Genomic DNA, 57671 nt, shown 5'->3' with positions numbered 1-57671 from the left:
TTGCTGGAAGTGGTCGAGAGCAAAGGCTATGAAGCCGCGCAGAGCGTGATTTCCAGGCTGTTCCACGGCCAAATCGCACCGATCGAGGGCCATGTGATCCGGCTATAGCACACCGATCTGTCGTAGCAGCTGCCGAGCCCGGTGCGTTGAGGGGGAGGCAGCAAGTTTGGGCTTTACTCCGCTCGTGTGTTGCGGCTGAATCGCGGTTTGCTTTTCCGACAAGGCTGCACTGCATGCTGACCGCATCGTTGATTTTCCTGCTGACCATCACCTTGGTGATCTGGCAGCCAAAAGGCCTTGGCGTCGGCTGGAGTGCGGTATTCGGCGCGGTACTTGCGCTGATTTTCGGGGTCGTACACCTGAGCGATATCCCGATGGTGTGGCAGATTATCTGGAACGCCACCGGGACCTTTGTCGCGCTAATTGTCATCAGTCTGTTGCTGGACGAGGCGGGGTTCTTCGCCTGGGCGGCGCTGCACGTTGCCCGTTGGGGGCGGGGCAGCGGACGCAAGCTGTTTGCTTATATGGTGCTGCTCGGTGCGTTGGTCTCGGCGTTGTTCGCCAACGACGGGGCAGCGCTGATTCTCACACCCATCGTGATTTCCATGCTGCTGGCGTTGCGCTTTTCCCCGGCGGCGACTCTGGCGTTCGTCATGGGCGCCGGTTTCATCGCTGACACGGCGAGTCTGCCGTTGGTGGTGTCGAACCTGGTGAACATCGTTTCCGCGGACTTCTTCCATATCAGTTTCAACCGTTACGCGGCGGTGATGATCCCGGTCAACCTGGTGAGTGTCGCGGCAACCCTGGCGATGTTGATGTGGTTTTTCCGTCGTGACATTCCCAAGGATTACGACCCCGAGCAACTGGCGCATCCGGCTTCTGCGATCCACGACAGCGCCACGTTTTATGCCGGTTGGGCCGTGTTGGTGATTCTGCTGCTCGGCTGCTTCGCGCTGGAACCGCTGGGGATTCCGATCAGTGCCATTTCTGCGGTGTGCGCGGCGTTGCTACTGGCCATTGCCGCCCGAGGTCACAAGATTTCCACGCGCAAAGTCATCAAAGAAGCGCCGTGGCATATCGTGATTTTCTCGCTGGGCATGTACCTGGTGGTCTATGGCCTGCGCAACGCCGGGCTCACGGGGTATCTGGCCGGGTGGCTGGATGGTTTTGCCGGTTACGGCGTGTGGGGCGCGGCCATGGGCACGGGCGTGCTGACGGCGCTGCTGTCGTCGATGATGAACAATCTGCCGACGGTGCTGATCGGTTTGCTGTCGATCGATGCCAGCCAGGCGACCGGGGTGGTGAAGGACGCGATGATCTACGCCAACGTCATCGGCAGTGACCTGGGGCCGAAGATTACGCCGATCGGCAGCCTGGCGACGTTGCTGTGGTTGCATGTGCTGGAGCGCAAGAGCATTCGGATCGGCTGGGGGTATTACTTCAAGGTCGGGATTGTGCTGACGGTGCCGGTGTTGTTGGTGACGTTGGCGGCTTTGGCATTGCGGTTATCGGTTTAGACCGCGTCGGCTCCTTCGCGAGCAAGCTCGCTCCCACAGGGATCTTCGCCAAAAGGAGATCAAATGTGGGAGCGAGCTTGGTCCGGGCGGCGTTCCGACGATAGGGCCAGCCCAGACGCTAAAAGACTCAACCACTGCCAGGAACGTTAGGCCAAAGATCCGCCACCAGAAACAGCCGTTCGGCTTCTTCCCAGTCGCCCTGGGTGTTTTCTGTGAGTCGCACCAGCAACTGCGCCGGGGCCAGTGGTTCCAGATCGCTGAGCCAGGCATTCAGCTGTTCAGTGCTCCAGGTCTGCTCCACCGGATAGTGCGCCGGCGCCAGCCAGGCGTGGCGGGGCAGGGGTTGCCAGCGACCGAACGGGCGTTGCACGACAAAGTCTGCCCAGTCCTTCTGGTGCAGCCAGCTACCGCGTAAATGCTGGGGATGTGCACCATTCGGTGGCTCGGCCGGTCCCGGCCACGGATACAGCAAATAGCCGCCCAGCCACAAATGTGCACTGAACTGCTGGATATCCAGCGCCGCCAATACTTCGCGGCTCTCCGGGCGCGCCGAAATCGGCAATTGATGCTGCGTCAGATGGGCCAGTTTGCGGTCCAGCCGATCGTGGCAACCGGGGCCGAGCCACTGCGCCGTGTCGTGTCCGTCGCCATTTTGCGGGCCAAGGTAAAGTTTGATCGCCAGTTCCAGATGATGCACGCCGTCACGATCGCGCAGCAGCATGTCCAGCTCGCCCAGCGTGTGGCCTTCGCGGCGGATCGGCATGTTGGCGGCAATCAGGTCGATACCCGGCGCGTGCCGCACGGCGTATTGCCAGAGGCGTTCGTAGTACAAGCCCAATCGCCGGGTCCGGGCCTGGGCCAGCCAGTGCAGCAAGTCATAACTGTCGTGATCGAGTTGCCGAAGCCACCGTTCCAGCCGCTCCGGTGCTTGTACCCAGTCACTGCCGGTCAGCGGATGACGCTGCGGCCACGTCGTGACGCCAAGCATCGGCGGCGCGAGGATGACCCAAGCCAGGTCGCGCACTTCGGGGTGGCGCAACTGGTGGGGTAACTGCAGCAAATCGGGAAATAGGATCATCTTGCGAGCATAGCCTCAATCGTGAGTACACCGTTGTGGCTGAAAGGATTTTGTCTATCCTGCGCTTTCGCCCATAATCGTGTTTTTCGCCGTCGCGCAGGAACCCCATGGAGCAATTTCGTAATATCGGCATCATCGGTCGCCTGGGCAGTTCTCAGGTGCTGGATACCGTTCGCCGACTGAAACGGTTTCTGCTCGATCGTCACCTGCACGTGATCCTCGAAGACACCATCGCCGAAGTGCTGCCGGGTCATGGCTTGCAAACCTCGTCGCGCAAGATGCTCGGCGAAGTGTGTGACATGGTGATTGTGGTCGGTGGTGACGGTAGCCTGTTGGGCGCAGCGCGGGCATTGGCCCGACACAATATTCCGGTGCTCGGCATCAACCGTGGCAGCCTGGGCTTCCTGACCGATATTCGCCCTGATGAGCTGGAAGTCAAAGTCGCCGAAGTGCTCGACGGCCACTATCTGGTGGAAAACCGCTTCCTGCTGCAAGCCGAAGTCCGCCGCCACGCCGAGGCCATTGGGCAGGGCGACGCGCTGAACGACGTGGTACTGCACCCCGGCAAGTCGACGCGGATGATCGAGTTCGAACTGTACATCGACGGCCAGTTCGTCTGCAGCCAGAAGGCCGACGGCCTGATCGTCGCTACGCCCACCGGTTCGACCGCCTACGCGCTGTCGGCGGGCGGGCCGATCATGCATCCCAAGCTTGACGCTATTGTGATTGTGCCGATGTACCCCCATACCTTGTCGGGCAGGCCGATCGTGGTCGATGGCAACAGTGAGCTGAAAATCGTCGTGTCCAAAGATATGCAGATCTACCCGCAAGTCTCCTGTGACGGGCAGAACCACTTCACCTGCGCGCCGGGTGACACCATCACCATCAGCAAGAAGGCCCAGAAGCTGCGGCTGATACACCCGCTCGACCACAACTACTATGAAGTCTGCCGGACCAAACTCGGCTGGGGCAGCAAGTTGGGTGGTGGAGGCGACTGATGCTCGATCCCGCGCGAAGCTACGACCTGATCGGTGACGTGCACGGTTGCGCTCTGACCCTTGAGCACTTGCTCGACCGGCTCGGTTACCAAAAACACGCTGGCGTCTGGCGGCATCCGTCGCGCATGGCGGTGTTCGTCGGCGACATAATCGACCGCGGCCCGCGGATTCGCGAAGCGCTGCACATCGTTCACGACATGGTCGAAGCGGGTCAGGCGCTGTGCATCATGGGCAACCATGAATTCAACGCCCTCGGCTGGAGCACGCCGGCGCCTCCGGGCAGCGGCAAGCAGTTCGTGCGCGAACACACCCCGCGCCATGCCCGTTTGCTGAACGAAACCCTGACCCAATTCGAAGACCATCCGGCTGACTGGCATGATTTCCTGCAATGGTTCTATGAAATGCCATTGTTCGTCGATGCCGGGCGTTTCCGGGTGGTGCATGCCTGCTGGGACGCGGGGCTGATCGAACCATTGCGCGCGCTATTCCCCAACGGTTGCGTCGATGAACATTTCCTCCAGGCCTCGGCCGTACCGGGCAGTTTCGCCTGCACCGTGTTCGACCGCCTGCTGCGCGGCACTGACATGCGCTTGCCTCATGGTCTGACAATGACCAGTGGCGATGGCCTGACGCGTTCGTTCTTCCGCACCAAGTTCTGGGAAGACGACCCGCAAACCTACGGAGACATTGTGTTCCAGCCCGACGCCTTGCCCGAACCCGTGGCCCGGACGCCGCTGTCGTCCACTGAAAAAAACACCTTGCTGCGCTATGGCGTCGATGAGCCATTGTTGTTCGTGGGCCATTACTGGCGCAGCGGCAAACCGGTGCCGATCCGGCCGAACCTGGCCTGTCTGGATTACAGCGCCGTGCTCTACGGCAAACTGGTCGCCTACCGTCTGGACCAGGAAACCCGTCTCGACCCGCACAAGTTTGTCTGGGTCGATGTCGAGCGGCCGGAGGTGCTGCGATGAGTGCCGTTGCTGTTTTACGGCTGCCGCTGGCGGTGGACTTGAGCGGGTTCGTCAAACTGTTGCAGCGCATGCAGGTGCCGCATCGGGTCAGCGAAGAGGCGGGTGAGCAAGTGCTATGGGTGCCGGCCAACATCAGCGAAGACGTGCGCTCGTTGTACGAACGCTACCCGGCCGGTGATCCCGATCAACAGCTGGACATTCCTGTGGCGCAAACCATAAAGCGCCCAAGTTTCGTCGAGCAACTGCGCCACGCCAAGGCGACAGCGTTCGTGTTGCTGCTGAGCCTGCTTGTCGGCGCGGTGACGCTGCTGGGCGAAAACCTCGACACGATGCGCTGGCTGACCTTCCTCGATTACCGCATTGTCGGCGAGTACATCCACTTTGTGCCCTTGGCTGACAGCCTGGCGGCGGGGCAATGGTGGCGTCTGGTGACACCGATGCTGATCCACTTCGGCATCCTGCACCTGGCCATGAACGGCATGTGGTACTGGGAACTGGGGCGACGCATCGAGTCGCGCCAGGGCAGCATCAACCTGATTGGCCTGACGTTGCTCTTCAGTCTGGTGTCCAACTACGCCCAATATTATTTCAGTGGCCCGACCCTGTTTGGCGGGTTGTCCGGCGTGCTCTATGGCCTGCTCGGGCATTGCTGGATTTTCCAGATGATTTCGCCGAACCGTGCTTATAGCCTGCCGCGTGGCGTGCTGGTGATGATGCTGGTGTGGCTATTGCTGTGCCTGTCCGGGCTGGTCTCGATGATCGGCTTCGGTGAAATTGCCAATGCGGCCCACGTCGGCGGGTTGCTCGTCGGATGCTTGACCGGCTTGTTGGGTGGTTTGTACAACCGCCGTAAACTGGCCGCCTAAAACAGTTATGTATTAAAGAGCGCGGAGCCCTTGATGTCCTCTTTTAACGAAATGATCAACAACATCACCCCTGATATCTACCAGAGCCTGAAACTGGCGGTGGAAATCGGTAAATGGTCCGACGGTGGCAAACTCACCGCCGAACAACGCGAACTGTCGCTGCAAGCGATGATCGCCTGGGAAATCCAGAACCTGCCCGAAGACCATCGCACCGGTTACATGGGCGTGCAGGAGTGCGGCTCCAAGTCGATCGAAGTGCCGAATATCCTGTTCAAATCGGATGCCGTCCATTGATCGAGATTGGCCGCGGTGCAATCAGCAAAATGTCGGCGCGCCTTGACGGGCCGAACGTGCAGTACGCGTTTCGTCTGGACGACGTCGAGGTGCCGGTCAATCCCTTGATCGGGACCACGGTGCGCCTGGAATACCTGGGGGCGATTCACTGCACCCATTGTGGACGCAAGACCAAAACCAGTTTCAGCCAGGGTTACTGCTACCCGTGCATGACCAAACTGGCCCAATGCGATATTTGCATCATGAGCCCGGAGCGTTGCCACTACGACGCTGGCACCTGCCGTGAGCCAGAGTGGGGCGAGAAGTTCTGCATGACGGATCACATTGTGTATCTGTCCAACTCTTCGGGGGTGAAGGTCGGGATTACCCGCGCCACCCAGCTGCCGACCCGTTGGATCGATCAGGGCGCCCGTCAGGCCTTGCCGATCATGCGCGTCTCGACCCGTCAACAGTCGGGCTTCGTCGAGGACCTGTTCCGCAGTCAGGTGGCGGACAAGACCAACTGGCGTGCTTTACTCAAGGGCGATGCGGTGTCGGTCGACCTGGCGCAGGTTCGTGATCAGCTGTTCGACAGCTGCGCCGAAGGATTGCAAGGTTTACAGGAACGATTCGGCCTACAGGCGATCCAGACTATTGCCGATGTAGAAACACTCGAAATCCGCTATCCGGTCGAGCAATACCCGGCCAAGATCGTCAGCTTCAACCTGGACAAGAATCCGATCGCCGAAGGCACGCTGTTGGGAATCAAGGGCCAGTACCTGATTTTCGACACCGGCGTAATCAATATTCGTAAATACACGGCCTACCAGCTCGCCGTGCATCAGTAAGGACTCCAGCATGCGCACCGAACAACCGAAGATGATCTACCTGAAGGACTATCAGGCGCCCGAGTACCTGATCGACGAGACGCACCTGACCTTCGAGTTGTTCGAGGACCACAGCCTGGTCCATGCGCAACTGGTGATGCGCCGCAATCCTGAACGTGGCCCGGGCCTGCCGCCGTTGGTGCTGGATGGTCAGCAGCTTGAGTTGCTGTCGGTCACCCTGGCTGATCGCGAGTTGACCGAAACGGACTACCAACTGACCGAGAATCACCTGACCCTGCACCCGACCAGCACCACGTTCACGGTCGACACCAGCGTCAAGATCCACCCGGAAACCAATACCGCGCTGGAAGGCCTGTACAAATCCGGCACGATGTTCTGCACCCAGTGCGAGGCCGAAGGCTTCCGCAAGATCACCTATTACCTCGACCGTCCGGACGTGATGAGTACGTTCACCACCACGGTCGTCGCCGAGCAGCACAGCTATCCAGTGCTGCTGTCCAACGGCAACCCGATTGCCAGCGGTCCGGGCGAAGACGGCCGGCACTGGGCGACCTGGGAAGATCCGTTCAAGAAACCGGCCTACCTGTTCGCGCTGGTGGCCGGTGATTTGTGGTGCGTCGAAGACACCTTCACCACCATGACCGAGCGCGCTGTGGCGCTGCGCATTTATGTCGAGCCGGAAAACATCGACAAGTGCCAGCACGCCATGAACAGCCTGAAAAAGTCCATGCGCTGGGACGAAGAGGTCTACGGTCGCGAGTACGACCTGGACATCTTCATGATCGTCGCGGTCAACGACTTCAACATGGGCGCCATGGAGAACAAGGGCCTCAACATCTTCAACTCCAGCGCCGTGCTGGCCCGCGCTGAAACCGCGACCGACGCCGCGCACCAGCGGGTCGAGGCGATCGTTGCCCACGAGTACTTCCACAACTGGTCGGGCAACCGCGTGACCTGCCGCGACTGGTTCCAGTTGTCGCTGAAGGAAGGCTTCACCGTGTTCCGCGATTCGGGCTTCTCCGCCGACATGAACTCGGCCACGGTCAAGCGCATCCAGGATGTGGCATACCTACGCACCCACCAGTTCGCCGAAGATGCTGGTCCCATGGCTCACGCCGTGCGCCCGGACAGCTTCATCGAGATTTCCAATTTCTACACCCTGACCGTGTACGAAAAGGGTTCGGAAGTGGTCGGCATGATCCATACCTTGCTCGGAGCCGAAGGCTTCCGTAAAGGCAGCGACCTGTACTTCGAACGCCATGACGGCCAGGCCGTGACTTGCGACGACTTCATCAAGGCCATGGAAGACGCAAACGGTGTCGACCTGGCCCAATTCAAGCGCTGGTACAGCCAGGCTGGCACACCGCGCCTGGCAGTCAGCGAGTCCTACGACGCGGCTGCGAAAACCTACAGCCTGACCTTCCGTCAAAGCTGCCCGGCAACCCCGGACAAGGTTGAGAAGTTGCCGTTCGTGATTCCGGTCGAGTTGGGCCTGCTGGACTCCAAAGGTGCGGCCATTGCGTTGCGTCTTTCCGGTGAAGCCAGCGCTCAGGGCACCTCGCGGGTCATTTCGGTGACCGAAGCCGAGCAGACATTCACCTTCATCGACATCGCGGAACAGCCATTGCCTTCGTTGCTGCGTGGCTTCTCGGCGCCGGTGAAACTGAGCTTCCCGTACAACCGCGATCAGCTGATGTTCCTGATGCAGCACGACAGCGACGGTTTCAACCGCTGGGATGCGGGTCAGCAATTGTCGGTTCAGGTGCTGCAAGAGCTGATTGCTCAGCAGCAAAAGGGCGAGAAACTGGTGCTGGATCAGCGTCTGATTTCTGCCTTGCGCACCGTGTTGTCTGACGAGACGCTGGATCAGGCGATGGTCGCGGAAATGCTTTCGCTGCCGGGCGAGGCGTATCTGACAGAAATCAGCGAAGTGGCTGACGTTGACGCCATTCACATCGCTCGCGAGTTTGCTCGTAAACAATTGGCAGAGGGTTTGTTCGAGGCGTTGTGGCTGCGTTATCAGGCCAATCGCGATCTCTCGAAGAAAACCCCATATGTAGCCGAGGCCGAGCACTTCGCTCGTCGCGCGTTGCAGAACATTGCGCTGTCGTACCTGATGCGCAGCGGTAAACCGGAAGTATTGGCGGCGACGCTGGAGCAATTCGAGACGAGCGATAACATGACCGAGCGCCTGACGGCGTTGGCGGTGCTGGTGAATTCGTCGTTCGAAGAAGAGAAGGCCACGGCACTGGCAAGTTTTGCCGAGCACTTCAAGGACAATCCGCTGGTCATGGATCAGTGGTTCAGCGTCCAGGCCGGCAGTGTATTGCCCGGTGGTCTGGAGCGGGTCAAGGCGTTGATGCAGCATCCGGCGTTCAATATCAAGAACCCGAACAAGGTGCGTGCGCTGGTGGGGGCGTTTGCCGGGCAGAACCTGATCAATTTCCATGCGGCCGATGGCTCGGGTTATCGGTTCCTGGCGGATCTGGTGATTGAGTTGAACGGGTTCAACCCGCAGATCGCTTCTCGGCAGTTGGCGCCGCTGACTCGCTGGCGCAAGTATGACGACGCGCGTCAGGCGTTGATGAAAGGTGAGCTGGAGCGGATTCGCGCTTCGGGTCAGCTGTCGAGCGATGTGTTTGAAGTGGTCAGCAAAAGCCTGGCTTGATATTGACACTGCGGTCTGCCTGGCAGACCGCAGCGCTCCTTTCGCGAGCAAGCCCGCTCCCACATTCGACCGCATTCTTCTGGTAGAACACGGTTAAATGTGGGAGCGGGCTTGCTCGCGAAGACGTCAGAGCAGACACCACGGCTTTCTCCACTTGATTCATCCATCATCCGTCCGAATACCCCCACATTCACCCACGCCCGTTATCCCCCCAGTTAACAAAACATAACGTGGCGTCGATTGTCAGACCTTTCCAAACCCCGATAGGATAAGCCAGCTTCCGAAGGGGCTCTAGATTGCGTATTTCAGGACTATGCTCCAGAAAAGGCATTCGCAAAGAACACCCTTATGGCGCCCAGAAAGGTTGAACGACCTAACAATAATAATGGGGGAAGGTCTATGAGTGAGCCTGTCATGGGTGTGGGTATCTGCCGCCCGCCGGCACTACGCAAATTCGCGTTGCTGGCTACAGCGCTCTCGCTGTTGGGCTGTGCCGTGCTGTCGGCACCTGCGCTGGCCGCTGCTGCGCCAGCATCCGACATTGTTTATTCCGTTGAATCTGCCAAAGCCAGCAAGAGCCTGATGCTCGACGTCGTGCACGCCGGCAAGCGCCTGGTGGCGGCCGGGGATCGCGGGCACATTTTGTATTCCGATGACCAGGGCGCGACCTGGACCCAAGCCAAGGTGCCGACGCGGCAACTGCTGACGTCGGTGTATTTCGTCGACGACAAACACGGCTGGGCTGTCGGCCATGACGCGCAGATCCTCGCGAGCGAGGACGGCGGCGTCACCTGGACCAAGCAATTCGAAGATCTGAAACGTGAATCGCCGCTGCTCGACGTCTGGTTCCAGGACGTCAACAGCGGCTTTGCCGTGGGTGCTTATGGCGCGTTGCTGGCCACCACCGACGGCGGCAAGAACTGGGAAGATGTCAGCGATCGCCTCGACAACGAAGACCAGTACCACCTCAACGCCATCGCGGCGGTCAAGGATTCCGGTCTGTTCATCGTCGGCGAGCAGGGCAGCATGTTCCGCTCCGCCGACTGGGGCCAAACCTGGGAGAAGCTTGAAGGTCCCTATGAGGGCTCGCTGTTTGGTGTGATCGGCACCGCTCAAGCCAATACGCTGCTGGCCTACGGGTTGCGGGGCAATCTGTTTCGCTCCACCGATTTCGGTACGACCTGGGAGCCGGTTGAGCTCAAGGCCGCTCGCGGTGCGCTGGAATTCGGTCTGTCCGGCGCGACGCTGCTGGACGACGGTTCCATCGTGATCGTCGGCAACGGTGGCTCGGTGATCCGCAGCAACGACAACGGCGAAACCTTCAGCGTGTTCAACCGTCCGGATCGCATTTCCGTTTCGGCAGTCACCGCAGCAGGCAACGGCAATCTGATTCTGGCAGGACAGGGTGGCGTTCGCGTCACTTCGCCAACCGGCGCAGAGAATGGAAAAAATGGGTCGTCCAAATGAGCCGGGCAAATAATAAGAAGGCGGGTCTATGACATCCTTGAGCACTCATCATCATGACAAGGCGACGTTTCTCGAACGCCTGATTTTCAACAACCGCCCGGCAGTGATCGTCATCTGCCTGCTGGTCAGTATTTTCCTGTTCTGGCAAGCGACGCTGATCCGGCCGTCCACCAGTTTCGAAAAAATGATCCCGCTCGAGCATCCGTTCATTCAAAAGATGATGGAGCATCGCAACGATCTGGCGAACCTGGGCAACACGGTGCGCATCTCGGTGGAAGCCACTGATGGCGACATCTTCTCCAAGGAGTACATGGAGACTCTGCGTCAGATCAATGACGAGGTGTTCTACATTTCCGGTGTTGACCGTTCCGGTCTCAAGTCGCTGTGGAGCCCGAGCGTACGCTGGACCGAAGTGACAGAGGAGGGCTTCGCCGGTGGTGAAGTGATTCCGCAGAGCTACAACGGCTCCCAGCAAAGCCTCGACCTGTTGCGCAACAACGTGCTCAAGTCCGGTCAGGTCGGGCGTCTGGTGGCCAACGACTTCAAGTCGAGCATTGTCGATATCCCGCTGCTGGAGTCCTACCCGGACCCGCAGGACCAAGGCAAGTTGCTGGCGCTGGACTATCGCAAGTTCTCTCACGAACTCGAAGACAAGATCCGCAACAAATTCGAAGCCCAGAACCCTAACGTGCAGATCCACATCGTCGGTTTCGCCAAGAAAGTCGGCGACCTGATCGATGGGCTGGTCATGGTGGTAATGTTCTTCGGCGTCGCCTTCATCATCACGTTGATCCTGCTCTACTGGTTCACCAACTGCATGCGCAGCACCGTGGCGGTGTTGAGCACCACGTTGGTGGCGGTGGTCTGGCAGCTCGGTTTGATGCACTTCTTTGGTTTCGGGCTCGATCCCTACTCGATGCTGGTGCCGTTCCTGATCTTCGCCATTGGTATTTCCCACGGTGTGCAGAAAATCAACGGTATTGCCTTGCAGTCTAGCGAGGCAGACAACGCCTTGACTGCGGCGCGGCGCACGTTCCGTCAGCTGTTCCTGCCGGGGATGATTGCGATCCTCGCGGATGCGGTGGGTTTCATCACGCTGCTGATCATCGACATCGGCGTGATTCGTGAACTGGCCATCGGCGCGTCTATCGGCGTGGCGGTGATCGTGTTCACCAACCTGATCCTGCTGCCGGTGGCGATTTCCTACGTTGGCATCAGCAAACGCGCCGTGGAACGCAGCAAGAAAGACGCGCACCGCGAACATCCGTTCTGGCGTCTGCTGTCGAACTTTGCCAGCCCGAAAGTTGCCCCGGTGTCGATTGTTTTGGCCCTGGTGGCCTTCAGCGGCGGCCTCTGGTACAGCCAGAACCTGAAAATCGGTGACCTCGATCAGGGCGCTCCGGAACTGCGTCCGGACTCGCGCTACAACAAGGACAACAACTTCATCATCAGCAATTACTCCACCAGTTCCGACGTGTTGGTGGTGATGGTCAAGACCAAGTCCGAAGGCTGCTCGCGCTACGAAGCCATGGCGCCGATCGACGAGCTGATGTGGAAGATGCAGAACACCGAGGGCGTGCAGTCGGCGATCTCGCTGGTGACCGTGTCCAAGCAGATGATCAAGGGCATGAACGAAGGCAACTTGAAATGGGAAACCCTGTCGCGTAACCCGGACGTGCTGAACAACTCGATTGCTCGGGCTGATGGTCTGTACAACAACAGTTGCTCCCTGGCGCCGGTGCTGGTGTTCCTCAACGATCACAAGGCCGCCACTCTGGATCGCGCTGTGCATGCGGTGCAAGACTTCGCCAAGGAGAACAACAAGGAAGGCCTGGAATTCATCCTTGCCGCCGGTAACGCCGGGATCGAGGCCGCCACCAACGAGGTGATCAAGGAATCCGAGCTGACCATCCTGATCCTGGTGTACATCTGCGTGGCGACCATGTGCATGATCACCTTCCGCTCCTGGGCAGCGACGTTGTGCATCGTGCTGCCGCTGGTCCTGACCTCGGTACTCGGAAACGCCCTGATGGCCTTCATGGGCATCGGCGTGAAAGTCGCAACCCTACCGGTTGTGGCGCTCGGGGTGGGGATTGGCGTGGATTACGGCATCTACATCTACAGCCGTCTTGAAAGCTTCCTCCGTGCTGGTCTGCCGTTGCAAGAGGCGTACTACCAGACGCTGAAGTCCACCGGTAAAGCCGTGCTGTTCACCGGCCTGTGCCTGGCGATCGGCGTGTGCACCTGGATTTTCTCGGCCATCAAGTTCCAGGCCGACATGGGCCTGATGCTGACCTTCATGCTGCTCTGGAACATGTTTGGTGCACTGTGGCTGTTGCCGGCATTGGCGCGGTTCCTGATCAAACCGGAGAAACTGGCGGGGCAGAAGGGCAATTCGTTGTTCGCTCACTGATCCCACGCTGAAATAGAAAAGCCGCAATCATGGTTGCGGCTTTTTTACATCTCAAAATTGACGCTGAACCCAATGTGGGAGCGGGCTTGCTCGCGAAGGCGGTCTACCATTCAACACCTGTGCTGACTGACACGCCGCCTTCGCGAGCAAGCCCGCTCCCACATTGGATTTGTGGTAGTTATGAGGGATCGGTACCCAGCACCGCATTCAACGCGCTACGCGCATCATCCAGCTGCACCAACGTGGCATGCCGCGCACCCAGCGCATCCCGGTTCTCGATCGCCGTCAGAATCGCCTTGTGCCGTGGCAATGCCAGTTCATGCAGATTCGGTCGCTGGTTGGAATGCTTCAAGGCTTCGGCAATCGCCACCGACAGCATGTTGCACAGGTTGGCCAGCAAGTCGTTATGGGTCGCATCGGCGATCCGGCTATGGAAATCCAGGTCCGGTTGCAAGAGCGCTTCGGGGGTCGGTGCGGCTTCCATACGTTGGTAGGCTTCACCGATGGAGGCGATGTCATCGTCCGTGGCGAACTGCGCGGCGAGGGCGGCCGCGGCGGGTTCGATGATGCTGCGCACGCTGGTCAGCAAATCGAAGAATTCATTTTGCGGGCTGCTTTGCATCAGCCAATGCAGCACATCGGGATCGAGCATGTGCCATTCCTTGCGCTGCTTGACCACGGTGCCCACTCGCGGACGGGAATACACCAGACCCTTGGCGACCAATACCCGGGTGGCTTCGCGCAGGACTGGACGGCTGACCGCGTACTCCTCGCACAACAGGGCTTCGGCGGGCAGTTTGTCACACGGCTTGAAGCGTCCGGAAACGATCTGCATGCCCAGTTCCTGGACGATGCGCGAATGCATGCTTTTGCGGTCGGAGGGTTTGCGGTAATCCATGGGGAACGGCGCGATCCTGGGCGATGGGATGCTGCGCATGATAACAGGCGCGGCGCAATCTTGAGGCGGGCATAGATCAAATGTGGGAGCGGCGGTGCGGCGATCCGACTTGCTCGCGAAGAGGGCCGCACATTCAACATTAATGCTGGATGATCGACCGCCTTCGCGAGCAAGCTCGCTCCCACAGGGGATTTGTGATGTCAGTGGGAGTGGCGCGGTACTTCAGAGCCGCGGCAACCGACCAGGAAGTCGAAATCGCAACCCTGATCCGCCTGCAGCACATGATCAATGTACAGCTGACGATAACCACCCACGATCAATTGCTGCGGTGGCTGCAGATCAGCCATGCGCGCCGCCAGTTCGGCGTCGGGAATGTCCAGGTGCAGACGACCATTGGCGCAGTCAAGTTCGATCCAGTCACCTTCCTTTACCGTCGCCAAAGGTCCGCCAGCGGCCGCTTCCGGGGCCACGTGCAAAACGACAGTCCCGTACGCCGTGCCGCTCATGCGCGCATCGGAAATACGCACCATGTCTGTCACACCTTGAGCCAGCAACTTGGCCGGCAAGCCCATGTTGCCGACTTCGGCCATACCCGGGTAACCCTTCGGACCGCAGTTTTTCATCACCAGAATCGAGTTGGCATCCACGTCCAGCTCCGGATCGTTGATCCGTGCCTTGTACATGTCGAAGTTCTCGAACACCACCGCACGCCCGCGGTGTTGCATCAGTTCGGCGCTGGCGGCGGAAGGCTTGAGCACTGCACCGAGTGGCGCCAGATTGCCGCGCAATACGCAAATGCCGCCGTCGGCGCGGATCGGGTTGTCGAGGGTGCGGATCACTTCGTCCTGGCCGTAGATCGGTGCGTCTTTGGTGTTCTCGCCGAGAGTCTTGCCGTTGACGGTCAGGGCATTCGGATGCGGAATCAGGTTGGCTTCACCCAGACGACGCAGCACCGCTGGCAGGCCACCGGCGTAGTAGAACTCTTCCATCAGGAAACGCCCGGACGGTTGCAGGTCGACGATGGTCGGCATGCCGCGACCGATGCGGGTCCAGTCGTCGAGGTCCAGCTCGACACCGATGCGCCCGGCAATGGCTTTCAAGTGGATCACGGCGTTGGTCGAACCACCAATGGCGGCGTTCACTCGAATAGCATTTTCGAAGGCTTCTTTGGTGAGAATTTTCGACAGCTTCAGATCTTCGCGAACCATCTCCACCGCGCGCATGCCGGACATGTGCGCCAGCACATAACGACGTGCATCCACCGCCGGAATCGCCGCGTTGTGGGGTAGGGAGGTGCCAAGTGCTTCAGCCATGCAGGCCATGGTCGAAGCGGTGCCCATGGTGTTGCACGTGCCGGCCGAGCGGGACATGCCACCCTCGGCCGCAAGAAAATCGTCGATGGTGATGGTGCCAGCCTTGACCTGTTCGCTGAGCTGCCAGACCACGGTGCCCGAACCAATGTCCTGACCTTTGTGCTTGCCATTGAGCATCGGCCCGCCGGTGACGACGATTGCCGGTACGTCGCAACTGGCCGCGCCCATCAACAACGCCGGGGTGGTTTTGTCGCAACCGGTCAGCAGCACAACACCGTCAATCGGGTTGCCGCGAATCGCTTCTTCGACGTCCATGCTCGCCAGGTTGCGAGTGAGCATGGCGGTCGGACGCAGGTTCGACTCGCCGTTGGAGAACACCGGGAATTCCACGGGAAAGCCCCCAGCCTCGATCACCCCACGTTTGACGTGTTCCGCAATCTGGCGGAAATGCGCGTTGCACGGGGTCAGTTCCGACCAGGTGTTGCAGATGCCGATGATCGGCTTGCCGTGGAACTGGTGGTCGGCGATGCCCTGATTCTTCATCCAGCTGCGGTACATGAAGCCGTTCTTGTCGGCAGTGCCAAACCATTGGGCGGAGCGCAGGGTGGGTTTCTTATCAGACATAATCGGTTCTCTTATTGTATGACTATATTGTTCGAACTGAGGCGTAACATAGGCGCAAATCCGACTGTTTGGAAGTGTTGTTGATTAAATAGTATTACTATATAGTCCGTTTCAACGGAGGGATTGCCCTGGCGGTTTTCCGCGAGAGGCGTCCCCCGAGGTTCTATAACAACAACAATCGGAGACCGATCTCATGAGCCAGGAACTGCGGCTTATTCGTCGCATCACGCTGAAACTGATTCCCTTCCTGATCCTGCTGTACCTGATCGCCTATGTGGATCGCTCCGCCGTAGGCTTCGCCAAATTGCACATGGGCGCCGACCTCGGCATCGGTGACGCGGCTTACGGCTTGGGTGCCGGGCTGTTTTTCATTGGCTATTTCTTGCTGGAAATCCCCAGCAACCTGATGCTCGAACGCTTTGGCGCGCGGCGCTGGTTCGCGCGAATCATGGTCACCTGGGGCGCCATCACCATTGGCATGGCCTTCGTCCAGGGGCCGCACAGTTTCTATGTGATGCGCTTTCTGCTCGGCGCGGCGGAAGCCGGGTTCTTCCCGGGCGTTCTCTACTACATCACCCAGTGGTTCCCGGTGCGCCATCGCGGCAAGATCCTCGGGTTGTTCATCCTTTCCCAACCCATCGCCATGTTGATCACCGGTCCGGTGTCCGGCGGTCTGCTCGGCATGGACGGCATTCTTGGCCTGCATGGCTGGCAGTGGCTGTTCATCGTCATCGGCACCCCGGCGATCCTGTTGACCTGGCCAGTGCTGCGTTGGCTGCCGGACGGTCCGAAACAGGTGAAATGGATGGACCAGGCCGAAAAAGACTGGCTGACCGGCGAACTGAAAAAGGATCTTGAGGAGTACGGCCAGACCCGCCACGGCAACCCGTTGCACGCCCTCAAGGACAAACGTGTCTTGCTGCTGGCGTTGTTCTATCTCCCGGTGACCCTGAGCATTTACGGCCTGGGTTTGTGGTTGCCGACCCTGATCAAACAGTTCGGTGGCACGGATCTGGTGACCGGTTTCGTGTCATCGGTGCCGTACATCTTCGGGATCATCGGTTTGCTGATCATCCCGCGCAGTTCCGACCGCTTGAATGATCGCTACGGCCACCTGGCAGTCCTTTACGTGTTGGGTGCCATCGGCCTGTTCCTCAGCGCCTGGCTGACAGTGCCGGTGCTGCAACTGGCGGCGTTGTGCCTGGTGGCCTTCGCGCTGTTTTCCTGCACCGCAGTGTTCTGGACCTTGCCGGGCCGCTTCTTTGCCGGGGCCAGTGCGGCGGCCGGAATAGCGTTGATCAACTCGGTGGGCAACCTTGGCGGCTACATCGGTCCGTTCGTGATCGGCGCGCTCAAGGAATACACCGGCAACCTGGCTTCGGGTCTGTACTTCTTGTCCGGCGTGATGGTGTTCGGGCTGATTTTGACCGGTGTGGTCTATCGCCTGCTGGAACGCAAGCACGTACTGCCGGCCGACCAGTTCGCTGCCAGCGCCCGTGGCGCGACCCGCGCATAAATCTGAAGGTTAACCCCAATCAAATGTGGGAGCGGCGGTGCGGCGATCCGACTTGCTCGCGAAGAGGTCGTTACATTCAACATCAATGGTGACTGACACACCGCCTTCGCGAGCAAGCCCGCTCCCACATTGGTTTTGCGGTGTTTTCGAATTTCGTTTACAGGAGAAAAAATCATGCGTTTAGTTCAGTTCGAATTGAGTAATGGCGAGCGTCGGGTGGGCGTGGTCGAGGACGGTCTGGTGCGCGAGGTGCAGGACGCGCGCACCGTTCGCGACCTGGCGTTGGCGGCAATCGAGGCGGGCGTCAATCTTGTGCAGCAGGTGAAAACCCTGGGCCTGGGCATCAGCCATGACTATGCAGAACTGTTGGCCAAGCTGCGTATCCTGCCACCGCTGGATCACCCGGACCCGGCGCACATGCTGGTCAGCGGTACAGGCCTGACCCATTTGGGCAGCGCGTCGGCACGGGACAAGATGCATCAGCAAGTCGGCGACGAAGCGGCGATGACCGACACCATGCGCATCTTCAAATGGGGCGTGGAAGGCGGCAAGCCGGTAGCGGGGAAGGCCGGCGTACAACCGGAATGGTTCTACAAGGGCGACGGCAGCATCGTCGTGCGTCCGGGCCAACCGTTCCCGCTGCCACCGTTTGCCGAAGACGCGGGGGAGGAGCCGGAGCTCAGCGGCCTCTACGTCATCGGCCATGACAGCAAACCGTATCGACTCGGTTTTGCCGTGGGTAACGAGTTCTCCGATCACGTAATGGAACGCAAGAATTACCTCTACCTGGCCCATTCCAAACTGCGCAGTTGCAGTTATGGCCCGGAACTTCGGGTCGCTGAACTGCCGGAGCATCTGGCAGGCACCAGCCGCATCCTGCGTGACGGTGAAGTGCTGTGGCAGAACGAATTTCTCAGCGGCGAGGCCAACATGTGCCACAGCCTGGAAAACCTCGAGTACCACCATTTCAAATACAGCCAGTTCCTGCGTCCGGGCGATGTGCACATTCACTTCTTCGGCACCGCGACCCTGTCCTTTGCCGATGGCGTTCGCACCCAGCCGGGTGACGTGTTCGAGATCAGTCAGGCCGAGTTCGGTGCACCGTTGATCAACGGGATTGTACCGGTTGAAGCGGCGTTCGAGCCCGGCACCGTTGGCACCCTTTAAGGAGACAGGCATGACCCAGATTCTTGGTCACAACTACATCGGCGGTCAGCGCAGCGCTGCCGGCGAAATCATCGTCAAAAGCGTTGATGCCTACACGGGCGAAAACCTGCCTTACAGTTTTCACCAGGCCACCCTTGAAGAAGTCGACGCCGCCGCCAAGGCTGCCGCCGCGGCTCACCCGACGTATCGCAGTTTGAGCGCCGAACGCCGAGCGCAATTTTTCGACGCGATTGCCGACGAACTGGACGCGCTGGGCGACGACTTTGTTGCGCTGGTCTGCCGCGAAACCGCGCTACCCGCCGCACGCATTCAAGGCGAGCGAGGTCGCACCAGCGGCCAGATGCGTCTGTTTGCCAAAGTGCTGCGTCGCGGTGATTTCTACGGTGCGCGGATCGATCGGGCGTTGCCTGAGCGCCAACCGTTGCGGCGTCCGGACTTGCGTCAGTACCGCATCGGCCTCGGGCCGGTCGCGGTGTTTGGCGCCAGTAACTTTCCGTTGGCGTTTTCCACGGCGGGAGGCGACACCGCGTCGGCGTTGGCCGCCGGTTGCCCGGTGGTGTTCAAGGCCCACAGCGGTCATATGGCCACCGCTGAACGGGTGGCCGACGCGATCATCCGCGCCGCAGAAAAAACCGGGATGCCGGCCGGCGTGTTCAACATGATCTACGGCGGTGGGGTCGGCGAAGCGCTGGTCAAGCATCCGGCGATTCAGGCGGTTGGCTTTACCGGTTCGCTCAAGGGCGGCCGTGCGTTGTGCGACATGGCTGCCGCGCGTGCGCAGCCCATTCCGGTGTTCGCCGAGATGTCGAGCATCAACCCGGTGATCGTATTGCCGCAGGCGCTGCAAGTTCGCGCCGAATCGGTCGCCCGTGACCTGACCGCTTCGGTGGTGCAGGGTTGCGGTCAGTTCTGCACCAATCCCGGTTTGGTGATCGGCATTCGTTCGTCGCAGTTCACCACCTTCATGCAACAGGTGGCGGGCCTGATCGGCGATCAACCGGCGCAAACGATGCTCAATGCCGGGACCTTGGGCAGCTATGGCAAAGGTGTGCAAAAACTCCTCGCTCATCCCGGTATCGAGCATCTGGCCGGCAGTCCGCAACAAGGCAATCAGGCGCAACCGCAACTGTTCAAGGCCGATGTCAGCCTGTTGATCAATGGCAATGAAGTGCTGCAGGAAGAAGTGTTCGGCCCGACCACGGTGTTTGTCGAAGTGGCCGATCAGACGCAGCTCAGCGCAGCCCTGAACGGTCTGCACGGACAGCTGACGGCGACGATCATTGGCGAACCGGCGGACTTCGAGCAGTTCGCTGAGCTGACGCCGTTGCTGGAACAGAAGGTCGGACGGATCCTGCTCAACGGCTATCCGACCGGGGTGGAAGTCTGCGATTCGATGGTCCATGGCGGGCCGTATCCGGCGACATCCGATGCGCGCGGCACGTCGGTGGGCACCTTGGCCATCGACCGTTTCCTGCGCCCGGTGTGCTTCCAGAACTACCCTGACAGCTTGCTGCCGGATGCGTTGAAGAATGGCAATCCGCTGCGTATTCAGCGGTTGGTGGATGGGCAAATGTCCCGAGAAGCCCTCTAACGGCGAGCACAATCCCCTGTGGGAGCGAGCTTGCTCCGGGCGGCGTTCCGACGATGAGTCCCTGTCAATCACATCAATGTTGAATGACACACCACCATCGCGAGCAAGCTTGCACACATTGGACTGAGGCGCAATGAGCTATCATTGCGTCTTTCCCATTCAAAGATTGACTGCCATGACCGCCCCAGCCGACACCTTGCTCGCCACCCTCGAACACTGCGATATGGTGGAAATCGACGGGCTGCACGCCTTCGAATTCTCCCTCGATGAAGACGATAACCTGCACATCGAATGCTTGGACGGTCGTGTGTCCAAGCATTGGGAGTTCACCCCGGCCGAGGTCGAGGCCGCGACCTTCGATCCAGACCTGCAAAGCTGGCTGATCACCGGCACTTCCGGTGAGCACCGGTTGGTGTGCATGACCGCGTTTCGCGGTGATGACGACGAGGAAGAAGCGAATGAGGATGCGTAAGCTCTTGCCATTGTTGATCGCCGGCAGCGTCGGCGCGATGGGTTTTCAGGTTGCGTCGGCCGACGACTATCAGTTGCTGGTCGGTTCCTACACAGCCGGTCAGAGCCAGGGGATTTATCGCCTGAACTTCGACAGTGCTACCGGGCAGATCGATGCCAAGCCGCTGCAAGTGGTCAAGAGCGAAAACCCATCCTGGCTGACCCTGTCCAAGGATCAGCGTCAGCTGTTCGTGGTCAACGAAAACGGCCCGGGACAGACCGATCCGGTAGGGCGCGTCAGCAGCTATGCGATCGATCCCAACACCCATGAATTGAGCCTGATCAATCAGGTGCAGAGCCTGGGCAACGAGCCGACGCATTCGGGCCTCAGCGTTGAAGCCAGTCACCTGTTTGTCAGCAACTATTCAGTGGCTGAAGATCCGGGTGGCACGCTGGCGGTATTGCCGGTGGGCGCCGACGGCAAGCTCAAACCCGTGGTGCAGATGAGCAGCCATCCGTCGAGCCGGGTCAATCCCGAGCGGCAGATGTCGGCACACGTGCATTCCACGGTTTCGTCGCCGGACGGCCAATATGTGTTCTCCAATGACTTGGGCGCTGACAAGATCTTTGTCTACCGCTTCGACCCAAAGGCCAACCCGGAACTGCCCTTGACCGCCGCTACACCGGCGTCCGTCCAGTTGCCACCCGGTAGCGGGCCGCGTCATCTGCTGTTCAGCGCCGATGGCAAGCACGCGTGGCTGACCATGGAAATGAGCGCGCAGGTTGCGGTGTTCGATTACAAGGACGGCCAACTCAAGCAAACGCAAATGGTCGAGTTGGCGACGGGGCAACCCGTTTCGGACAAGGCAGCCGCTGCGCTTCACGCGTCGCGCGATGGCAAGTTCCTCTACGTCAGCAACCGTGGCACCGCCAATCAGCTGCTGGTGTTCGCCATCGATCCTGCGACCGGGCACCTCAAGGAACTGCAGCGCCGTTCAGTAGAAGGTGATCACCCGCGCGAGTTCAGCCTCGACCCGAGTGGCAAGTTCTTGTTGATCGCCAATCAGAAAAGCAACCAGATTGTCGTCGTCGAGCGCGATTCAAAGACAGGCCTGCTGGGTAAAACCGTGCAAAAACTGCCGATGGATGCCCCGAGCGACCTCAAGTTCATGGTGCGTCAATAGGCCGCAGGCCCCGGTTGATGGGGCCTGCATCCTTCTATTAATGACGCTGATATCTGCTAATGCTACAAAAGATTTCAAGGCGCCAACCTCGAAGGTTAAGTTTGCTTCACGGCCCCACCGGGCAAGCAAGCCAACTGAATCCGAGGAACATCGCCATGAACTTCAATCTCTTCTCCGTAATCGCCGCTTCCGCTATCTCAGCCACCGTTGCTTTGCCAGCCAGCGCCAACGTTGAAATCAGCGACAAAAAATCCCACGCCCAAAGCTACACCCAGAAATACCTGCAACAGAGCGCCAACTTTTACGCGGCTCTGGATCACAAGACCCAAGCCTGAAATTTGAACCCTGCACCTTTTATGCAGGAGCGAAGTCACTTGCGCCGATCGAGCTGAAAAGCTTTGAGAAACCTGAGTGATGTCGCTCCTGCATAACGCGTTTACGACAGCATCATATTGCTATCAATGTATTGCTTGATATCACATGGCCATAAGTTTAAATTTGACGCTGATTTTTTGACTCCTTCCCATGATAAGGATCGACAGCATGGCAATGCGTCTGGCCGTGGTTCTTCTGTTTCTCTATTCCACCCCCATTCTTTCGGCTGCCCAGCCCGTTCCAGACGAGCCGGATGCGGCCCGCGAGCGCTTGATGAGTTTTATTGAAGACTGAAATAGACTGGCTTAATGATCAACGAAGCTGATGGTCACTATGGATAACCCTGAGTGGTTATCACCGCTTTTCTGATCGATTCTGTGGGCATCGAAACACGCCTGCGGAGAACATCATGGCCAGCGCAATCATCACTTCTGCCAAACACGGCGCCTACCTGGCTATCGGTCTTTACGTAGTCCTGGTGCTGGTTGTCAGCCTCTCGCCTCAATCGCAACAGACCCTCGATGCGCCGATTCAAGTCGCTCATCCCGGCATCCAGTTTGAACACCGTTCGCAAACCGCGATGGTCGATCACGCTGAACTCGCAGGAGTCGCCGGGGAATGAAAGGGCACAGACTTTGGGTCATCGCCTTCCTGGCGTTCATGACCAATGGATCCTCCTTGTTGGGGATCGGACAGGGCTCGGCGGGGTCGGTGGCACGGACTATCGAAGCCAATCACAACCTTGCTCGTAACATTGAAACCGCGAAGGCCCTGGGGCTGCTGGCCGGCAATCCGCCAATCAAACGCCAAGGCAGTTTTTTCGGGCCGTTCCACGTGGATTGCTCGGCGTTAGAGATGTGTAAAGCGTTGGCCTGAGTCGTTGAGACGACTCACCTTGTAGCAGCTGGCGAAGCCTGCGTTCGGCTGCGCAGCAGTCGTAAATCCGTTATTTCAGATCTATTTGGAAGACCGCGTGCTCTGGTTTCACGTCTGCTGCGCAGCCGAACGCAGGCTTCGCCAGCTGCTACAGGGGGCGGTGCGGCACCTTCTGCATTACGCCGACAAACAAATCCGACTCAAGGATTCGCTGCAACCAGCCCTGCAAGCGGTGATAGGGCGTCTGCCCGAACCACTCGCGATCCACATGGGCAAATTGCCGCACGAACGGCATCAGCGCCACGTCCGCCAGGCACGGATGCTCGGCCAGCAAGTAGTCGCGTCCCTCCAGCAACTCATCGAGCCTGCGCAAAAAAACCTCGCCCTCGGCGCGATAAAACGCCATTGGCTGCTCGGGGTATCGCTCGGCGTACTTGTAGCGATTCAGATGCACCTTGAACATCTGATCGTTTTCTTCGATCAACCCGGCGATGAGTTGCTGCCCGACAGGGTCATCCTTGAGCAACCAATCCTGCGGATCGCTCTGCGCCAACGCCCAGTGCATGATCGCCAGGCTTTCATCGATCACCTGACCGTCGACGCTCAGCACCGGCACCGTGCCTTTGCTCGACAACGCGAGCATTTCGGCAGGTTTGGCCTTCAGGCTGACCTCGACAATGTTCACCGCAACGCCGCAGTAGCGCAGGGCCATGCGCGCCCGCATCGCGTAGGGGCAGCGGCGGAAGGAATACAGCGTATTCATTTCACCTCCAGCGTACTCAGGCCGTTGCCTTGACGGCGGACCTGAATTTGCACCGGAATCCGTTCATGCATTTCCTGCACGTGTGAAATCACCGCGACTTTACGTCCCTGCGCTTGCAAGCCGTCGAGAGCATCCATGGCCAGTTGCAGGGATTCCGGATCAAGGCTGCCGAAGCCTTCATCGATGAACAATGATTCGATTTTCAGCGTGCTCGATGCCATCGACGCCAAACCGAGCGCCAGGGCCAGCGACACCAGGAACGTCTCGCCGCCGGACAACGAATGCACCGAACGCAGTTCATCACCCATCTCGGTGTCCATCACCAACAGCCCGAGCATGCTGCCGCCACGTTTGAGGCGATAGCGCCGCACCAGTTGCCGCAACTGAACGTTGGCGTGATGCACCAGCAGGTCGAGGTTGTAGGCCTGGGCGATCTTGCGGAAGGTGTCGCCCGTGGCCGAACCGATCAGTGCATTCAAACGTGCCCAGCGCTGGTATTCGGTGTAGGCGTCGGCGATCTGCTGCGCGAGGGCCTGATTGGCGTTTTGCCGGCGCTGATCCTCGGCCTGTTCGGCGCGCAGCTCGGCGCAACGGTGTTCGCTGGCGGTGAACAGGTTTTGTAGCTCGGCAAGCGCCGTCGCCAGCTGTTCGGCGTCGAGATTGCCGTTGTGCTGTGCTTGATGATTGAGCAGACGCTGATCGCGTTCCTGCAACAGAACCTTGGTCTGTTCGATGGCTTTTTCGCTTTGCTGCAATTGCTGACGCAGTTCGCTGACCTGCTGGTCGTCAACACTCAGCAGATCTTCCAGACCACCGTCATCCAGTTCCGGATGCAATGCGCGCCAGTCGGCAATCTTGCCGCTCAGCTCGCGATCTTCGGTTTCCAGTGCCTGCGAGCGTTCCTGCTGGGCCTTGAGTTCGGCGCCCAGTTGCACCAGCCGCGTACGCACGGTTTGCAGTTCCTGATTGGCGGTCGCCTCAGCATTGCGCGCCTGTTCGACGGCTTGATCCAGTTGCTGCTGCCACTGTTCGGCGCTGGTGTGTTCGCCGAGCAATTGCGTGAGTTTTTGCTGGCAGGCCTGTTGCTGGTCGGCGAGGGCGGTGAACTGCTGGCGGGTCGTTTCCAACTGCTGGAGGCGAGTGAGTTGGCGGTCCTGTTCTTTCTCCAGCGTCTGCTGCCGTTGTTGCTGTTCGCCGAGTTCATCGCGTTGCTGATCGAGTTGTTCCAGGCGCTGGCTGATCTGCCGGTCCAATTTCATGAAGGTCGCGGCCGGTTCGTTGCGCAGCGCTTGCAGCGTGTCGGCCGGGAGCAGGTTGCTGAACGCCGTCAACTCCTCGTCCAGACGCTGGCGATCACTGCTCAACTCACGTTGCTGGTTGGCCAGGTATTGGGCAGCTTGCTGGCTCGCCGCTTCAGCGCTACGCAGTTGCTGTTGAAGGCGCGCGGCGTCCTGTTGCAGGGTGAGCAGGGCGGTTTGCCGTTGTTCGTCCTGAGTGATGCTCTGGTTTAGCTGGCTGCTTTGCTGCGTCAGCCAGGCATCGCGTTTGAGCGCATCTTGCGTGAGCAACTGCGCAGACAACGGATGTGCTTCAAGGCTCGGTGCCAGGCTCTGTTGCTGGGTCGCGAGGTGTTCTTGCTGTTGCAGCAACTCCTTTTGCTGAGCAATCACGCCGCCCACTTCAGCGCGCAGGTCAGTGAGCTTTTCTTTCAGCAGGTCGACGGCTTTTTGGGCGTTGGCCTGTTCGCTTTCATCATGCCGGCCAAGGCTCTGCAGCAGGGCTTCGGGCTGATGATAAGGATGGTCGGGGCTGCCACAGACCGGGCACGGCTGATCGTCCTGCAACTGCTCGCGCAGTTCTTCAACGCTGGCGCTGCGGGCCAGGCGCTGGCGTTCCAGCAGTTCGCGGGTGACGGTCAGGGTCTGTTCGGCAACGACCAATTCGTTCTTGGCTTTCACACCGTCCTGGGTCAGACGTTCTCGTTCTTGCTGAGCGGTGAGCTGGCGCTGCTGGAGTTCGGACGCGCGCTTGTCCAGTTCCTGATGACTGGCCCACAGGCGCGTCAGCTCTTCAAAGGCCCGCTGTTGCTTGCGGTTATCCTGCAACAGACTCCCGAGAATCTGGATCTGTTCGGCCACCGCCTCCGGTTCGGCGCCGGCCTCCTTGTACAGCACTTCAAGGCTCTGGCGCCGAGTGGAAAGGTCCTCGGCAGCGCGAGCGGCGCTTTGTTCCAGAGCGGCCAGTTCGGCCTGGCCCTTGTTCAGGCGATTGCCGATCAGCATCAGCTGTTGCAGGCGATCACGGTAGGCGCTCCAGGCATCGCTCAAAGCCGCCAGAGGGGTGCTTTGCTCAAGCTCCCCGGCAATCCGCTGCAAACATTCGGCCACCTGTTTCTGTTGGTTCAGCAAGCCTTGGATCGTGTTTTGGCCCTGAGTGCAGGCCAGTTCCGCCTGCTGCTTGAGGTCGGCACTGAGGCCGGCATCCTTGACCAGACGGGCGAGGGTGCTTTGCTCTTCGAAGGCCTGGCGCAGAAGTGGAGCGCTTGAGGTGTGTTGGCTTTGGGCCTCGACGAGTGCGGTCTGTGCGGCACTCAGGCTGTGTTCGAGTTGCGTCTGGCGCTCGTTCAGCTCGGTTTGCTGTTGGGTGTGTTGCTGAATCTGCGCGGCCAGCGGTGTGAGCTGGGCGGTGAGTTCGGTCTTGCGGGCGAACTGGTGCCGTTGCGGGGCCAGTTGCTCCAGGCGAGTCAGCTTCAAACGTTCGCCGGCCAGACTTTCCCAGTGTTGCTGGGCCGATTGCAGTTGCTCGGTGGCGCTCTGCTGCTCGTCCTGCAACTGGCGCAATTCCTTGAGCCAGGTATGTTGCAGTTCTAGTTGCTTGAGTTGCGCTTGCTGGCTCTTGAGTTGTTGCTGAGCCTCGTTGAAGCGTTCATCGAGTTCTGCCCGAGCTTCTGGCGACAACGGCGTCACGCCGGTGGCCTGGTCCTGCAGCAGCTTGTGGGTTTCGCGAGCCTCTTTGGTTTTGTCGAACGCCCGGCGACCCAGGCGCGTATAGAGCGCGGTGTCGGTGAGTTTTTCCAGCAGTTCGCTACGTTCGTTGTCGTTAGCCTTGAGGAACGCACTGAATTCACTCTGGGCCAACAGCACCGCGCGGGTGAATTGCTCAAAGTTCAGGCCCAGTACGGATTCGAGATGGATTTTGAATTCAACTTTCTGACTGGCCAGCAGTTGATCCAGATCGATGTCGCGCAAGCTCTGGCGGCTGGCTTGCAGCTTGCCGCCGGCTTTCTCGCGGGCGCGGTTAGCTTCCCAGCGAGCGCGGTAGCGACGGCCATCGATGCCAACGAAATCTACTTCGGCATAACCTTCACCCGTGCCGCGACGCAGCAGCGTGCGCGGGTCGCCAGTGCTGATCTCGCCGTCGGCGTCTGGCGCTTTGGCAGACACCTGAGCATTGCTAAGCCGAGGCACCGCACCGAACAGCGCGAGGCACAAGGCATCGAGCAAGGTGCTTTTACCGGCGCCCGTCGGCCCTGTGATCGCGAACAGACCGGCGCTGGCCAACGGCTCAGCGGTAAAGTCGATTTCAAAAGGCCCGGCCAGTGAGGCGAGGTTTTTCAGGCGGATCGCGAGGATCTTCATGGTTGTTCGCTCTCCATCTGCACGTCTTGCAACAGCTCAGCGAAGTCCTTGAGGGTTTGCTCGTCGACCTCGCTGCCGTAGTTGTCCTGCCAGGCGCGGCTGAACAGTTCCTGAGGTGAGAGCTGGTCGAGCTCGATCAAGGTCGTGCCGTCATCGACGCCATCGCGGCTGCCGTTGCCGGCGTATTCAGCGGCGATCCGCACCAGGCGCACGGCTTTGCCTTGCAGGGCGGTTTCCACTTGAAAACGCAAGTCGGGTTGCGGCTCATCGAGGCGCACCCGAACTTCCAGCCACGGCTGGCGCTGGATATCGGCCAGCAGGTCGATGTTCGGCAAGTCGGCCAGTTGCAGCAGGATTTCCGCCAATGGCGCGGGACCGATGCGTTGCAGATTCACCGCCCGGGGGATCAGTTTGGGTTCGACGCTGACCAGGGTTTCGCCCTCGAGTTTGATGTCGAGAATCTGGTGCTGATAGCCAATCTCGGAGAACGACAGCGGAATTGGCGAGCCGCTGTAGCGGATACGCTCTTCACCATTGACCTTCTGCGGCTTGTGCAAGTGACCGAGGGCGACGTAACTGATGCTCGGCCCGAACAGGTTGGCGGGCAGCGCTTCGGCATTGCCGATGATCAGGCTGCGCTCGGAGTCTTCCGACACCGAACCGCCAGCCATGTGCGCGTGGCTGATAGCGATCAGTGCCTGGCCCCGCTTGCGTTTGGCATTAGCCGCTTCGATCAGCCATTCGTGAACCTGACCGATGCCGCGCAGGTAGTTGTCGCCCAAGTGCGCGCCGGTCACTTCGGCGGGGCGCAGGAACGGCAGCGCCAGGCACCAGGCGACGGTTTTGCCCTTGGCATCCGGCAATGGCAGCAACAAGCGCTCGGCGTCGAGTTGACCGTCATCCAGCCACAGCACACGCCCCAGCGCATGCGTGCGTAAACGCCGCATCAATGGCGCGGGCAGTTCGATCCGCGAACCGGAGTCATGGTTGCCGGCGATCATCACGATGGTCAGCTTCGGCTGTTGTTCATGGGCGCTGACGATGAAATCGTAGAGACGTTCCTGGGCTTTGACCGGCGGGTTGACCGTGTCGAAGATATCGCCGGCGATCAGCAGCACATCAGGCTGGTCCAGCTTTAGCTGACGCAACAGCCAGTCAAGGAAACAGCCGTGCTCGAAATCGCGTTCCTGGCCATGTAGGTTTTGTCCAAGGTGCCAGTCGGAGGTGTGAAACAGACGCAAGGCAAACTCCGTAGGAAATAAGGTAATGGCCGCGTGGGAAATGATGGCGGCTAAAGGGGAGGGAGTTTACTGGCAAAAGACCGGGGATGCTGAATGCCTTGAAAGATTGCCTGTCGATTGGGGGGTACAGCTTCAGTATGGTAGAGGGCAGTCGAACGCTGTTGCGCAGCATCAGGGAGTTTTAATGTTTAAGGAGGCGTCATGACTCAACGGTTACTTCAACTGGATCAAGTGTCGTTCAACCTGCCCGACGGGCGCGTTCTGTTTGATCACTTGAACCACACCTTCAGTACCAGGGCCACCGGCATCGTGGGCGCCAATGGCTGTGGCAAGTCCTTGCTTGGCCGGCTCCTGACGGGGGAGCAACGGCCCACCAGCGGCATCGTCCGTCGCGAAGGCCGGGTTTACGCCGTGGCGCAGTTACTGGAACCCGAACGCTATCCCAGCGTTGCCGCGCTGGCCGGGGTCGACCCTATTCTGGCGGCGCTGGATCGCATTGCCCAAGGCAGCGTCGACGATGACGACCATTCGCTGGCGGTCGACCAATGGGATTGCGCCACACGCCTTGAGGCGGAACTGCAGCAGATCGGCCTGGGCCATTTGAATGCCGACGCGCGCACCGATGCACTCAGTGGTGGCGAACGGCAACGGGTGGCGTTGCTGGGGGCGTGGTTATCCAGAGCCGACTGGCTCATTCTGGATGAGCCCAGTAATCACCTGGATATTGATCAGCAATACAAGTTATCGCAGCAGATCGATCGCTGGCCCAACGGCCTGGTGTTGATCAGCCACGACCGGGGTCTTCTGGAGCACGTAAACGAAATTGTCGAGCTTTCACCTTTGGGGCTGGCGGTTTATGGCGGCAACTACAGTCAGTATGCGGCGGCACGCGAGCAAGAACAGCAGTCGTTCCAGTCGGCATTGCAAGGGGAGCGGGCGCAGGCCAAGCGCGAGCAACGTGAGATGGCCGTGCAGATGGAGCGTCAGCAACGGCGTAATGCGCGCGGAGACCGTCAGGCCCGCGACGGCAATCAGACCAAGCTGATCACCAACGCCCAGAAAGAGCGCAGCGAAAACAGTCAGGGAAAATTGCGCCTCAATCAACAGGTGGCCCGGGAGCAGCAACAACAACGTATCGCCGAGGCCCGTGCGCGGTGTGCGCCCGACATTCAACGCATGATGTTGTCTCCGGAAAGCGTTGTGCCCAATGGCAAGCTGATTGTGCAGCTCAACGACGTCATTCTCCCGTTCGGTTACGCAACGCCGGTCAATCTGACGCTGACGGGGCCTATGCGCATGGCAATCCTGGGCGCCAACGGCAGCGGCAAGTCGACCTTGTTGCAGGTGATCGCCGGCCAACTGCCGGTGCGCGAAGGCGAGGTCGTGCGCAGTTGTCATGTTGGCTGGCTGGATCAACACGCCGGATTGCAGCACCCCGAACGCACGGCGGTGCAATGGCTCTACGAGAGTAATCCGCAGTTGCCCGAAGCCGAGGCGCGAACCCGGTTGGCGCAGATGGGCATTGATGCGGATCGTGCGATGCTCAAGACCTGCCAATTGAGCGGTGGCGAACGCCTGAAAATAGCACTGGCGGCGCAGTTATATGCACAGCGGCCACCGCAATTGCTATTGCTGGACGAACCGGACAACCATTTGGACTTGCCTAGTAAAATTGCGCTGGAGCAGATGCTCAATCAGTACCAAGGGGCATTGATCGTCGTCTCCCACGACAGCGCTTTTTTACAGGCCATTCATCTGGACGCCGAGTCCCATCTCAACAGCTAGGGGCCGTTACTTCGGATAAAGCGGTGGCAACCCGCTGTCGCCAACCGGGTCCTGAACCCGCTCGGCAATTGGGATCGCCTTGATCGCCCGCCACAAGTCTTCACCTTGCCAATGCTGGCCGGTTTCGCTGTAGAGCGCGCCGTTCAAGCCATCGAGGGCGTCGGACAGCGGCACAAAACGCGCCGCCATATCGGCCAGGGTTTCCGGTTGTTGCCGGGCCCAGGCGTCGAGGGCCTGGCGGGTGGCGTGGGAGTCGTTGGCCTGACAGGCGCGCTTGAGATCGTCGAGCACGGTGCGCGGGCTCGGGCCGGTCTGCGCGGCGCGCAGGATCGCCGGTTGCCAGCGGGCGCGCCACCAGAGACCGAAGCCCAGCAGGGTAGTGCAGGCCAGGATCAGGGTGCTGAGTTTCCACCACCAGAGGGCTTCGTTGTCGGCAGCGGAAAAGACTTGTGGCATGCCGGCCGGGGTGTCGACCATCAGGCTCGGATTATTCGCCACTGGCAGGGTTCGGGCCGGCAGGCTGCTGTGATCCAGATGGTCCTCGAAGGTGTTCCACCAGATCACTTCAACCGCTGGCAACTCGATTGCGCCGCTGCGCGTTGGCACCAGGGCCTCACGATCTTCGCGGCTGCCGATCAGCCCGCGCTCGCTGTTCTGGTTGCCCAGCACCGGTTGATCCGGGTAGCGCCGCAAGCCGTTGACGTCGGTGGCGGGCAGCGGCGGCAATTGCGAACTGTCCAGGCCTTCAGCCTTTACAGTCAGGCTGCGGGTCAACGAATCACCCACTTGCGCGTGATCCGGTTCCGGGTTCCAGCTTTCGCTCAGGCTGAGGCTACGGGCCGGCAGCCATGGCACGTCGGCCGGGTAGGTGATGGGTTTGGCCTTGACCGTCAGCAGAATCTCGGCGGAGCTTACCCGCATCAGTTTGCCGGATTTCGGTGCCTGCGCGGCGGAGTCCTTGGCGGGTTGTGCGTCCACGAGTGCGGCATTGAATATCTGCGGCGGAATGACCAACTCACCGCTGTGTTGCGGGTAGATTGAGTAGCGCATCTCGATCACGCCGTGGCGCAGACCATTGATGTCTTTCTCGTAGGTGCGCGCCTCGCCCAGTTGCTCGATGCGCACATCGGGGATTTGCAAAGGGGGCAAGCTGCTGTCGTCGTACAGCGACACCGAATGGTAGATGCGCAAGGTCAGGATTGCCTGGGCTTGTACGTACACGCTGTTTTGATCGAGGCTGGCGTCGATGAACACCGGGGCCCGTTTGGTCGGGCTGTCCTGGGTTTCGGTTTCGACCACTTGCACGGTGATTGGCTGGCTCTGCACGTCACCCAGTTGCAGTGACGGAATCACCACGCTGCCGTTTTGCCGAGGCAGCAGGGTGATGATCCATCGGGTGGTCGCACGGTTGTCGCCGTTCAGGGTGGTCAACTGGTTGACCTGGCGGGTGCCGCGCACTTCGAACAGCGGCTCCAGCGGTGCCAGGTCAGGCTTGCCGAACTGCGTCACGTCGTTGGATTCGAGGGTCAGTTCAATCGTTTCGCCGCTGTTCAGGCGACTGCGATCCACACTGGCGACCAGCCCGGCTGCCTGTGCCTGAACAGTGCAGAGCAACAGTGCGAGCAAGAAAGTGGTGAAGCGGGTCATCGAGTTTTTCCCTGATCCTGATGTTGTTGCTGTTCGTACCAGAATTTGCGTCTGAGCAATTCACCCGGGTCATCCGGGATCTTGCGCAGCCATTGCTCCAGCGCCTGGCGCTGTTCACCATCGATGCTGTCGCTGGCCGGACGCATCGGTGGTCTGGTGCTGTCTTCATTCCCCAGCTCGCTGCCCGGGACTTCATTGGTGCCGGGTTTCGACGGCGTTTTGCTCTGTTGCTCGGAGTCCGTCGTGGTTTGTTGGCCGTCGGTTTTCGGTTCGCCCTTATCCGACGGTTGCGTGGCCGCGCCCGGCGGCGGTTCTTGCGTGGGGGGCTCGGTCTCGTTACCAGCGTTTTTGTCCGGCGCAACGGGCGGCGGAGTGTTTTTCTGCTTCAGCAGACTTTCCACCAGCGCCTTGTTGGTCAGGGCCGGGCGCAAATCCGGTTGGCGTTCCAGCGCCTGTTCGTAGGCGTCCAGCGCCGCTTCCAATTCACCGCTTTTGGCCAGGGCGTTGCCACGATTGTAGTGGGCGTGGGCGTCGCTGCCTTCGGCGAACCGCTGGGCGGCGCCGCTGTAGTCGCCTGCCTCGTAGAGCGCCACGCCTTGCCATTGGCGATCTTCGAAATGCTGCGCAGCCTCGGCCGGGCGCTTCTGCTTCAGCAAGATCAGCCCCTGTTGGTCGGGTCGCAGCCACAAATCGTTGAAGTCGAAGGCGTAACTCGGCTGTGGTAGCAGCAAGAGCAGTGGCAGACAGAACAACCAGCCCCGACGGCCGGCGCACGCCGCCAGCAGCAACAACGGCAACAACAGCCAGTAACCCTGGTCGGCCCATGTATCGAGGCGCAGAGTCTGGCCGTCGTTGCGCAACGCGCGTGGACCGTCGAGCAAGCCGAGGGCGTGCAGGTCGGCATCATCCAGGCGCGCGTGGCGATAGCTTCCGTTCAGGTCGTTGGCAAAGGCTTTCAGGCCTGGTTCGTCCAGATGTGGTACCAGAATTGCGCCCTGGTCGTCCTTCAGAAAACTGCCGTCCTCCTGGGTGATCGGCGCGCCTTCGGCAGTGCCGATACCGAGCATCAGAAATTGTGTCGACTTGCCGTCCAGCGCCTGCTCAATCCCATGGCGTTCCAGTTCGGTCAAGGTCGAACCGATCAGCAGGATACGTCCGTCACCGAGGGCGCCCTGTTCCAGCAGGGCAAGGGCCTTGGTCACCGCCAGATCGGCGCGATGTCCTGCTTGGGGCATCAGTGAAGGCTTGAGGGCATCCAATAGATTGCGGCTGGTCGACAGGTCATCCGAAAGGGGCACCAGCGTGTGAGCGCTGCCGGAGTAGACGACAATCGCAGTCTGGGCGTCGCTGCGGTTCTCCAGGAGGTCGAACAGCTTGCGCCGGGCCTGTTCCAGCCGGTTGGATGGTACGTCGGTGGCGAGCATTTCCGGGGTCAGCTCAAGGACCACGACCAGCGGGTCGGCGGGTTTCTGGCTGGCTTGCTCGACACGTTCCCAGCTCGGCCCGAGCAGCGCCAGAACGGTCAGCACCCAGGCACATCCAAGGATGACCCACGGCAATTTGCTGTCGCGACCGTTGCCACCACTGAGCAACGCCGCGTGGAAGGCCGGTGGCAGAATCATCTGCCAGCGCCCGGCGCGTTTCTGCCGATGCCAGAGCTGCCAGAGCAACCAGCCAAGCAATGGCAACAACAGCAACCACCAGGGGCGGAACAAGTACGGCCAGAGTGCACTCATCGGCGCCTCCGCAGACGCAGGCGTTTAAGCCGCTGGCGCCAGTCGGGCAGTTGCGTTTGCAAAAACAGATCCTTGGTAAACAGTCGCTGCAAAGGGTTGTCAGGCCAGCGCTCGCGAACCACCAACAGCATGCTCAACAGCAACGCTATTGCCAAAGGCCAGTGGTACAACGCCTGAGCCGGGCGGGCCTGAGTCGGTTGCTGGGTCACCGGTTCCAGTTTGTCGAGGGTGTCCTTGATCGCTTGCAGTTCCTTGTCATCGTGGGCGCGAAAATACTGGCCGCCCGTGGCTTCGGCGATCGCCATCAAGGAGGGTTCATCGAGGTCGAGGCTCGGGTTGACCCCAAGGAAACCCAACGTGCCACTTTGCTCCGGATCGGCGCCGATACCGATCGGGTAGATTTTCACGCCTTCGCTGGCTGCCAGCCGCGCAGCCGTGAGCGGGTCGATTTGGCCACCGTTGTTGGCGCCGTCAGTGACCAGAATCAGCACGCGACTTTGTGCCGGGCGTTGGCGCAGGCGTTTGAGGGCCAGGCCAATGACATCGCCGATGGCAGTGTTCTTGCCGGCGATGCCGATCCGCGCTTCGTCGAGCCACACGCGCACCGTGTGCCGGTCGAACGTCAGCGGTGCTTGCAGATACGCCTGGCTGCCGAACAGGATCAGGCCGACGCGATCGCCATCGCGACTTTCAAGGAAGTCACCGAGCAAGTGCTGAACCAGCGTGAGTCGACTGACGTCTTCGTCCTGCCACTGCATGTCGGGGAAATCCATCGAGCCGGACACGTCGACCGCTACCAGCAGATCGCGACCGCTGGCGGCGATGGGCAGCGGTTCGCCAAGCCATTGCGGGCGCGCCGCCGCGATCAGTAGCAACAGCCACAGCAGCATGAACGGTGCCTGTTGGCGCCAGGCCGGCAGGTTGGCCCGGGCGCGGCGGCGGACCAGGCCTTCGAGGTCGCCGAGGAAGCTGACCTTGAGCGCCGGTTCGCCACTGTCGGCGACAGGCAGCACGATGCGCATCAGCCAGGGCAGCGGCAGCAGGGCAAAGATCCACGGCCAGGCGAACTCAAACATGTTTACGAATCCAGGTGTCGACCGCTTGAGTCAGGCCGGCGATGGCCTTGTCGTCGAGTTTGCATTCGGGTTTGTAGGCGCCTTCGACCAGCACCATCCAGCGGGTCAGGCCGGCGGCCGGGCAACGATTGTCGAGGAATGCCAGCCATTTGCGCCCATTGAGGGTATGGCTCTGGCTGTAGGGGTAGTGGTTGCGGCACAGGCGTTTGAGCAAACCGTTGAGTTGCTGCAACCAGGCACCGGCCGGAGCGCCGTCGTAGGGTTTTGGCATCCGCGCGAGTTCTGCCAGCGCGGCAAGGCGCACCGGGTCCAGCGGTTGTTCGGTGCGCACGATCGGGCGTTTGTTCGCAAAGAAGTGCCTTGCCTTCCACAGACCGAAACCGATGAGCGGCAGTAACAGCAGCAACAGCCACCAGCCCGGTGCCGGAGGCCAGATTTCGATCGGTGGCGGGGAGATCAGTGGTTGCAGTTGCTCGAGGCTGCTCATCGGCCTTTCCCCGGTTTCTGTGGGTTCAGGTACTCGCGCAATTGTTCAACCATCTCGCTCTGGGTGCTCAGGGGCATCAGCAATACCCGCAGTTTCTGCGCGAGTAATTCCCAGCGAGCGATGCGCGCTTCGGCCTGGGCGCGATAGATCTGGCGCAGCTCGAAATTCAGGGTATCGAGTTCCAGTTGCGCACCGCGTTCGGCGAAACGTAAAAGTCCGGCGGCGGGCAGGGCGTGATCGAGAGGGTCAGATACCGGCAGCAGCAACAGATCGCAATGCCGCGACAACAGACTCAGCTGTTGCTCGGCGCCATCGGACAAGGTGCGTTCGTCGCAGATTATGATCACCAGGCTGCCGGGGCGCAGGACTTCCCGGGCACGGCGCAGGGCAATGTTGAAGGCGTCCCGGTCCGGCTCGTTTTCCGTGTGCAGCGACTGATTGACCCGCACCAGACGGTTGAGCAACTGCAGCAGGCTCTGTTTGCTGCGTCGTGGCTTGATTTCATAGTGCTCGTTGTTGCCGAACACCAGTCCGCCGACCCGATCGTTATGACCCAGTGCGGCCCAGCCGATCAGGCTCGCGGCCTGGGCGGCGAGCACCGATTTGAACATCAGCCCCGAGCCGAAAAACAGCCGGCGACTTTGCTCGACCATGATGAAAATCGGCCGCTCGCGCTCTTCATGGAACAGCTTGGTGTGGGGTTCCTGGGTGCGGGCGGTGACGCGCCAGTCGATGCTTCGCACATCATCGCCAGCCTGATAGACCCGCACCTGATCGAAGTCCACCCCGCGCCCGCGCAGTTTGGAGTGGTGCAAGCCGATCAGCGGGCTGCGCTGGCTCGGCGTGGAAAACAGTTGCACTTCACGCACGCGATGGCGCATCTCGATCAGCTCGGCGAGGCTGACACGGATGCCCGGCTCGGGCGGCAGGAGGGCGTTCATCGGGGTCAAGCGACGGCTACGACGTCGAGAATCCGCTGGACCACCCGGTCCTGGTCGATGCCCGCGGCTTCGGCTTCAAAGGAAAGAATGATGCGGTGGCGCAGCACATCGAACAGCACCGCTTGAATGTCTTCCGGGCTGACGAAGTCGCGACCGGCGAGCCAGGCGTGGGCCCGGGCGCAGCGGTCGAGGGCAATCGAGCCGCGCGGGCTGGCGCCGTAGGCGATCCACTCGGCCATCTCCGGGTCGAACTTGGCCGGGGTGCGCGTGGCCATGACCAGTTGCACCAGGTATTCCTCCACGGCGTCGGCCATATACAAGCCGAGGATTTCCTTGCGCGCGGCGAAGATCGCCTGCTGGCTGACCCGGCGCTCGGGCTTGGTTTCGCCATTCAACGCTTCGCCACGGGCCTGTTGCAGGATCCGACGTTCGACGGCGGCGTCCGGGAAGCCGATTTTCACGTGCATCAGGAACCGGTCGAGCTGAGCTTCGGGCAATGGATAGGTGCCTTCCTGCTCGATCGGGTTTTGCGTGGCCATTACCAGGAACAGCGGCGACAGCTCGTATGTGCTGCGCCCGACGCTGACCTGACGCTCGCCCATGGCTTCGAGCAAGGCCGACTGAACCTTGGCCGGGGCGCGGTTGATTTCGTCCGCCAGCACCAGGTTGTGGAAGATCGGGCCTTGCTGGAACACGAAGCTGCCGGTTTCCGGGCGATAGATTTCCGTACCGGTAATGTCGGCGGGCAACAGGTCGGGGGTGAACTGGATGCGATGGAACTGTGCTTCGATGCCTTCGGCGAGTTCTTTGATGGCCTTGGTCTTGGCCAGGCCCGGAGCGCCCTCGACCAGCATGTGGCCGTCGGCGAGCAAGGCGATGAGCAAGCGCTCGATAAGTTTTTCCTGGCCGAGAATCTGCGTTGAAAGAAAGGTTCGCAGCGCTAGCAGCGCTTCACGATGTTCCATCGATGACTGTTCCTGGAAAGGGTGACCGAAGACGTTCGAATAACGCCAGGGCTGGGGGCGTTACTTTAATCTATCGCGGGGGGCGGCGACTAACGGCATTTTGTGCAAAGTGCGGGAAATGGTTGGAGTTTTGCAGGGTGAGTAGGGTGGTGGTGTTCTTTCGGGCCTCTTCGCGAGCAAGCCCGCTCCCACACTTAATCGCGTTCTGCCAGGAGAAATGCGATCGAATGTGGGAGCGGCGGTGCGGCGATCCGACTTGCTCGCGAAGGCGTCCGCTCAGGCGCTGAGATTCAAAGCTGGCTGATATAGGTGCCAGTACCCTTGAGAATGTTCTGCAACGTTTCTTCCACTTCCGCCAAATCCGCCGCATCAGTGCTGTGAATGATTTCCAGCGAATCATCACCATTCAGCGCATCAGCGTCCGCCGCCGCGATTTCGATAAGCAGGCGGGTAGGGCTGAGGGTGACTTTTACGCCGTCCAGCGTCGAAGGCTCGCCGTCGAGGGTGATGTCCAGCGCGTCCTCGTCCGGGTAGCGGGTCATCAGGAACATATCGCCCTGATCGCTGTGGCAGGCGAGCATGGCCATGTTGTCTTCTTCGTCGTCGCACGGGTTGACGATCAAGAGGGCGGTGGTCATTTGCATGGGGAATTCCTGGCTCGACGAGCGTTGTGAAGACGAACAAAGGGCGATTCTGCCAGCCCTCGGGAATTTCTGCTCGTCTGAGTGTCAGAGGATGTGTCGTGAACATCTGGGGTGTTGCTGGTCATTTCTGGTACAGATGTGCCGCAAAACCGGGCTTGAACCCCCCGTTTTGCCGTGCGGCTGCTAGTGTTGTTCGATGCACAAGGCGCAAGCTGCGTACCGATGACCGAATATGTCGCAGCGCTGCAAGCACGGGCCTTGCCGCACTGGTTAAGCTGCGCAACGGATGAGCACCTGTAAAGACATTGCGCGATGCGTTGCCCAGTCGTTTTTGCAGATGCCCATTCATGGAAGGTGAATGTGACCTGAGTGTCTCGTCCAGCTTCACCCACCTGTCATCCTGTTTCCTCTGCCCGAGAATCAGGAACAGGGTGACGGATCGCCCCGAAAGGGGTTTGCACGCGACGCTTCCATCAATAACAAGCCCAAGCGGAGTACCACAGATGGCGTTCTTCACCGCAGCCAGCAAAGCCGACTTCCAGCACCAACTGCAAGCGGCACTGGCCCAGCACATCAGTGAACAGGCACTGCCACAAGTGGCGCTGTTCGCGGAACAATTTTTCGGCATCATTTCCCTGGACGAGCTGACTCAGCGTCGGTTGTCCGACCTCGCCGGCTGCACCCTTTCTGCGTGGCGCCTGCTTGAGCGCTTCGATCACGCGCAACCGCAAGTGCGCGTCTACAACCCCGATTACGAACGCCACGGCTGGCAGTCGACCCACACCGCGGTCGAAGTGCTGCACCACGACCTGCCATTTCTGGTGGACTCGGTACGCACCGAGCTGAACCGTCGCGGCTACAGCATCCACACCCTGCAAACCACTGTGCTGAGCGTGCGTCGCGGCAGCAAGGGCGAGCTGCTGGAAATCCTGCCGAAAGGCACCCAGGGCGACGACGTACTGCAAGAGTCGTTGATGTACCTGGAAATCGACCGTTGCGCCAACTCGGCCGAACTGAATGTCCTGAGCAAGGAATTGGAACAGGTTCTCGGTGAAGTCCGCGTCGCGGTCGCCGATTTCGAGCCGATGAAAGCCAAGGTCCAGGAAATCCTCACCGGCCTGGACAACAGCCAGTTCGCTGTCGATTTTGAAGAAAAAGCCGAAATCAAAAGCTTCCTGGAATGGCTCGTGGGCAACCACTTCACCTTCCTCGGCTATGAAGAGTTCGTGGTTCGCGATGAAGCCGATGGCGGCCACATCGTTTACGACCAGGACTCCTTCCTCGGCCTGACAAAATTGCTGCGCACCGGCCTGACCTACGATGACCTGCGCATCGAAGACTACGCCGTGAACTACCTGCGCGAACCGACCCTGCTGTCGTTCGCCAAGGCTGCGCACCCGAGCCGTGTACACCGTCCGGCTTACCCGGATTACGTGTCGATCCGTGAAATCGACGCCGACGGCAACGTCATCAAGGAATGCCGTTTCATGGGCCTGTACACCTCCTCGGTGTATGGCGAGAGCGTGCGGGTCATCCCGTACATCCGTCGCAAGGTCGAAGAAATCGAACGCCGTTCCGGCTTCCAGGCCAAGGCTCACTTGGGCAAGGAACTGGCGCAGGTAGTTGAAGTGCTGCCCCGCGACGACCTGTTCCAGACCCCGGTCGACGAACTGTTTGCCACCGTGATGTCGATTGTGCAGATCCAGGAACGCAACAAGATTCGCGTGTTCCTGCGCAAAGACCCGTACGGCCGCTTCTGCTACTGCCTGGCCTACGTGCCGCGCGACATCTACTCCACAGAAGTGCGCCAGAAGATCCAGCAAGTGCTGATGGATCGCCTGAAAGCCTCGGACTGCGAGTTCTGGACCTTCTTCTCCGAGTCCGTGCTGGCCCGTGTGCAACTGATTCTGCGTGTCGATCCGAAAAACCGTCTGGACATCGACCCGCAGCAGCTGGAAAACGAAGTGATCCAGGCTTGCCGCAGCTGGCAGGACGACTACTCGGCCCTGACCGTCGAAACCTTCGGCGAAGCCCATGGCACCAACGTGTTGGCCGACTTCCCGAAAGGCTTCCCGGCCGGTTACCGCGAGCGTTTCGCCGCGCATTCGGCTGTGGTCGACATGCAGCACCTGCTGAGCCTGAAAGAATCCAATCCGCTGGTGATGAGCTTCTATCAGCCACTGGGCCAGGTGTCCGGTCAACGCGAGCTGCACTGCAAGCTGTATCACGCCGATACCCCGCTGGCACTGTCCGACGTGTTGCCGATCCTTGAAAACCTTGGCCTGCGCGTGTTGGGTGAATTCCCGTATCGCCTGCGTCACAACAATGGCCGCGAGTTCTGGATTCACGATTTCGCGTTCACCGCCGCTGAAGGCCTGGAACTCGACATCCAGCAACTCAACGACACCTTGCAGGACGCGTTCGTCCACATCGTGCGCGGCGATGCCGAGAACGATGCGTTCAACCGCCTGGTGCTGACCGCCGGCCTGCCATGGCGCGATGTCGCGCTGCTGCGTGCCTACGCCCGTTACATGAAGCAGATTCGCCTGGGCTTCGACCTGGGTTACATCGCCAGCACCCTGAACAACCACACCGACATCGCTCGCGAGTTGACCCGGTTGTTCAAAACCCGTTTCTACCTGGCCCGCAAGCTCGGTACTGACGATCTGGAAGACAAGCAGCAACGTCTGGAACACGCGATTCTGAGCGCACTGGACGACGTCCAGGTGTTGAACGAAGACCGTATCCTGCGTCGCTACCTGGACCTGATCAAGGCCACCCTGCGGACCAACTTCTACCAGACCGACGCGCACGGTCAGAACAAGTCCTACTTCAGCTTCAAGTTCAACCCGCACCAGATTCCAGAGCTGCCGAAGCCAGTACCGAAGTTCGAAATCTTCGTTTACTCGCCACGCGTCGAAGGCGTGCACCTGCGCTTCGGCAACGTTGCTCGCGGTGGTCTGCGCTGGTCCGACCGTGAAGAAGACTTCCGTACCGAAGTCCTGGGCCTGGTAAAAGCCCAGCAAGTGAAGAACTCGGTCATCGTGCCGGTGGGCGCCAAGGGCGGCTTCCTGCCGCGTCGCTTGCCACTGGGCGGCAGCCGTGACGAGATCGCGGCCGAGGGCATCGCCTGCTACCGCATCTTCATCTCGGGCCTGTTGGACATCACCGACAACCTGAAAGACGGCGCGCTGGTACCGCCGGCCAACGTCGTGCGTCATGACGATGATGACCCGTACCTGGTGGTGGCAGCGGACAAAGGCACTGCAACCTTCTCCGACATCGCCAACGGCATCGCCATCGACTACGGCTTCTGGCTCGGCGATGCATTCGCATCGGGCGGCTCGGCCGGTTACGACCACAAGAAAATGGGCATCACCGCCAAGGGCGCGTGGGTTGGCGTTCAACGTCACTTCCGCGAACGCGGCATCAATGTTCAGGAAGACAACATCACGGTGGTCGGCATCGGCGACATGGCCGGTGACGTGTTCGGTAACGGCTTGTTGATGTCCGACAAGCTGCAACTGGTCGCAGCGTTCAACCACCTGCACATCTTCATCGACCCGAACCCGGAGCCGGCCAACAGCTTCGCCGAGCGTCAGCGCCTGTTCGACCTGCCGCGTTCGGCCTGGTCGGATTACGACACCAGCATCATGTCCGAAGGCGGCGGGATCTTCTCCCGTAGCGCGAAAAGCATCGCGATTTCCCCGCAGATGAAAGAGCGCTTCGACATTCAGGCGGACAAGTTGACCCCGACCGAACTGCTCAACGCCTTGCTCAAGGCGCCGGTGGATCTGTTGTGGAACGGCGGTATCGGTACTTACGTCAAAGCCAGCAGCGAAAGCCACGCCGATGTCGGCGACAAGGCCAACGATGCACTGCGCGTGAACGGCAACGAACTGCGCTGCAAAGTCGTGGGCGAGGGCGGTAACCTCGGTATGACCCAGCTGGGTCGTGTCGAATTCGGCCTCAATGGCGGCGGTTCCAACACCGACTTCATCGACAACGCTGGTGGTGTGGACTGCTCCGACCACGAAGTAAACATCAAGATTCTGCTGAACGAAGTGGTTCATGCCGGTGACATGACCGACAAGCAACGTAACCAGTTGCTGGCGAGCATGACCGACGAAGTCGGAAACCTGGTTCTGGGCAACAACTACAAGCAGACTCAGGCACTGTCCCTGGCGGCACGCCGTGCCTTCGTGCGGATTGCCGAATACAAACGTCTGATGAACGATCTGGAAGGCCGCGGCAAGCTGGATCGCGCCATCGAGTTCCTGCCGTCTGAAGAAGCGATCAACGAGCGCCTCGCGGAAGGCCACGGCCTGACCCGTGCCGAGCTGTCGGTGCTGATCTCCTACAGCAAGATCGACCTCAAGGAAGCGCTGCTCAACTCCCAGGTGCCGGATGACGCTTACCTGACGCGCGACATGGAAACTGCGTTCCCGCCGACCCTGGTCAGCAAGTTCGCCGACGCCATGCGCCGTCACCGCCTGAAGCGTGAGATCGTCAGCACCCAGATCGCCAACGATCTGGTCAACCACATGGGCATTACCTTCGTTCAACGACTGAAAGAGTCGACCGGCATGAGCCCGGCGAATGTTGCGGGTGCTTATGTAATTGTTCGGGATATCTTCCACCTCCCGCACTGGTTCCGGCAGATAGAAGCCCTGGACTACCAGGTTTCCGCTGACGTGCAACTGGAACTGATGGATGAGCTGATGCGTCTGGGCCGTCGCGCTACGCGCTGGTTCCTGCGCAGCCGTCGCAACGAGCAGAATGCTGCCCGTGACGTCGCGCACTTCGGTCCACATCTGGCAGCGCTGGGCCTCAAGCTCGACGAACTGCTGGAAGGCCCGACCCGCGAAGGCTGGCAGACCCGTTATCAGGCGTACGTTGCGGCTGGCGTTCCTGAGTTGCTGGCGCGCATGGTTGCAGGCACCACTCACCTGTACACCTTGCTGCCGATCATCGAAGCGTCCGACGTGACCGGTCAGAACGCAGCTGACGTGGCGAAGGCTTACTTCGCTGTTGGTAGCGCGCTGGACATCACCTGGTACCTGCAACAGATCAGCGCTCTGCCGGTTGAAAACAACTGGCAGGCCCTGGCCCGTGAAGCGTTCCGAGATGACGTCGACTGGCAACAACGTGCAATCACCATCTCGGTCCTGCAACAGGGCGACGGCACCCAGGACGTGGAAACCCGTCTGGAGCTGTGGATGGAAGAGCACGAAGGCATGATCGAACGCTGGCGCGCCATGCTGGTAGAAATCCGTGCCGCCAGCGGCACTGATTACGCCATGTATGCGGTGGCCAACCGTGAGTTGCTGGATCTGGCGTTGAGCGGTCAAGCGGTAGTGCCTACCACTGCCGCTGTCACTGCCAGCGCTGAGTTGGAGCCGGCCGCCTGATCAGGCGCTGAATGAAGAAGCCCCGTCTCGAAAGAGGCGGGGCTTTTTTTTGGTCTGATGAATTTGTGTCGTTTGGTCGGACCCTTTCGCGAGCAAGCCCGCTCCCACATTAGTTTTGCGTCGTACACATAATCAATGTGGGAGCGGGCTTGCGAGCGAAGGGGGTATCACATTCAATACAAATTTATGCCTGTTGTGTTATCGATCATCGACACTTTATCTGTCGGTCTGGTCAATAAATTGCTGAGCGACTGGTCAAACTTCTGCAAGGCCCGAACTTGCACGTTTTGTTGTTCGTTAATGTCGGCAACTATCTCTTCGCTGCGTTTATAGTCCGCCCATACCGGACTCAGTTCTTTAGCGTCATGCCCTTGCGCAGTGCCGATGTAGTTGAAGTGGGTATCGTAGAACGCTGCGCTGACATTCGCGCTGATATCCGAACTGCGCGATGTCATCAATTGACTGCGCGTGTCGACGATGGCGACCACGTCCGGTTTAGCTGCCCTGAGACTTTGCATGTCGGGGTATACGGTCACCGAGCCAAACTGACGTTGCAAGGATGCTTTGACCCAGTCCACCGCCAGGTCCGGTTTGGAGGTGGCAACGTAGGCGTCGTGAATCGACTGCACCAGCAGGCTCTGGCCGAAACCGGTGCCGGCGTTGGCCTGGTAATCCTGAAGGTAGGCGCGGTTAGTCTGAGTGTTGCGGCTGTAGACGATGCCCAGGGACACGTTGCTGCCATTGGTGACATGCGTGGCGCTGCTGCGGCCCACCGGCTCGGTGAAGACGCCGTCGAGCGAAGAAACAGCCTTCGGTGCAGTGGGTATTGAACAGCCCGTTAAAAGAATCGTCATCGTCAAGGTGCTGACAAGTGCAAGTTTCATGGTGTTTCTCCCGTGAAACAACTTGGGTCGGAAAGTTGATAGGCCGGACACAGGCGGCGGAGATTCCAGACTAAACCTGTCGTCACTGAATGAAATGGCCAATCACCGCGCTTGTCAGGTGACTACTAGTTTTGTTTGGTTTAAAAGGCCCCGGTTAATTACGCCGGGAAATAAAAAGGCCCGAATGCTTAGTTCGAGCCTGTTTATTTATGGCTGGCGCAACAGCTATCAGTTTTCCAAAGGGATCAATACTTTTTCGTCGGGCGCTAACACCATAAACACCAAGAGTTTGGCAGGTTTGGTGGCGCTGGCATTTTTCGAGACCAAATGTTCCGATCCCGCCGGTTCGTACCAGAATTCGCCGGCCTTGTAGGTGATCGCTTTTTGACCCTTCACTTGAGAAATGATCGAGCCCGAAAGGACGTAGGCCATGGCCGTGCCCTCGTGCTTGTGGGCGATGGACGATTGGCCGGGTTTGTAGTCGACTTCGATCATCAACGCTTTTTTGCCCTGCACGTTTTGCAGCATTTCGTCCTGCAGAATGGTGACTTTTTCCGAAGGGTCGTGGGCGAATGCCGAGGCGGAAACGGTCAGGGCGAGGGCGGCGAGGGGGGCAGCACAGTAGCGGAAGGCTTTCATGGGTATCACCTGCTTGGTTAGTCGTCAGGGACCACAGTAAGTCTCGGCCAAGGCCAATCAAACAGCCAATTTTCGTGAAGGCGAGGGGACCAATCATGCGCGTTGAAAAAACAAGATCGCCGCCTCCAGCCACTCCTGCAGGGGTACCCATTGCCCTGTAGGAGTGGCCGAAGGCGGCGACCTAATTTTCTAAACGATAGGAAAGCTGTTGAAGTCGACGCTGTTGGCCAGACGGCTGTCGATCAGGCCGATAAAGCCTTGTACTTCAGGGCAGTTGAAATGCATTTGCATGGCCGCTTCCGATTGCCAGCGGGCGCTGACAGTCCAGCGGTTGTCGTCCTCGGGGCAGCGGTCGACCATATAGGAATCGCAGCCCGGTAGTTCGCGCAGGGTATCGACAATTTTTTGCAGTTGCTTGCCCAGTTCGTCCGAGCGGCCGGCGGCGGCCTGCACCTTAACGGTATTGATCACTTCGTTGGACATTGCTCACACTCCTGAATCAGGCCGGACGAATCCTGCTCATTGAGGGATAACACTTATGCAGGATAGGCCCGCATCCCTGGACCACCAATAGCCAATCGCGGGATAAAAACGCAGACCAATCCGTCAGGCAACCTGCTGCAAAATGTCCCGCAGGCGGTCCAGGGCGATGTCGATGTCGAGGGTTTCGATGGCGCCAAAACCGAGGAAAAGCCCGGCCTGCGGCGCTTGCTGATAGAAAAAACTGTCGATGGGATACACCCCGACCTCGACCTTTTTCGCAAGTGTAATCACCAATGGAATATCGATAGACACTTTGCACATAACCACCATGTGGAACCCGGCGGTAGTCGGGACAGCCTCTAGCCACGGTGAAAGATCGCCGGCCATGCGCTCGAGGATCCGCTCACGACGCCCGGCATAAATCGTATGGCAGCGCCGAATGTGCTTGAGCAGACAGCCTTCGGCGATGAACTTGGCCAGCGCCCATTGGGGCAGGGTGGACGTGTGCAGATCGGTGAGCTGCTTGGCGCGAATGACCGCTTCGAGAAACGCTGGCGGCAGGATCGCATAACCCAGGCGCAGCTCCGGCAGCAGGGTTTTCGAAAAGGTCCCGACGTAGGCGACGCGTTCGTCCATGCTTTGCAGCGAGTCGGTGGGCCGGCCTTCGTAGCGGAATTCGCTGTCGTAATCATCCTCGATGATGATCGCGCCCAACTCATGGGCCCGCTCCAGCAGCGCCACCCGGCGCGCCTGGCTCATCGGCATGCCGAGCGGGAACTGGTGGGACGGAGTGACATAGATCAGCCGGGTGCCAAGGGGAATCTTGTCCACCTGAATGCCTTCCGCATCCACCGGGACGCCGATCACCGTGGCGCCGTGGGTACCGAACAACAGGCGTGCAGGCGGATAGCCGGGGTCTTCCATGGCGACAATGCTGCCGGGACGGGTGAGCACCCGGGAGATCAGGTCCAGTGCCTGTTGCGCGCCGTTGCACACCACCACGTCTTCGTTCTGGCAATTGACCCCGCGGGAAAACGCGATGTGCCGGGCGATCGCATTGCGTAGCGCCGGCAGGCCTTCGGGCAGGCTGTAGAAGCCCTTGGACGCAGAGATTTGGCGCAAGGCATGAGCGGTGCAGCGCCGCCAGTCATCCTGGGGAAACTGGCCCTTGCTAGTGGCGCCGCCGATGAAGTCGTAGCGCAACGAGCCTTCCAGTGTCGGATGGCGAAGGAACACCGGCAGGTTGCGCCAGGACTCGATGACCTCGGCACTGGCCAGCTCCGAATGGCTCTGTTTACGGGTGATTTTCGCCGGTCGGGCATTGACGTAGGTGCCTTTGCCGATGACCCCGGTGAGGAAGTTTTCGTAGGTCAGTTGCGTGTAGGTGTCGGAAATGGTCTTGCGCGAAATGCCCAATTGTTCAGCGAGTAAACGACTGGGCGGTAGTTGTGTCCCGGCTGCCAGACGGCCGGATTCGATGGCGCTGCGCAGTTGGTTGTACAACTGGCCTGCCAGGTCCTTGCGGCCGTTGATGACAACGTGAAGTTCCATACCGGCGAGGCTCCTGGGGCGATTGAGGCGCGTGTGCGTCGCGCCAGATTACCCGCATGAGCGCCTGCGCAGAAGTTGCGTGGGCGAAAAACCTCCGATTGGTCTGGTGCCTGAGTGGTCCACGGGTATTTCGCAGAATTGGATCTGTAACGCCTGCGTATCAACGCCTACCTTGAGGGGCACACATTCGATCCACGAGGTCACTCCATGAACCCCCGCCTGGATTACTACAGCGCATCGCCCAAAGCGATGAAAGCGATGATTGCCATGGAGGCCTTGACCAGCAACCTCAGCATCGAGCCGGCCTTGCTGCACTTGATCAAAATCCGAGCCTCGCAACTCAATGGCTGCGCCTTCTGCACCGACATGCACTCGGTGGATGCCCGGCGCCTGGGCGAGACTGACCGTCGGTTGTATTCGATCGTGGTCTGGCGCGACAGCGGCTTCTTCAATGCGCGAGAACGCGCGGCGCTGGCCTGGACCGAAGCCGTCACCTTGCTCTCTGAAAACCATGTGCCGGACGACGTCTACGCGCAGGCCCGGGAGCAGTTCAGCGAAGGCGAGATGGTCGACCTGACCATCGCCGTCACCACGATTAACAGCTGGAATCGCCTGGCGGTGAGTTTCCGGCAAACCCCTGGCGGCTGAATCGATTTTCCGCCCCGAGTGTCACATCAGGTTCATAAACCCTGCGCAGGATGAGGCTTTCAAGGACAGGTCGACAGGGAGTCAGCGATGCCATTTATGGAAACCACGGATCGTCAGCAAATTGCCGAGTACCGATCGCCCGTTGAAAAGACTTCATCCTGGCGCGCACTGGCGGCAGGGATCGATCCGGTGCTGGCGCAGTCTTTTCGGGTCAGTGCCCGTTGCGGCTGTTTCATGCAGGCAGCCCGCAGCCTCAACATCAAGGCCACCCAGCTGCGCAAACAATTGGCGCAGCTTGAAACGCAACTGCAGTGCTCGCTGTTCAGCCACTCAGAGAATGGCGTTGCCCTCAGTCGTGACGGATTGCAGCTGCAATCGCAGTTGATTGCCCTGGCCCACGAGCGCGACTTGCCGGTGATCGAACAGCCGTTGATTCGCCTGGCCGTCGCCGAATCGATCCTGCATGACATTCTCGGTCGCGATCTGGTTGCCTTGTTGCGGCGCAACGCCAGCGTGCGCCTGGACATCATCACCCTCGACAGTGAACTGTCCCTGCAAGCGGTCAGTGCCGATGTGGTGCTGTGGCTGGCCGGCACCGATTCACCGCTGCCCGGCCCGAGTTTTGCTGTCAGCGAGCCTCGGCGTTTGGCGCGGCTCGACTATCTGCCCCACATCGCCAAACGTTATTCACGGGTCGCGTCCCGCCCTGACAGCCTCGATGACCTGGCGGATTTCCTGCTGGTGCAATGGCAGCATGACCGTCAGGTCGACTGTTTTCGGCCGTGGAATACCCTCGTGGACCAGCGCCTGGCCGGAGTGGTGCAGTTGCATTCCTATGAGCTGATGCTGGAGATGATCCGTTGCAGCGCCTGCATTGGCCTGCTGCCCGGATACATCAGCCGCTTCGACCGCGGCCTGATTGAACTGCCGGGGTTGTTCAGTCAACCAATGCAGCGCGAGGTGTGGATGACGGTCAATGCCGAGTCCGAGGGTTCAGCGCAGGTGCAGATGATCGTCGAGCTGATCCAGAACACCTTCAATGAAAGGCGGGAGTGGTTCGGAGGGTGACCGCCGTCCAAAATGTGGGCGCGTGCTTGGTCCGGGCGGCGATCCGACGATAGCGGCCGGACAGTCGACATCAATGTTGAATGTGATGGCCCCATCGTCGGATCGCCGCCCGGACCAAGCTCGCTCCCACATGGGTTCTCGCCATGTCGCAAGTACGCGGTATAGAGTGGGCGGCCATGTCTGTCTCAAGGATGAATCACCCATGCCCGCCACTGAAGCTGTCATCACCCTCGAACGTTTCAACGAATCCCACATCGACAGCATTACCGCGCTCTACAACGACCCGGCCATTACTCGGCAGGTGCTGCAAATGCTGTTTCAGTCCCCCGAAGTCTGGCGTAAGCGCCTGGCGCCGGACAATGAGCGTGTGGTGCAGCTGGTGGCGCTGCATCAAGGAATGGTCATCGGCAATATTGGCCTGGAGCAGTTTTCACGGATCCGCCGCAGCCATGCCGGCAATCTCGGCATGGGCGTCGCGGTGGCCTGGCAGCGCAAGGGCATCGGCTCGAAGCTGTTGGCGGCGGCGCTGGACATCGCCGACAACTGGATGAACCTGCAACGGCTCGAGCTTTCGGTCTACGCCGACAACGAAGCTGCCATCGGGCTGTATCGCAAGTTCGGCTTCGACACCGAAGGGCTGTTTCGCGACTACGCCGTGCGTGATGGCGGATGGGTCGACGCCTTGAGCATGGCGCGGCTGCGTCGCACACCCAAGGCCGGTTGAGTCACTCGCCCAACGCGAACGCCACCGCCGCTTGTGCATGCAGTTCAGTGGTGTCTAGCAAGGGCAGGGCGCTGTGTTCGGGTTTGATCAACAGGCCGATTTCCGTGCAACCGAGGATGATTGCCTGGGCGCCACGTATGGTCAGCGATTCGATGACTTGCTGATACACCTTGCGTGACGCCTCGCTGACCACCCCGACGCACAACTCGTCATAGATGATCCGGTGGACGGCCTGACGTTCATCGGCCTCCGGCACCAGTACGGTCAGCCCCATTGAGGTCAGCCGCTCCTTGAGGAAGTCCTGCTCCATGGTGAACGCTGTGCCGAGCAATCCAATCTTCAGCGCGCCAGCCTCGACGGCAGCCTGACCGACCGGGTCGGCGATGTGCAGAAACGGAATACTGATCGCTGCCTGAATCTGCCCGGCTACTTTGTGCATGGTGTTGGTGCACAGCACCACGCAATCGGCACCGCCAGCCTGCAACCGCTCTGCCGCATCTACCAGAATCGCCGCGGCATCGTCCCAGCGCCCGGCGTGCTGGGCCTGTTCGACAGGGCCGAAGTCGACGCTGTACATTAGCAATTTCGCCGAACGCAACGGCCCGAGCCGGTCGCGCACTTGCTGGTTGATGAGACGGTAATACTCGGCGCTGGACTCCCAGCTCATGCCGCCGATAAGGCCGATGATGCGCATGTCGTGCTCCTGTTGATGGCAACCCTTGTTCGAGCATGCCCTTATTTTGAGAGTACCCGTGGCTCTTCATCGCGATCTATCAGGAAATTTCACATGCCAGCGGCGCTGAGCCAGGAGCTGCTGGGCGGCAGACTCTGCTTGCAGCTTTTGCCCCGTGCGGCTTACAGCGCGCGTGACCCTGTGCAGTGGCAAACCCTTGGGGTGACGCTGGAACGTCAACACGGCGTGCACGCCATCGATTCGGATCATCGGGTGGATTTCGACACCTTGCCTGGCGTACTGGCTTACACCCCGGTCGGCGTGGAGGTGTTTTCCGAATCGGCCAGCGGTGGCGAATACCTGCTGATGCGTCTGGACGAGCCGTTGGCTAATCAGTGTTTACCCTCGGTTGACCGCCGTGTGCAGTCTTCGGGCAATCGCCGCGCGCTGATGCTGGGCCGGGAACTGCGGCGTCTGTTGCTCGCTCCGCAACCGGACAGGCTGGCGCTTGAGCAAAGGGCGGTGGAATTCGTTGGTTTGATGAACCCGAAGACCAATACCGCGCAACGTGTCACGTCCAGGGTTTTCACCCAAGTGCTGGATCAGATCGCCGAGCAGTTCCACGAACCCCTGACCCTGGAACAATTGGCCGCCACCTACGGACAAAACGAGCTGCGCTTCCTGCGCGACTTTACCCGGGCCATCGGCCTGACACCCCACGCTTACCTCGTTGAAGTGCGGCTTCAGGCGGCACGCCGGATGATCGAACACACCGACCTGTCCCTGGCCGACATCGCCCTGAACGCGGGGTTCGCCCATCAGTCCCACATGGGCAGTGCCTTTCGCAAATACCTGGCCATGACCCCCAGCCAATACCGTTCACGCTTTTAGTCGTACGCCGGCAGCGCGCATCTGCCATGCTCAAAGTCCGCAGCACCGCTTCAACAAAGGAACACCGCAATGGACGACGTACAGCAACTGGGTGAGATGCTTCGCCATTACGCAGAAAGCGAAGCGCACAAGAAGCAACTGTTCGAGTCGCAATCGGCCGTGTGGGCGACGCGCATTGGTGAACTGTTCGATCAGATCCAGCAATGGCTGGAACCGGTCCAGGCGCCGAATCTGCTGGAGGTGAGCCGCGAGGCCTATGTCGCCTCGGGGCCGAGCATTCCGGTCGAGACGTCAACCTTCAAGACCGAGAAGCTGTCCATTGTGATTGCCGGTAAACCGGTGGAGTTTGTGCCGGATGTGATGGGTGCCGGTGGTCAGATTTCACTGGCCGTAATGGGCCTGACGGCCGCGCGCTACGGCAGCATTTCGCTGGTGTGCCTGCCACCGTCCAGTAGCTGGCAATGGCGCAAGACCAATGGCTTGAAAGACCCGGATACATTTGCGTTCGATGCGAACTTTTTGGCGCAGCAGTTGCAGAGCCTGATTCCCCGCGAACGCAGCTGAACTCTCTGACCTGACACATACCCTGTGGGAGCGGGCTTGCTCGCGAAGAGGCCATAACATTCAACATCAATGTTGAATGACAGTCCGCCTTCGCGAGCAAGTCGGATCGCCGCATCGCCGCTCCCACATTGGATTTGCGTTGCGTCAAATTTCGAGGTTGCCCCAACCCGGTTTCGCTTCTTCCGGCGCCACCGTCTTCACACGCTTGCCCGTCGCCAATTCCACCCGCCGCGCCACCTCCGGGTCATCGGCAAACGGAATCAAACTGGCTTCATCCAGACTCTCTGTCGTCTGGTGTTTCAGGCAGTATTCAACCGCCAGCCAAAGCCCCGCGACGCCCAACACATTCAGCACGACCTCAATCATCTCAAGCCCCTTGCCTCAGACAATCTGCGCTTCGCGGTGGGCCATTTCAACGTCTGAAACCCGCACTGTGCGCCAGACGTTGTAAGCCATCAGCAACATGCCGCTGAGGAAGAACACCCCGCCGGCGAAGCGCACCACGAACCCTGGATGGCTGGCCTGCAAGGCTTCGACGAAGGAGTAGGTCAGCGTGCCGTCGTCGTTGATCGCCCGCCACATCAGGCCCTGGGTGATGCCGTTGACCCACATCGAGGCGATGTACAGCACGGTGCCGATGGTCGCCAGCCAGAAGTGCAGGTTGATCAGCGGTGTGCTGTACATCTGCTCGCGACCGAAGACTTTCGGGACCATGTGGTACAGCGAGCCGAAGGTGATCATTGCCACCCAACCCAGAGCGCCAGCGTGGACGTGGCCGATGGTCCAGTCGGTGTAGTGGGAGAGGGCGTTGACCGTCTTGATCGCCATCATCGGCCCTTCGAAAGTCGACATCCCGTAGAAGGCCAGGGACAACACCAAAAAGCGCAGGATCGGGTCGGTGCGCAATTTATGCCAGGCACCCGAGAGGGTCATCATGCCGTTGATCATTCCGCCCCAGCTCGGTGCCAGCAGGATCAGCGACATGGCCATGCCGAGCGACTGCGCCCAATCCGGCAGCGCGGTGTAATGCAAGTGGTGCGGGCCGGCCCAGATGTATAGGGTGATCAGCGCCCAGAAGTGCACGATCGACAGCCGATAGGAATACACCGGTCGCCCGACCTGTTTTGGCACGAAGTAGTACATCATCCCGAGGAACCCGGTGGTCAGGAAGAAACCCACTGCGTTGTGCCCGTACCACCATTGCACCATGGCGTCGGTCGCCCCGGAATACACCGGATAAGACTTGAACCAGTCCACCGGAATCGCCAGGTGATTGACCACGTGCAACATGGCGATCACCACAATGAACGCGCCGAAGAACCAATTGCCGACGTAGATGTGTTTGGTCTTGCGTTGCACCACGGTGGTGAAAAACACGATGGCGTAAGCGACCCAGACCACCGTCATCCACACCGCGCCGGAAAATTCGATCTCGGCGTATTCCTTGGTGGTGGTGTAGCCCAGCGGCAGGGTGATCAGCATCACCACGATTACCGACTGCCAGCCCCAAAAGGTGAATGCCGCGAGCTTGTCCGAAAACAGCCGCACCTGGCAGGTGCGCTGCACCGCGTAGTAACTGGCGGCGAATTGCGCGCTGCCAGCAAAGCCGAAAATCACCAGGCTGGTGTGCAGCGGGCGCAAGCGGCCGAAGGTGGTCCACGGCAGGTCGAGGTTCATCTGCGGCCACACCAGTTGCGAGGCGATCCACACCCCCATCGCCATCCCCACGACACCCCATACCACGGTTGCCACGACGAATTGGCGGACGACCTTGTAGTTATAGGCCTGTCCGATTGTTGCTGTGCTCATGGTCAATGCTTCCACGGTTGCAAAGTCTTGCCAGGCCACCCGGACTGGCATGTCGTGCACTGTAGAAACCCCACCGGAAACAAACCAGACTCAGAAAATAGTCATTTATGCGGATCAGATTTGAGGTAACCCTGCGGCCATCTGCCACAACCTGATACGGTTTTTTAGCGTTCAGCTGAATCTGTAACGCACTGCGTCGCAGGTCCATAGTCGCCTCAAGAAAACGGGCCATAGAGCTTCAAGCTCACTGAAATTCCTGTGGGAGCGACCTGTGGTGAGGGGATTTATCCCCGTTCGGCTGCGAAGCAGTCGTCAATCCGGACAAACCGGTCTGTCTGAACGGACGCGGGGGCCGCTTCGCGACCCAACGGGGATAAATCCCCTCACCACAGTTCGCTCCCACAGGGGTTGTGCAGAGCCCGATCAATCCTGATGAGGTAGCCACATGTATCAGTACGATGACTATGACCGGGCTCTGGTCTTTGAGCGGGTCGCGCAGTTTCGCGATCAGATCGAACGCTTCATGGCGGATGAGTTGAGCGAAGAAGAATTCCTGCCGCTGCGTTTACAAAACGGCCTGTACATGCAAAAGCACGCCTACATGCTGCGGGTGGCGATTCCTTACGGCACGTTAAGCGCGCCGCAAATGCGTACGCTGGCGAGCATCGCCCGGGATTACGATCGTGGCTACGGCCACTTCACCACCCGGCAGAACATGCAGTTCAACTGGATCGAACTGGCCCAGGTGCCGGACATTCTCGAGCGCCTGGCGCAAGTGGAAATGCACGCGATCCAGACCTCCGGCAACTGTGTGCGCAACATCACCACCGAAGCCTTTGCCGGGGCGGCGGCGGACGAAATGATCGACCCACGACCGCTGACGGAAGTCCTGCGGCAATGGTCGACCATCAACCCGGAATTCCTGTTCCTGCCGCGCAAGTTCAAGATCGCCATCTGCTCGGCGGAACAGGACCGGGCGGCGATCATGATGCATGACATCGGCCTCTATCTTTCCCCGGGAACCGACGGGCAAATGCTGCTGCGGGTCATCGTCGGCGGAGGGTTGGGGCGCACGCCGATCCTTGGTTTGCAGATTCGCGAAGGGTTGCCGTGGCAACACCTGCTGTCCTACGTCGAAGCGGTGCTGCGGGTCTACAACCGCCACGGTCGGCGCGACAACAAGTACAAGGCGCGGATCAAGATTCTGGTCAAGGCGCTGGGCATCGAAGCCTTTGCCCGGGAAGTGGAGGGGGAGTGGCAGTACCTCAAGGACGGCCCGGCGCAGTTGACCAACGTCGAATATGAGCGCGTGGCCAGCGCCTTTGTGCCACCGGATTACCGCGCTCTGGCGGACACCGACCTCGATTTCGGCACACGCCTGTCCGAAAACCCGGCCTTCGCCCGTTGGGTGTCGCGCAACGTTCAGCCACACAAAGTGCCGGGTTACGCCAGCGTGGTGCTGTCGACCAAACCGGGCATCGCCTCACCGCCGGGTGATGTTACGGCCGAGCAAATGGAGGCGGTGGCCGACTGGTCCGAGCAGTTCGGTTTTGGCGAAATTCGCATCGCCCATGAACAGAACATTGTGTTGCCCGACGTGCCCAAGGCTGAGCTCTACACGATCTGGTGCCGCGCCTGCGAACAGGGCCTGGGCTGCGCCAACATCGGTTTGCTGACCGACATCATCGCCTGCCCCGGCGGCGACTTCTGCGCGCTGGCCAATGCCAAGTCGATCCCTATCGCGCAAGCGATTCAGGCACGCTTCGAAGACCTCGACTATCTGCATGATCTGGGCGACATCAGCCTGAACATCTCCGGCTGCATGAACGCCTGCGGCCACCACCACATCGGCAACATCGGCATTCTGGGGGTCGATAAGAACGGCAGCGAGTGGTACCAGATCACCCTCGGCGGGGCTCAGGGCAAGAACAGCGCATTGGGCAAAGTCATCGGCCCGTCCTTCAGCGCCGCCGAAGTGCCCGGGGTGATCGAGCGGATCATCGCCACGTTCGTCAATTACCGCGAGAGTGAGGAAGTGTTCGTCGACACGTTGCAGCGCATCGGTCTGGAACCGTTCAAAGAGCAGGTCTATCCGAAGCTGTTGGAGGTGTCGGCATGAACAATTTGCTGCGGCTGGAGGAGGGTGTGGCGCGGATTGTCGCTGATGATCCATGGACTCTGGTCAGGGATGTCAACGATGAATGGCCGGCGGGTGCAGTGATTCTGCCGTTGGCCCGCTGGCTTGAAGGTCCACCGCAAAAGGGTGTGTGGTTGGGGCCGGACGATGAAGTGGACAGCCTCAAGCCGTGGTTTTCACACCTGCCGCTGATCGCCCTGGACTTTCCGAGTTTCCGTGATGGTCGCGGTTACAGCCAGGCGTACTTGCTGCGCACTCGATTGGGCTGGACGGGCGAGTTGCGCGCGGTCGGCGACGTACTGCGCGATCAACTTAGCCACATGCGCCAATGCGGGTTCGACAGCTTTGCGGTGCGTGAGGACAAGTCGGTTGAAGATGCGCTCAAGGGGCTGGCCGGGATGAGTGTGCTGTATGGGCGTTCGGTGATTGAGCCGCGGCCATTGTTTCGACGGCGTCAGTAGAAACCCCGGTGAGGACGGCGCATCCTGTAGAGCTGGATGCGCCGAGCGCTGTCAGTTGATGCGGACCAGAGCAGCTCGATCGCTTGGAGAAAGCTGATCAATTTCGAGCAGTGTCAGGCTTTTTGGCGCTTCACCAGGCAGTGGGCTGCCGAGATTGCCCGCAGCATCGGCGGGAAGTTTGTACATCGCGCCAGTGAGTGGATCGACAACGAGCATGCCAATCAACCCACCCAACAACAGGTTGCCCCAATACCAGCCACTCATGCTTGTTTCCAGCGTAGCGCTGGTATCGGCATAACCTTCTTTCTTAAAGGTGATGGTGTAGGCCTCACCTTTGAAGTAGCCCCGACCTGAAGGCAGGGTAACGGTATTGGGTGTGGAACCGTTATGAACGACGACTCCGTCCTTGTTCTTGATGGTGAAGTCGGCACCGCTTGGAGTGCTCGACACGTTCACTGGGTATTTGCTGTCGCCTACGATGCTTGCACAGCCCGAAGTCAGCAGTGTGGCGGTCAGGGCTGTAACGGTGAACAGCGTGCGGAGAGCTTTCATTGATGATCCTTGAGACCGGGATTGCCGTCATTGGCCGAGGTACGCTTCATGTCGCCCTCGTTGTGAGTATTGGGGGCTGACTGCCCGGCGCGGACTCTAGCACTAATGGCAGTGAGCCATCATCCAGAATTTAAATTAATTCGGTGTAGTCGCACGCCTTGGGAAATGGTGTGTGGTGGCGCAAGGCATTTGTACTTGGGTCGATGATGGCACTTTGGTAGAGTCCGCATTTCATAAGGAAGTCGTACCGAAAGGAGTCTGGTTTGAGTGTGGGCAAGAAGATTTTAGGGTTAACCGCGTTTCTGCTGATGTTGACCCTGTGGGGCGGTTACTTTTATGTGTTCCAGGAAAACCGCGGCGGGCAGTTGGGTGGTGCGTTCGACAGTTATGCCTGGTGCGGCACGCCACCGGCCGCCGATGCGCTGTCGCTGGGCAAGGATCAGTTGACCCTGCGCATCACCAACAACCTGCGTGGCGAGTTCCTGCTCAGCGGCGCGGTGATTGTTTCCGAGCGCACTTTCAACCGCTACGACCTGGGCCGAAACGAGCTGCGCTTGCGCCTGGAACCACTGCAATGGTCCTACGGCGCCACGCCGATTTTTCTCGAACAGGTCAGGATCAAACCCCTGAGCCGTAACCTCGCCTCAGACAACAAAAGTGCCTACGCGGAGCTGGAGCCGCGACCGATCGGCGTACAGGGACGCGCCAGCGAGTTTCCCTTCGACACCTACCGCTACGGCTACAAACCGGTGCTGTATTACCTCAAGGGCAATGAGCGCATCGACTTGCGCTTTCGCCACATCACCACGGTGATGGAGATGTCGAACACCTTTACACCCATTCAGAAGTACAACCGGGCCGAGTACATCAACGAGAAAAACGCGTTGGTGCGTGACGAGGATTACAAGCCTTACGCCGTCAACGAATGTGCGTTCAGCGTCGAGCGCAAAGGCTCGTTCAAAGTGATCGTCTTGCTGTTGCTGCTGGTGATTTGCCTGCCGCTGATGCATGTGTTTTATCGCGACGAGCCGGGCATCGATTTTCTCGCCACGCTGGTGAGTATCGGGGCGATCCGGGTGTTTCTGGTCGGGCCGTTGCAGGACTTTCAGCTGTACAACATCGACTTCCTGTTCGGCGCGGCGATTTTACTGGTGGGGACG

General features: G+C 60.0%; 50 protein-coding genes (1 of these 50 cut by a window edge). 29 read left to right on the top strand and 21 right to left on the bottom strand.

The genetic code is table 11. From position 1 onward, the window contains the following. On the top strand, window positions 1-108 hold the 3' end of the coding sequence (locus E3W21_RS20200; protein ID WP_134421609.1) for a DUF2855 family protein. The gene continues 996 nt to the left of window position 1, outside the view; only the last 108 of its 1104 coding nucleotides appear in the window; the start codon falls outside the window, past its left edge; it ends in the stop codon at window positions 106-108. A gap of 125 nt (window positions 109-233) precedes the next feature. Beyond that, window positions 234-1517 carry an arsenic transporter gene (locus tag E3W21_RS20195; protein WP_134421608.1) on the top strand — a complete coding sequence of 428 codons (1284 nt, stop codon included), beginning with the start codon at window positions 234-236 and terminating at the stop codon, window positions 1515-1517. Between the two features lie 127 nt (window positions 1518-1644). Here E3W21_RS20195 and E3W21_RS20190 read toward each other — a convergent pair whose 3' ends face one another. Then, window positions 1645-2595, bottom strand: a complete 951-nt coding sequence (locus E3W21_RS20190; protein WP_134421607.1) for a DUF1853 family protein — start codon at window positions 2593-2595, stop codon at window positions 1645-1647. 107 nt (window positions 2596-2702) lie between these two features. Here E3W21_RS20190 and E3W21_RS20185 point away from each other — a divergent pair, with 107 nt between their 5' ends. From E3W21_RS20185 to E3W21_RS20145, 8 genes are all read left to right on the top strand, one after another. Next, window positions 2703-3593 (top strand): NAD(+) kinase, encoded by an 891-nt coding sequence (locus E3W21_RS20185; RefSeq protein WP_007906781.1) that lies wholly within the window; start codon window positions 2703-2705, stop codon window positions 3591-3593. Beyond that, entirely contained in the window at window positions 3590-4564 is a 975-nt protein-coding gene (locus E3W21_RS20180) for a metallophosphoesterase (RefSeq protein ID WP_371927130.1), read from the top strand. Before E3W21_RS20185 ends, E3W21_RS20180 begins: the two co-directional genes overlap by 4 nt. Then, a complete protein-coding gene (locus tag E3W21_RS20175; protein ID WP_134421606.1) occupies window positions 4561-5430 on the top strand; it encodes a rhomboid family intramembrane serine protease in 870 nt (289 codons plus the stop codon). Before E3W21_RS20180 ends, E3W21_RS20175 begins: the two co-directional genes overlap by 4 nt. Window positions 5431-5463: 33 nt before the next feature. Next, entirely contained in the window at window positions 5464-5724 is a 261-nt protein-coding gene (locus tag E3W21_RS20170; protein ID WP_129444558.1) for a YeaC family protein, read from the top strand. Then, entirely contained in the window at window positions 5721-6551 is an 831-nt protein-coding gene (locus E3W21_RS20165) for a DUF2797 domain-containing protein (RefSeq protein ID WP_134421605.1), read from the top strand. Before E3W21_RS20170 ends, E3W21_RS20165 begins: the two co-directional genes overlap by 4 nt. A gap of 10 nt (window positions 6552-6561) precedes the next feature. After that, window positions 6562-9219: an aminopeptidase N gene (gene pepN, locus E3W21_RS20160; RefSeq protein ID WP_134421604.1), complete on the top strand. Its 2658-nt coding sequence runs from the start codon at window positions 6562-6564 to the stop codon at window positions 9217-9219. Window positions 9220-9618: 399 nt separating this feature from the next. Then, window positions 9619-10686 carry a YCF48-related protein gene (locus E3W21_RS20150; protein ID WP_129444550.1) on the top strand — a complete coding sequence of 356 codons (1068 nt, stop codon included), beginning with the start codon at window positions 9619-9621 and terminating at the stop codon, window positions 10684-10686. A 28-nt stretch (window positions 10687-10714) separates the two neighbouring features. After that, complete coding sequence (locus E3W21_RS20145) at window positions 10715-13099, top strand: RND family transporter (RefSeq protein WP_134421603.1); 2385 nt, start codon at window positions 10715-10717, stop codon at window positions 13097-13099. A gap of 178 nt (window positions 13100-13277) precedes the next feature. Here the strand turns inward: E3W21_RS20145 and E3W21_RS20140 are convergent, their stop codons facing one another. Continuing rightward, window positions 13278-13997, bottom strand: a complete 720-nt coding sequence (locus tag E3W21_RS20140; RefSeq protein WP_046053637.1) for a FadR/GntR family transcriptional regulator — start codon at window positions 13995-13997, stop codon at window positions 13278-13280. A 200-nt stretch (window positions 13998-14197) separates the two neighbouring features. Continuing rightward, window positions 14198-15934: an IlvD/Edd family dehydratase gene (locus E3W21_RS20135; protein ID WP_046053636.1), complete on the bottom strand. Its 1737-nt coding sequence runs from the start codon at window positions 15932-15934 to the stop codon at window positions 14198-14200. 193 nt (window positions 15935-16127) lie between these two features. On the opposite strand from E3W21_RS20135, the gene E3W21_RS20130 reads away from it, so the two are divergent. The 9 genes from E3W21_RS20130 to E3W21_RS20095 all read left to right on the top strand — a co-directional run bounded on the left by E3W21_RS20130 (window position 16128) and on the right by E3W21_RS20095 (window position 23093). Continuing rightward, entirely contained in the window at window positions 16128-17450 is a 1323-nt protein-coding gene (locus E3W21_RS20130; protein WP_134421601.1) for an MFS transporter, read from the top strand. Between the two features lie 174 nt (window positions 17451-17624). Next, window positions 17625-18617 carry an AraD1 family protein gene (gene araD1, locus E3W21_RS20125; RefSeq protein ID WP_134421600.1) on the top strand — a complete coding sequence of 331 codons (993 nt, stop codon included), beginning with the start codon at window positions 17625-17627 and terminating at the stop codon, window positions 18615-18617. Between the two features lie 10 nt (window positions 18618-18627). Continuing rightward, window positions 18628-20208, top strand: coding sequence for an aldehyde dehydrogenase (NADP(+)) (locus E3W21_RS20120; RefSeq protein WP_134421599.1), 1581 nt, complete (start codon window positions 18628-18630; stop codon window positions 20206-20208). Between the two features lie 175 nt (window positions 20209-20383). Beyond that, window positions 20384-20680 (top strand): DUF5629 family protein, encoded by a 297-nt coding sequence (locus E3W21_RS20115; RefSeq protein ID WP_129443814.1) that lies wholly within the window; start codon window positions 20384-20386, stop codon window positions 20678-20680. Further along, window positions 20673-21842, top strand: a complete 1170-nt coding sequence (locus E3W21_RS20110) for a lactonase family protein (protein WP_134421707.1) — start codon at window positions 20673-20675, stop codon at window positions 21840-21842. Before E3W21_RS20115 ends, E3W21_RS20110 begins: the two co-directional genes overlap by 8 nt. 155 nt (window positions 21843-21997) lie before the next feature. Next, on the top strand, window positions 21998-22177 hold the full coding sequence (locus tag E3W21_RS20105) for a hypothetical protein (protein WP_008030101.1): 180 nt from the start codon (window positions 21998-22000) through the stop codon (window positions 22175-22177). Between the two features lie 208 nt (window positions 22178-22385). Next, window positions 22386-22511: a hypothetical protein gene (locus E3W21_RS31890; protein WP_255141673.1), complete on the top strand. Its 126-nt coding sequence runs from the start codon at window positions 22386-22388 to the stop codon at window positions 22509-22511. Between the two features lie 115 nt (window positions 22512-22626). After that, window positions 22627-22839, top strand: coding sequence for a hypothetical protein (locus E3W21_RS20100; protein ID WP_129443816.1), 213 nt, complete (start codon window positions 22627-22629; stop codon window positions 22837-22839). Beyond that, window positions 22836-23093, top strand: coding sequence for a hypothetical protein (locus E3W21_RS20095; protein WP_134421598.1), 258 nt, complete (start codon window positions 22836-22838; stop codon window positions 23091-23093). The genes E3W21_RS20100 and E3W21_RS20095 overlap by 4 nt, the downstream gene beginning before the upstream one ends. Window positions 23094-23241: 148 nt before the next feature. Here the strand turns inward: E3W21_RS20095 and E3W21_RS20090 are convergent, their stop codons facing one another. Genes E3W21_RS20090 through E3W21_RS20080 form a run of 3 tightly spaced genes read right to left on the bottom strand, consistent with a single transcriptional unit; the run spans window position 23242 to window position 28735 of the window. Then, on the bottom strand, window positions 23242-23856 hold the full coding sequence (locus tag E3W21_RS20090) for a glutathione S-transferase (protein ID WP_134421597.1): 615 nt from the start codon (window positions 23854-23856) through the stop codon (window positions 23242-23244). Beyond that, on the bottom strand, window positions 23853-27494 hold the full coding sequence (locus tag E3W21_RS20085) for an AAA family ATPase (protein ID WP_134421596.1): 3642 nt from the start codon (window positions 27492-27494) through the stop codon (window positions 23853-23855). Before E3W21_RS20085 ends, E3W21_RS20090 begins: the two co-directional genes overlap by 4 nt. Continuing rightward, window positions 27491-28735 (bottom strand): exonuclease SbcCD subunit D C-terminal domain-containing protein, encoded by a 1245-nt coding sequence (locus E3W21_RS20080; RefSeq protein ID WP_134421595.1) that lies wholly within the window; start codon window positions 28733-28735, stop codon window positions 27491-27493. The genes E3W21_RS20085 and E3W21_RS20080 overlap by 4 nt, the downstream gene beginning before the upstream one ends. Before the next feature lie 201 nt (window positions 28736-28936). Between E3W21_RS20080 and E3W21_RS20075 the strand changes: the two genes are divergently transcribed. Beyond that, a complete protein-coding gene (locus tag E3W21_RS20075; protein ID WP_134421594.1) occupies window positions 28937-30520 on the top strand; it encodes an ABC-F family ATP-binding cassette domain-containing protein in 1584 nt (527 codons plus the stop codon). A 6-nt stretch (window positions 30521-30526) separates the two neighbouring features. On the opposite strand, the gene E3W21_RS20070 is transcribed toward E3W21_RS20075, so the two are convergent. The 7 genes from E3W21_RS20070 to E3W21_RS20040 all read right to left on the bottom strand — a co-directional run bounded on the left by E3W21_RS20070 (window position 30527) and on the right by E3W21_RS20040 (window position 38016). After that, window positions 30527-32167 carry a BatD family protein gene (locus E3W21_RS20070; protein WP_134421593.1) on the bottom strand — a complete coding sequence of 547 codons (1641 nt, stop codon included), beginning with the start codon at window positions 32165-32167 and terminating at the stop codon, window positions 30527-30529. Further along, window positions 32164-33903, bottom strand: a complete 1740-nt coding sequence (locus E3W21_RS20065) for a tetratricopeptide repeat protein (RefSeq protein ID WP_134421592.1) — start codon at window positions 33901-33903, stop codon at window positions 32164-32166. Before E3W21_RS20065 ends, E3W21_RS20070 begins: the two co-directional genes overlap by 4 nt. Continuing rightward, on the bottom strand, window positions 33900-34979 hold the full coding sequence (locus E3W21_RS20060) for a VWA domain-containing protein (protein ID WP_134421591.1): 1080 nt from the start codon (window positions 34977-34979) through the stop codon (window positions 33900-33902). The genes E3W21_RS20065 and E3W21_RS20060 overlap by 4 nt, the downstream gene beginning before the upstream one ends. Then, the gene (locus E3W21_RS20055; protein WP_129443836.1) at window positions 34972-35466 is read right to left on the bottom strand and encodes a DUF4381 domain-containing protein; all 495 of its coding nucleotides are present in this window, start codon (window positions 35464-35466) and stop codon (window positions 34972-34974) included. The genes E3W21_RS20060 and E3W21_RS20055 overlap by 8 nt, the downstream gene beginning before the upstream one ends. After that, entirely contained in the window at window positions 35463-36407 is a 945-nt protein-coding gene (locus tag E3W21_RS20050; protein WP_134421590.1) for a DUF58 domain-containing protein, read from the bottom strand. Before E3W21_RS20050 ends, E3W21_RS20055 begins: the two co-directional genes overlap by 4 nt. A gap of 5 nt (window positions 36408-36412) precedes the next feature. Continuing rightward, window positions 36413-37372, bottom strand: a complete 960-nt coding sequence (locus E3W21_RS20045) for a MoxR family ATPase (RefSeq protein WP_008150800.1) — start codon at window positions 37370-37372, stop codon at window positions 36413-36415. Between the two features lie 290 nt (window positions 37373-37662). After that, entirely contained in the window at window positions 37663-38016 is a 354-nt protein-coding gene (locus E3W21_RS20040) for a hypothetical protein (RefSeq protein ID WP_134421589.1), read from the bottom strand. A gap of 503 nt (window positions 38017-38519) precedes the next feature. On the opposite strand from E3W21_RS20040, the gene E3W21_RS20035 reads away from it, so the two are divergent. Further along, complete coding sequence (locus E3W21_RS20035; RefSeq protein WP_134421588.1) at window positions 38520-43427, top strand: NAD-glutamate dehydrogenase; 4908 nt, start codon at window positions 38520-38522, stop codon at window positions 43425-43427. Window positions 43428-43600: 173 nt separating this feature from the next. Here E3W21_RS20035 and E3W21_RS20030 read toward each other — a convergent pair whose 3' ends face one another. The 4 genes from E3W21_RS20030 to E3W21_RS20015 all read right to left on the bottom strand — a co-directional run bounded on the left by E3W21_RS20030 (window position 43601) and on the right by E3W21_RS20015 (window position 46984). Then, a complete protein-coding gene (locus tag E3W21_RS20030) occupies window positions 43601-44311 on the bottom strand; it encodes an ATPase (RefSeq protein ID WP_134421587.1) in 711 nt (236 codons plus the stop codon). Window positions 44312-44539: 228 nt separating this feature from the next. After that, on the bottom strand, window positions 44540-44950 hold the full coding sequence (locus E3W21_RS20025; RefSeq protein ID WP_134421586.1) for a cupin domain-containing protein: 411 nt from the start codon (window positions 44948-44950) through the stop codon (window positions 44540-44542). Window positions 44951-45139: 189 nt separating this feature from the next. Continuing rightward, a complete protein-coding gene (locus E3W21_RS20020) occupies window positions 45140-45433 on the bottom strand; it encodes a putative quinol monooxygenase (protein ID WP_008150809.1) in 294 nt (97 codons plus the stop codon). A 123-nt stretch (window positions 45434-45556) separates the two neighbouring features. Then, window positions 45557-46984: a PLP-dependent aminotransferase family protein gene (locus tag E3W21_RS20015; RefSeq protein WP_134421585.1), complete on the bottom strand. Its 1428-nt coding sequence runs from the start codon at window positions 46982-46984 to the stop codon at window positions 45557-45559. A 207-nt stretch (window positions 46985-47191) separates the two neighbouring features. Between E3W21_RS20015 and E3W21_RS20010 the strand changes: the two genes are divergently transcribed. From E3W21_RS20010 to E3W21_RS20000, 3 genes are all read left to right on the top strand, one after another. Beyond that, complete coding sequence (locus E3W21_RS20010; RefSeq protein WP_134421584.1) at window positions 47192-47632, top strand: carboxymuconolactone decarboxylase family protein; 441 nt, start codon at window positions 47192-47194, stop codon at window positions 47630-47632. Window positions 47633-47719: 87 nt separating this feature from the next. Beyond that, window positions 47720-48700: a LysR family transcriptional regulator gene (locus E3W21_RS20005; RefSeq protein ID WP_134421583.1), complete on the top strand. Its 981-nt coding sequence runs from the start codon at window positions 47720-47722 to the stop codon at window positions 48698-48700. A 202-nt stretch (window positions 48701-48902) separates the two neighbouring features. After that, the gene (locus E3W21_RS20000) at window positions 48903-49424 is read left to right on the top strand and encodes a GNAT family N-acetyltransferase (RefSeq protein ID WP_134421582.1); all 522 of its coding nucleotides are present in this window, start codon (window positions 48903-48905) and stop codon (window positions 49422-49424) included. Between the two features lies 1 nt (window position 49425). On the opposite strand, the gene E3W21_RS19995 is transcribed toward E3W21_RS20000, so the two are convergent. Then, window positions 49426-50118 (bottom strand): aspartate/glutamate racemase family protein, encoded by a 693-nt coding sequence (locus E3W21_RS19995; RefSeq protein WP_134421581.1) that lies wholly within the window; start codon window positions 50116-50118, stop codon window positions 49426-49428. A gap of 93 nt (window positions 50119-50211) precedes the next feature. Between E3W21_RS19995 and E3W21_RS19990 the strand changes: the two genes are divergently transcribed. Together E3W21_RS19990 and E3W21_RS19985 are read left to right on the top strand one after the other, a co-directional pair. Continuing rightward, on the top strand, window positions 50212-50988 hold the full coding sequence (locus E3W21_RS19990) for an AraC family transcriptional regulator (protein ID WP_129443858.1): 777 nt from the start codon (window positions 50212-50214) through the stop codon (window positions 50986-50988). A 69-nt stretch (window positions 50989-51057) separates the two neighbouring features. Further along, complete coding sequence (locus E3W21_RS19985) at window positions 51058-51552, top strand: hypothetical protein (RefSeq protein ID WP_134421580.1); 495 nt, start codon at window positions 51058-51060, stop codon at window positions 51550-51552. A gap of 144 nt (window positions 51553-51696) precedes the next feature. Here the strand turns inward: E3W21_RS19985 and E3W21_RS19975 are convergent, their stop codons facing one another. Together E3W21_RS19975 and ccoN are read right to left on the bottom strand one after the other, a co-directional pair. Next, window positions 51697-51918 (bottom strand): cbb3-type cytochrome c oxidase subunit 3, encoded by a 222-nt coding sequence (locus E3W21_RS19975; protein ID WP_134421579.1) that lies wholly within the window; start codon window positions 51916-51918, stop codon window positions 51697-51699. A gap of 15 nt (window positions 51919-51933) precedes the next feature. Continuing rightward, a complete protein-coding gene (ccoN, locus tag E3W21_RS19970) occupies window positions 51934-53361 on the bottom strand; it encodes a cytochrome-c oxidase, cbb3-type subunit I (RefSeq protein WP_134421578.1) in 1428 nt (475 codons plus the stop codon). A 445-nt stretch (window positions 53362-53806) separates the two neighbouring features. Between ccoN and E3W21_RS19960 the strand changes: the two genes are divergently transcribed. Both E3W21_RS19960 and E3W21_RS19955 read left to right on the top strand, forming a co-directional pair. Beyond that, on the top strand, window positions 53807-55480 hold the full coding sequence (locus E3W21_RS19960) for a nitrite/sulfite reductase (RefSeq protein WP_134421577.1): 1674 nt from the start codon (window positions 53807-53809) through the stop codon (window positions 55478-55480). Then, window positions 55477-55959, top strand: coding sequence for a DUF934 domain-containing protein (locus tag E3W21_RS19955; protein WP_134421576.1), 483 nt, complete (start codon window positions 55477-55479; stop codon window positions 55957-55959). Before E3W21_RS19960 ends, E3W21_RS19955 begins: the two co-directional genes overlap by 4 nt. Window positions 55960-56010: 51 nt before the next feature. Here E3W21_RS19955 and E3W21_RS19950 read toward each other — a convergent pair whose 3' ends face one another. Continuing rightward, window positions 56011-56511 (bottom strand): hypothetical protein, encoded by a 501-nt coding sequence (locus E3W21_RS19950; protein WP_134421575.1) that lies wholly within the window; start codon window positions 56509-56511, stop codon window positions 56011-56013. Window positions 56512-56774: 263 nt separating this feature from the next. Here E3W21_RS19950 and E3W21_RS19945 point away from each other — a divergent pair. Further along, window positions 56775-57671: hypothetical protein (locus E3W21_RS19945; RefSeq protein WP_134421705.1), on the top strand; the 897-nt coding region annotated here is incomplete at its 3' end.

This window comes from Pseudomonas sp. F01002, assembly GCF_004402115.1.
GTDB lineage: Bacteria > Pseudomonadota > Gammaproteobacteria > Pseudomonadales > Pseudomonadaceae > Aquipseudomonas > Aquipseudomonas frigoris.
The sequence above is the reverse complement of the archived record's forward strand: the minus strand, read 5'-3'. Positions and strand labels throughout refer to the sequence as shown.

Excerpts from the sequence above, each read along its gene's own strand:
- E3W21_RS20195 (WP_134421608.1), top strand. The coding sequence starts at position 234 with ATGCTGACCGCATCGTTGATTTTCCTGCTGACCATCACCTTGGTGATC.
- E3W21_RS20190 (WP_134421607.1), bottom strand. The coding sequence starts at position 2,595 with ATGATCCTATTTCCCGATTTGCTGCAGTTACCCCACCAGTTGCGCCAC.
- E3W21_RS20185 (WP_007906781.1), top strand. The coding sequence starts at position 2,703 with ATGGAGCAATTTCGTAATATCGGCATCATCGGTCGCCTGGGCAGTTCT.
- E3W21_RS20175 (WP_134421606.1), top strand. The coding sequence starts at position 4,561 with ATGAGTGCCGTTGCTGTTTTACGGCTGCCGCTGGCGGTGGACTTGAGC.
- E3W21_RS20170 (WP_129444558.1), top strand. The coding sequence starts at position 5,464 with ATGTCCTCTTTTAACGAAATGATCAACAACATCACCCCTGATATCTAC.
- pepN (WP_134421604.1), top strand. The coding sequence starts at position 6,562 with ATGCGCACCGAACAACCGAAGATGATCTACCTGAAGGACTATCAGGCG.
- E3W21_RS20150 (WP_129444550.1), top strand. The coding sequence starts at position 9,619 with ATGAGTGAGCCTGTCATGGGTGTGGGTATCTGCCGCCCGCCGGCACTA.
- E3W21_RS20145 (WP_134421603.1), top strand. The coding sequence starts at position 10,715 with ATGACATCCTTGAGCACTCATCATCATGACAAGGCGACGTTTCTCGAA.
- E3W21_RS20140 (WP_046053637.1), bottom strand. The coding sequence starts at position 13,997 with ATGGATTACCGCAAACCCTCCGACCGCAAAAGCATGCATTCGCGCATC.
- E3W21_RS20135 (WP_046053636.1), bottom strand. The coding sequence starts at position 15,934 with ATGTCTGATAAGAAACCCACCCTGCGCTCCGCCCAATGGTTTGGCACT.
- E3W21_RS20130 (WP_134421601.1), top strand. The coding sequence starts at position 16,128 with ATGAGCCAGGAACTGCGGCTTATTCGTCGCATCACGCTGAAACTGATT.
- araD1 (WP_134421600.1), top strand. The coding sequence starts at position 17,625 with ATGCGTTTAGTTCAGTTCGAATTGAGTAATGGCGAGCGTCGGGTGGGC.
- E3W21_RS20120 (WP_134421599.1), top strand. The coding sequence starts at position 18,628 with ATGACCCAGATTCTTGGTCACAACTACATCGGCGGTCAGCGCAGCGCT.
- E3W21_RS20115 (WP_129443814.1), top strand. The coding sequence starts at position 20,384 with ATGACCGCCCCAGCCGACACCTTGCTCGCCACCCTCGAACACTGCGAT.
- E3W21_RS20110 (WP_134421707.1), top strand. The coding sequence starts at position 20,673 with ATGCGTAAGCTCTTGCCATTGTTGATCGCCGGCAGCGTCGGCGCGATG.
- E3W21_RS20105 (WP_008030101.1), top strand. The coding sequence starts at position 21,998 with ATGAACTTCAATCTCTTCTCCGTAATCGCCGCTTCCGCTATCTCAGCC.
- E3W21_RS31890 (WP_255141673.1), top strand. The coding sequence starts at position 22,386 with ATGGCAATGCGTCTGGCCGTGGTTCTTCTGTTTCTCTATTCCACCCCC.
- E3W21_RS20100 (WP_129443816.1), top strand. The coding sequence starts at position 22,627 with ATGGCCAGCGCAATCATCACTTCTGCCAAACACGGCGCCTACCTGGCT.
- E3W21_RS20095 (WP_134421598.1), top strand. The coding sequence starts at position 22,836 with ATGAAAGGGCACAGACTTTGGGTCATCGCCTTCCTGGCGTTCATGACC.
- E3W21_RS20090 (WP_134421597.1), bottom strand. The coding sequence starts at position 23,856 with ATGAATACGCTGTATTCCTTCCGCCGCTGCCCCTACGCGATGCGGGCG.
- E3W21_RS20085 (WP_134421596.1), bottom strand. The coding sequence starts at position 27,494 with ATGAAGATCCTCGCGATCCGCCTGAAAAACCTCGCCTCACTGGCCGGG.
- E3W21_RS20075 (WP_134421594.1), top strand. The coding sequence starts at position 28,937 with ATGACTCAACGGTTACTTCAACTGGATCAAGTGTCGTTCAACCTGCCC.
- E3W21_RS20070 (WP_134421593.1), bottom strand. The coding sequence starts at position 32,167 with ATGACCCGCTTCACCACTTTCTTGCTCGCACTGTTGCTCTGCACTGTT.
- E3W21_RS20065 (WP_134421592.1), bottom strand. The coding sequence starts at position 33,903 with ATGAGTGCACTCTGGCCGTACTTGTTCCGCCCCTGGTGGTTGCTGTTG.
- E3W21_RS20060 (WP_134421591.1), bottom strand. The coding sequence starts at position 34,979 with ATGTTTGAGTTCGCCTGGCCGTGGATCTTTGCCCTGCTGCCGCTGCCC.
- E3W21_RS20055 (WP_129443836.1), bottom strand. The coding sequence starts at position 35,466 with ATGAGCAGCCTCGAGCAACTGCAACCACTGATCTCCCCGCCACCGATC.
- E3W21_RS20050 (WP_134421590.1), bottom strand. The coding sequence starts at position 36,407 with ATGAACGCCCTCCTGCCGCCCGAGCCGGGCATCCGTGTCAGCCTCGCC.
- E3W21_RS20045 (WP_008150800.1), bottom strand. The coding sequence starts at position 37,372 with ATGGAACATCGTGAAGCGCTGCTAGCGCTGCGAACCTTTCTTTCAACG.
- E3W21_RS20040 (WP_134421589.1), bottom strand. The coding sequence starts at position 38,016 with ATGCAAATGACCACCGCCCTCTTGATCGTCAACCCGTGCGACGACGAA.
- E3W21_RS20035 (WP_134421588.1), top strand. The coding sequence starts at position 38,520 with ATGGCGTTCTTCACCGCAGCCAGCAAAGCCGACTTCCAGCACCAACTG.
- E3W21_RS20030 (WP_134421587.1), bottom strand. The coding sequence starts at position 44,311 with ATGAAACTTGCACTTGTCAGCACCTTGACGATGACGATTCTTTTAACG.
- E3W21_RS20025 (WP_134421586.1), bottom strand. The coding sequence starts at position 44,950 with ATGAAAGCCTTCCGCTACTGTGCTGCCCCCCTCGCCGCCCTCGCCCTG.
- E3W21_RS20020 (WP_008150809.1), bottom strand. The coding sequence starts at position 45,433 with ATGTCCAACGAAGTGATCAATACCGTTAAGGTGCAGGCCGCCGCCGGC.
- E3W21_RS20015 (WP_134421585.1), bottom strand. The coding sequence starts at position 46,984 with ATGGAACTTCACGTTGTCATCAACGGCCGCAAGGACCTGGCAGGCCAG.
- E3W21_RS20010 (WP_134421584.1), top strand. The coding sequence starts at position 47,192 with ATGAACCCCCGCCTGGATTACTACAGCGCATCGCCCAAAGCGATGAAA.
- E3W21_RS20005 (WP_134421583.1), top strand. The coding sequence starts at position 47,720 with ATGCCATTTATGGAAACCACGGATCGTCAGCAAATTGCCGAGTACCGA.
- E3W21_RS20000 (WP_134421582.1), top strand. The coding sequence starts at position 48,903 with ATGCCCGCCACTGAAGCTGTCATCACCCTCGAACGTTTCAACGAATCC.
- E3W21_RS19995 (WP_134421581.1), bottom strand. The coding sequence starts at position 50,118 with ATGCGCATCATCGGCCTTATCGGCGGCATGAGCTGGGAGTCCAGCGCC.
- E3W21_RS19990 (WP_129443858.1), top strand. The coding sequence starts at position 50,212 with ATGCCAGCGGCGCTGAGCCAGGAGCTGCTGGGCGGCAGACTCTGCTTG.
- E3W21_RS19985 (WP_134421580.1), top strand. The coding sequence starts at position 51,058 with ATGGACGACGTACAGCAACTGGGTGAGATGCTTCGCCATTACGCAGAA.
- E3W21_RS19975 (WP_134421579.1), bottom strand. The coding sequence starts at position 51,918 with ATGATTGAGGTCGTGCTGAATGTGTTGGGCGTCGCGGGGCTTTGGCTG.
- ccoN (WP_134421578.1), bottom strand. The coding sequence starts at position 53,361 with ATGAGCACAGCAACAATCGGACAGGCCTATAACTACAAGGTCGTCCGC.
- E3W21_RS19960 (WP_134421577.1), top strand. The coding sequence starts at position 53,807 with ATGTATCAGTACGATGACTATGACCGGGCTCTGGTCTTTGAGCGGGTC.
- E3W21_RS19955 (WP_134421576.1), top strand. The coding sequence starts at position 55,477 with ATGAACAATTTGCTGCGGCTGGAGGAGGGTGTGGCGCGGATTGTCGCT.
- E3W21_RS19950 (WP_134421575.1), bottom strand. The coding sequence starts at position 56,511 with ATGAAAGCTCTCCGCACGCTGTTCACCGTTACAGCCCTGACCGCCACA.